Source organism: Microbacterium jejuense (assembly GCF_039544225.1).
In the GTDB taxonomy this organism is placed as follows: domain Bacteria; phylum Actinomycetota; class Actinomycetes; order Actinomycetales; family Microbacteriaceae; genus Microbacterium; species Microbacterium jejuense.
The window spans coordinates 115,344-171,569 of sequence record NZ_BAABLG010000005.1; the positions used below are offsets into that span (position 1 = coordinate 115,344).

A 56,226-nucleotide genomic window follows, 5' to 3' on the forward strand; every position below is an offset into this window, starting at 1 on the left:
CCGACCGGATCGAGGTGCGGATCGCGCGCGACGGCACGATCGCCGTGAACGGATGGGCGACGGATGCCGCCCTCGCAGCGCTCCTGGACGACCTGGGCGTGCGCGCCGACAGCCCGGCACAGGTCGCCGCAGCAGACCGAGAACGAACGAGAGCGGAGGCCGTGCGATGAGCGTGTCCCTGATCCTGATCCCCGCGGCGCTCGCCGCCGCCACCGCGATCTCGGCCGCCGGCGGCATCGGCGCGCTCACGCAGCTGGGCGGTTCGCACGAGAAGGACGAGACTCCGGGTGCCGCGACGGCCGAAAGCGGTCCGCGGCCCATTGAGGTGCGCACCCGCATGAAGGACCCCGACCTGCTCGGCGACGCGCTGCGAGACCTCGGTGCGGCCGAGGTGTCGCAGGCGGCCGGCGAGGTGGCCGCCCTCATCGACGGGATCGAGCTGCGCATGACGCGCTCCGACGACGGCGTCTGGGCCGCGCACTTCGAGCGCGCGGACGGCGGCGAGCTCGACGAGGCGACGGCCGCCGATCTCGTCGCGCAGCTCGACGCCGCGTACGCGCTGCGGGTGCAGCAGACCGTGGCGGCCCGCATCCGCGAGCGGGCGGAGTCCGCGGGCTTCGAGCTGGTGTCCGAGACCCGCGACGATGACGACACCGTCACGATGGTGCTCGACGTGAAGGACTACGCATGAGCAGCACCGCCCGCGCCGCCCAGGCGAACGACGTGCCCAGCATCGGCTGGATGCTCGGCATGAGCTCGTGGATGCTGCTGACCGTCGTGCCCGGGGCCATGTTCACGTGGCTCGGGTTCGGGATCGTCGGCGTCGCCTCGCGCAGCCGCCGCCTCATCATCCTGGGCGTGGTGTGGGGCGCGGTCGCGATCCTGGTGAACCTCGAGCTGTGGGGGCAGGCGCAGCCGATCGTGCGCGTGATCGCCTACCTCGCCGGCATGGTGTGCGCGCTCGCCGTGAATCCCGGGTGGTTGCGCACGATGTGGCAGCGGCGGCTCGAGAAATCGGGGATGGGCGTGACCTCTGCGCGCACCGCCGCGACCGGCACCGCCGCGGCCGGCGCCGCGGCGACGGGGAACCGTGCCGGCCGCCGCAGCCGATCGAAGAGCACGCCGTCGCAGCGCGTGCAGCCCAAGGCCGCGCGGCCGAAGACGCAGCCTCGCGAGAAGGCGTCGTCTGCGCCGGGTCCCGACCGTACGGCAGAGCTCGCCGCCGCGGTGGGCGCGACAACGTCGGACCTGCTCGAGACGCCCGCCGACTCCGCGCCGGCGAAGGCCGTGCCCGCCGCGCCCGACGAACCCGTGGACGTGAACACCGCGACCGCCGCGGAGCTCGAGGGCCTGCCCGGCGTGACCAGGGCCCGCGCCCGCAAGGCCGTGTCGGAGCGGGCGGAGCAGGGCGGCTTCAGCTCGCTCGAGGACTTCGGCGAGACCCTCGGCCTTCAGCCACATGAGATCGTGCGCCTGCGCAAGGTCGCGACCTGCTCGCCCCGCCCGCGCGGTGAGCGCCGCTTCGGCCGCCGCGTCGATTACTGATCCGCCCGCGTGCGATGGCGTGAGGGATGCCGCCACGCCAGGTGGCGGCATCCCTCACCCCTCCCCGTTCACGCGATCCTGACGGCGGCGCCGGCCGGTCTCGCCGCCGGCTCGCGCAGCCGGCGGACGACGTACTCGGCGTCGCGCCCCATGCCCATGAGGGTCGGCGAGGCGACGGCGTACTGGAACGGCAGCCCCATGAACGCGAGTCCCGGCACGCGTGCCGCGAGCCCGCGCACGTGATCGGGCCATCGGTCGGCGCCGAACACGGCCGGGATGTCGATGAACCCCAGATCGGGCCGCGAGCCCGTGCACCACACGACGGTGGCGGCGTCTGACTGCTCGGCGCCGTCGATCACGGGGCGGCCGCCGGCGACGCCGGTCACGCGCCCGACGCGCCGGATGCCGGCGCGATCGAGGTCCGACAGGTGGTTGCGCACGAGGTTGACGCCGTGCCCGCGGTGCTCGGCGGCGAACCGGCGGCCGCGCTCGGTGTCGAGCGTCAGGCCGCGCAGCCGCCGCACCGCGATGCCCGCGATGAGGTTGCCGATCGGCGTGTCGATGCGGCCGGGCACCTGGCCCGGGTGGCGCCCGGCGATTGTCGTCGGGTGGCCCGCCGCGGCAGCTTCGAGGGCGAGGTCGGTGCCCGAGTTGCCTGCGCCGACGACGAGCACGGGTCCGGGGGCGAGGTCCTCGGGGCCGTGGTACGCGACGGAGTGCACGGTGCGGATCGCGGGGTCGAGGTCGCCCGCGAACGGCGGCACGACAGGTACGCGGTGAGCGCCGGCGGCGACCACGACGTGGTCGGCGACCAGCTCGTCGCCGGTCGACAGGGCGAGCCGGAACCGTCCGGCGTCGGCGAGCGACAGCCGCGTCACGCGGGTCGAGAGCCGCAGCGGAGAGCCGATGACGGCGGCGCAGTGCTCCAGGTAGTCGGCGAGCTGCGTGCCCGTCGGGTAGGCGAGCCAGCCGATGTCGAGCCGGATCCCCGGCAGCTCCGCCCACCGGCGGGACGTGAACAGCCGCAGCGAGCGGTAGCGCTCGCGCCACGTGTCTCCCACGCGTGCTCCCGCGTCGATGAGCTCATGGTCGATGCCCTGGGCGGTCAGCAGCCGTGCGGTGTGAAGGCCGGCGGCTCCGGCGCCGATGATGACGGTGTCGCGTCGTGTGGTGTCCATGTCATCCTCCCTGCGCTCACGGTAGGTCGTGCCCTCCCCAGGCGGCATCGGCAGAAATGACCATTTCCCCGCGGCTTCGTCACGGGGGGTGCCGGCATTGCGGGCGGCCGCCGCACCGGACGTGCCGCCGGCCGTGCCTGCCGCGCCGCGACAGCCGGGCGGCCCCGCGCCCGGTCAGGGCGCAGGGGCGAGGGCGAGGCCGTGCTCGAACGCGTACGCGGTCGCGGCCGACCGGCTCGGCACACCGAGCTTGGCCAGGATGCTGCCGACATGCCGGGCGACGGTGCGCTCGCTGAGGAACAGGTGCTCCGCGATCCGCCGGTTCGACCACCCGCGCGACACGAGCGACAGCACCTCGCGCTCGCGCCGGCTGAGCCCCGGATCGGCGATTCCCGCCGACGCGGCCGCGGCACGTTCCAGGCGTGCCAGATCCGGGATCGCGCCGAGCCCCTCCAGCACGGCGCGGGCCGCGTCGAACTCGAGCTCGGCCCCCTCGCGGTCGCCGAGGTCGCGCACCGCCGTGCCGATCGCGACCCGCGTGAGCGCGGCGTCGTAGGGCGCATCCAGCCGCCGCCAGGCCGCCCACGCGGTGCGCAGCAGCGGCAGCGCGTCGGCCGCGCGGCCCTCGGCGATCGCCACCTCGCCGTCCGCGCGCGAGGCCAGCGCCCGAAGGTACACCGCGTCGAACTGGTCGGCGCATGCGGTGAGCTCGGCGGCGGCATCCCTCGCCTGATGCACGTGACCGCGATCCAGTGCAATCCGCACCGCGGCGGCCAGCACCTCGGCGCGCGTCGCCGGATCGGCCGCGGCGCCTCGCACAGCGGTGAGTCCCGCCCACGCCCCGGCGAGGTCACCGGCGTCGCGGTGCAGCAGTGCGAGCGCGGGCTGCACGTCGCGTCCGAGCGCGGCGGCGTGCCGCAGCGCTTCCCGGGCGGCGGCGGCGCGGCCGGCGACGCGGTGCAGGTCGGCCACGCGGTACCAGGCGTTCGCGAGGGTCTCGGTGCGCTCCTCGGTGGCGCACACGTCTTCGGCCGCGGCGACCGCGCTCGCCCATTCGCCGCCCAGCTGCATGACGCTCGCTCGGTGCAGGGTGCACTCGCCGCGGAACGGCGCGAGCCCGCGCTGAGCATCGCACCAGTCGCCGAGCTCGCGCGTCCACACCCGCGCCCGTTCGACGTCGCCGCGTGCGAGCAGGCTCGCGATGACGGCGCAGTAGGCGGGACCGGCGGCGCGGTCGCTCACGAGACCGTCCGCGATCCGCAGCATGACGCGGTCGAACGTCGCGAAGGCCTCCACCACCCGCCCGTCGCTCAGCTGCGCCCGGCCGAGCCCCATGGTGGCCAGGGTCGCGGTGTCGGGGTCGGGGGCGGCATCCGCCTTCTCGATCGCTTCGCGATACAGCGGAATGGATGCCGCAGCCTCCCCGTGTGCGAAGGCCGCCGTCGCCGCGCAGAGCGTGCGCACCGCCTCGGTGGCGGGCGTCGCCGCTGGGCGTTCGCACAGCTCCATGAGCCGTGCCATCCATGCGCCCGCGCGGATGCCTTCGCCGTGCTCGCTCAGCGTGAAGCCGAGCCAGAACACGCAGCGGACGGCGGCTGCGAGGTCGCCGTCGTCGAGATAGCGCAGCTGCGCCCGTTGCCACGCCCGCTCCGACACGTCGTCGCGGCCCACGAACCACGCCGCCTGGCCGAGTTCGTCCAGCTCGTCGCCGGCCAGGGTAGCCTCATGGGCGACGAGCTGCTCGAACCGTCCGGTCCAGTCCACGACCGCGGCGCCGCGGATCGCCATGCGCAAAGTATGGGCGCACGGCGAACCCGCGGCAAGGCCGCCGGCGTCAGAGCTTGGCGTCCTGCTTCGGGATGAAGACCTGCTTGATGATGAGCAGGATCGATGCCGTCACGGGGATCGCGACGAGGGCGCCGAGCAGTCCGAGCAGCGTGCCGCCCACCATCGCGCCGATGACCACGAGTGCACCGGGCACCGAGATGGCCTTGTTCATGACCTTCGGGGTGAGCACGTACGCCTCGAGCTGCATGTAGACGAGGTAGATGATCGCGAAGATCAGCGCGGGCAGCCACCCGGTGAACAGTGCGATGACTGTCGCGGTGATCCAGTACAGCACCGAACCGATGAGCGGGATCAGTGTGATGGCGAACGCCAAGACGGCCATCAGCGCGGGGAACGGCAGGCCGAGGAACAGGTGCAGGAAGAACGCGACCACGGAGTTGCAGAACGCGAGCACGACCATGCCCATGAGGTAGCTGCCGATCGAGTCGGTGATCTGCTCGGTCAGGGCGCCAGCCTTCGGGCGGTTGCGGGCCGGGGCGAACTTCAGGAACGCCACCTTCATCGCCGGCAGGCCGGCCAGGAAGTAGAGGCTCAGGACCAGGACGATGATGAGGCCCGAGATCGTGGTTCCCACGTTGAGCGCGAAGTTCACCACGCCGCCGCCGATCGCGGCGATGTTGGCGGGGTTCGTCAGGAACTTCTCGATCTGGTCGGTGATCGCGCCGACCTGCGAGCCGAACGTGTCGCGCAGCCACGCGTAGAAGTCGCTCTTCTGGAAGTCGTCGATCGTCTGCGGCAGGTCGGTGAAGAACTGCGTGATCTGCGATACCAGCGCGGGCACCACGAGTAGCAGCACACCGGCCAGCAGGATCGCGAACGCGGTGTAGACGATGACGATGCCCCACGGCCGCTTCACGTTGTGCTTCTCGAACCAGCGCACGACCGGGTCGAGTCCCAGCGCCGCGAACAGCGCGAACACGACGTAGATGATGATCGTCGACAGGTTCCAGAACGCGAGGCCCAGTGCGACGGCGACGAGTCCGCCGAGGGTGAGGAACAGGCCCACGCCGAACGGCTGATTGAGGTTCGCCCAGAACGTGCGCGACGCAGGTGCTTCGCCGGAGCGCGCGGCGACGCCGTCGGGGACCGCGGTGCCCTCCGCGTGTGAAGCATCCGTCCCGGCGGCGGGGTCGACGGACAGGGGCTCTGCGGCCTCGGCGCCGGTGGCGCCGATCGCGGGCGAGGCATCGGTCATGCGACACACTCTATGGCCGTGCCCCGCGCCCGCGCACGACTGCGGCGACGCGGAGACCCGGCCGGACGCTCAGGTAGTGTCGAGGGGCGAAGGAGGACCCCATGACCGAAGATCCCTCGGCGACGCTCACCCGGCTGCGCAGCAGCATCGACAACATCGACGCAGCCCTGGTGTATCTGCTTGCGGAGCGCTTCAAGGCGACCAAGCAGGTGGGGCACCTCAAGGCCGAGCACGGCATGCCCGCGTCCGACCCGGCGCGCGAGGAGCAGCAGGTCGCCCGCCTGCGGAGCCTCGCCGAGCAGGCCGACCTCGATCCGGCGTTCGCCGAGAAGTGGTTCAACTTCGTGGTGGCCGAGGTCATCCGCCACCACACCGAGGCCGCTGACAGTCGCTGACGCCCCACCGGGACGGCAGGATGCCTCGGCCCTGCGCAGCGCGCCCGGGCCGAGGCATCCTCGTGCCGGGTCAGGGTGTCGCGCGCCGCAGCGTGAAGAACGACCCGATCGAGATCACCACGGTCAGCAGCAGGCCCCACAGCGACAGGCCGAGCGCTCCCTGCGTCATGATCCACTCGAACAGCGCGGCCCAGGCGTTCGCCTGGCCGACCAGGTACATCGCGCCCACCAGGAGCACCCCGATGCCGACGAGCACGATCGTCAGCCCCATCGGGCCGAACCGCTTGTAGAGCAGTGCGCAGCTGAAACCGATGATGAACAGCAGCATCGCGATGCCGAAGTACACGACGGCGGCCGCGGCGGGGCCGGCCTCCCACACCCACGGAAGGCGGAAGAACCAGCCGTTGAGCCCCCAGCCGTTCGTCGCCTCTTCGACGAACCCGCCGACGACGAAGACGGCGGAGAGGATCGCGGAGGTGAGCACGGCGGTCAGCAGCGTGCCGAGGAGGAATTCGCGGCGCGTGATGCTCAGCGCCTGCGAGAAGGGGAAGGACAGCGTCATCGCCTGGATGCCGACGGCGAAGAAGTACCACAGCGGCGCCTGCGCGCCGCCGCCGTACTTCGGCGCGTCGGTGGGGATCATCGCGTAGATCGCGAGGCTCATCAGGAACGATGCGCCCAGGATGATCAGCGGCAGCCAGATGAAGGTCTGCCGGTTGATCAGCTGCATGCGGATCACGTTGACCGTGCGGCTCATCGGAGTGCTCCTTCGTCGAGGGCGGACTGGTCGGCGGCATGCTGGGTCGTGCGGACGATGAGCTGCTGCAGCGAGACGGGCGCGACGTCCAGGCCGGCGGCGGCGAGGCGCTCGCGGTCGGCCAGCGTGAGCGCACCGAGGACGGTGACCGACGCCACATTGCCGAGGCTCTCGCGATGGATGACCTGCCGGCCCTGGACGAAGGCGTCCACCGCCGACGCGTCGCCGACGATGTTGGCCGCGCGGTCGCGCACGGCGTCCGTCGCCTCGTCCATCACGATGCGTCCGCGGTCGATCACGAGCACGCGCTCGATGAGGTTCGCCACCTCGTCGATCAGATGACTGGAGAGGATCACGGTGCGCGGGTGCTCGGTGTAGTCCTCGAGCAGCCTGTCGTAGAAGATCTGCCGGGCGACGGCGTCGAGGCCGAGGTACGGCTCGTCGAAGAACGTGATCTCTGCGCGCGACGCGAGTCCGATGATGACGCCCACCGCCGACAGCTGGCCGCGGGAGAGCTTCTTGATGCGCCGCTTCATCGGCAGCTGGAAATCCACGATGAGCCGGTCGGCGAGCTCCTGGTCCCAGTTCGGGAAGAAGATGCGCGCGGCCGCGAACGCGTGCCCCGGCTTCGCGTCGTCGGGGTACTTCTGGCTCTCGCGCACGAAGCACATGCGCGAGAGCACCTTGGCGTTCTCGTAAGGCTGCATGCCGAACACCCGCACGTCGCCCGAGGTGGCGAAGTTCTGCGCCGTGAGGATCGACATGACGGTGGTCTTGCCGGCGCCGTTGCGGCCCAGCAGGCCGTAGATGGTGTCCTTCTCGATGGTGAAGCTCACGTCGTCCACCGCGACGACGTCGCGATAGCGCTTGGTGAGACTCTTCACCTCGATGACGTGAGTCCCGGTCGTCATCGTGCGTTCCCTTCGGTGGTGGTCGCGACGTGCGCCGCGGCGCGGTCGCGGATGAGCAGTTCCAGGTCTTCGGGCCCGAGCCCGAGCTTGCGGGCTTCGGCGAGCAGCGGCTCGACGAAGCGGTCGGCGAATGCGGTGCGGCGTTCGTTCATCAGCAGTTCGCGCGCACCCGGCGCCACGAACATGCCGATGCCGCGACGCTTGTACAGCACGCCCTTGTCGGTCAGCATCGCGACTCCCTTCGCGGCGGTGGCGGGGTTGATGCGGTAGAAGGCGGCGAGCTCGTTCGTCGACGGCGCCTGCGCTTCTTCGGCGAGGCTGCCGTCGATGATCGCGTCCTCCACGCTCTCGGCGATCTGGAGGAACAGCGCCCGGCCTTCTTCGATCACATCCGCTCCGCTTGGTCGGTTACTTACTTGACTAAGTAACCATGCAACAAGATGGTCCGCGATGTCAACCCTTTTCGCCCCGGCCCCCGTCGCGACCTGCCGTGGTATCACGCGTGCGCGGAGTACCGAAAGGGCCGATCGGTGTCGAATTTGTCCGATGCGGGCACTCATGAAACGGTGGGTAAGGCCCCGTGTGCGGGGCATACCCGACCAGTCCGCGGTCTCTGGTGACGCTCCCCGAGCGTCAGACCGGTGAGCGTATGGTCGGCGGCCGCGGCGCGGATCCGACATCCGCAGCGTGAGCGGCCGCCACCCGGGCGCGACCGATGCAGCTCCTGCACCGGAGCTGCCGAGGTGCACAGTGACGCTTCCGCCTGCCATCGAGGCGAAGAACCTGTTCAAGGTCTTCGGACGCAATCCCAAGGACGCCGTCAAGCGGCTCCGCGCCGGCGCGACGCGCGCCGATGTCGCCGACGTCGGCTCCGCCGCCGTCATCGACGCGAGTTTCACCGTCCAGCCCGGCGAGATCTTCGTCATCATGGGCCTGTCCGGCTCGGGCAAGTCGACGGTCATCCGCATGCTCAACGGCCTGCTCGCCCCCACCGCCGGTGACGTGCGCGTGCAGGGCAAGAGCGTCGTGGATGCCTCGGCCAAGACGCTGCGGGGCATCCGCCGCCGCTCGATCTCGATGGTGTTCCAGCACTTCGCGCTGCTGCCTCACCTGACCGTGCTCGACAACGCGGCGTACGCGCTGGAGATCCAGGGCGTCGGACGCGATGAGCGTCGCGCGCGCGCCCGCGAGATCCTCGACAAGGTCGGCCTGGGCGACCGCGCCGACGCGATGCCCGACGAGCTGTCGGGCGGCATGCGCCAGCGCGTCGGCCTCGCCCGCGCGCTCACCGCGGGCACCGACATCCTGCTGATGGACGAGGCGTTCTCGGCCCTGGATCCGCTGATCCGTCGCGAGATGCAGGAGCAGCTCATCGACCTGCAGCGCGAGCTCGGTCGCACGATCGTCTTCATCACGCACGACCTCAACGAGGCGATGTTCCTCGGCGACCGCATCGCGGTCATGCGTGACGGCCGCATCGTGCAGACCGGCACGCCGGAAGAGATCCTCACCGATCCCGCCAACGACTACGTCGCGCAGTTCGTGCAGGACGTCGACCGGGCCCGGGTTCTCACCGCCGGCTCCGTCATGGCGCCGCCGGTGGCGACCACGCCGGTCAGCGCGGGCGTGCGCGGCGCGCTGCGCGTCATGCGCGACCTGCAGGTCGGCTCGGTGTCGGTGATCGAGAACCGCCGGTTCGTCGGCGCCGTGACCGACCGCGCCGTCATCCGCGCGGTCAAGGACGGCAACACCGACCTGCGCTCGCTCGTGCGGGGCGGCCGCCCCGCCGTGCACGTCGACGACCCGCTCACCGACGTGGTCGAGCGCGCGGTCGAGAGCCCCGTGCCGGTCGCCGTGATCGACGATGCCGGGCGCCTCGTCGGCACCATCCCGCGCGTGACACTGCTCGCCGCGCTCGGCGACGTGCCCGCCGTGACCCGCGAGAACCCGGTGATCGACGTGCCCACCAGCGTGCCGGTCAGCGTGATCACGCAGACCCTCGCGGCCGTCGAGACGCCGGTGTCCACGACCGCGCCCGGTGGGCGGGCAGCCCCGCCCACACGGCTCACGCCGAATGGCGCCGGCGCCGATGAAGCGACCACCGCGACCGAGGGGGCAGCCCGATGAACGACTTCTTCCGTCTTCCGCTCGGCGATGTCGTCGAGGGCGCCGTGCGCTGGCTCATCGACGCGCTCGGCGGGTTCTTCGACGTCGTGGCCGTGATCTTCGGCGGCCTCTACGACTGGCTCGACGCATCGCTGTCGACGCCGCCGTTCTGGGCGGTGATCCTCGTGATCGCCGCATTCGCGTACTGGTCGAAGGGGCTCCTGCTCGCGGTCGGCAGCGCCCTGGGCCTGCTCGTCATCGTCGCCGTGGGCCAGTGGCCCAACGCCATGGACTCGCTCGCCCTCGTGATCCTCGCGGCGGCTGTGGCCATCGCGATCGCGGTGCCGCTGGGCATCTGGGCCGCCCGCAGCGACCGGGTCTCGGCCGTGCTGCGCCCGGTGCTCGACTTCCTGCAGACGATGCCGGCGTTCGTGTACCTGATCCCCGCGATGCTGATCTTCGGCGTCGGCCCCGTGCCCGGCATGGTCGCGACCATCGTCTTCGCGCTCGCCCCCGGCGTGCGCCTCACCGAGCTCGGCATCCGCGGCGTCGACGCCGAGATCGTCGAGGCCGGTCACGCCTTCGGCGCCTCGCCCGGCCGCATCCTGCGCCAGATCCAGCTGTCGCTCGCGATGCCCAGCATCATGGCCGGCGTCAACCAGGTCATCATGCTGAGCCTGTCGATGGTCGTCATCGCGGGCATGGTCGGCGCAGGCGGACTCGGCGGCGCGGTCGTGCAGAGCCTCAGCCGCATCGACATCGGCCTCGGGGTCGAGGCGGGCCTGTCGGTCGTGATCCTCGCCATGATCCTCGACCGCGTGACCTCCGGATTCTCGGTGCCGCGCGAGCGGAAGCCGAAGACGGTCCCTGCTCCCGCTCCACACGCCGCCGGCGCGTCGCGCGGAGCCTCTGGAGCCGGGGGCCCAGCCGTCGCCACGCCCGCTGCGGCGGCCGCGACCGCCGCTGAGCCGCGGGCCGCGGCATCCACTCCCGACACCACCCCCGCCGACGACCGCAGCTCGGTCACGGTCTGAGACGAGAGGACCCGCACATGACGAAGCGACGCATGATCGCCGCCGGCCTGGCACTGGCCGGGACCGCCGCCCTGCTCGTGAACGGCGCGGTCGCCCTGACCGGCGGCACGGACGGTGCCGACAAGGGCCGCATCACCGTGGCCGTGTTCAACGGCTGGGACGAGGGCATCGCCGCGTCCGAGCTGTGGAAGGCCGTGCTCGAGGACGAGGGCTACGCCGTCGACCTCGTGTACGCCGACCCGGCGGCCGCCTACACCGGCATCGCGAAGGGCGAGTACGACCTGACGCTGGACACGTGGCTGCCCCTCACCCACGCCGAGTACATGAAGACGTACGGCGACGACCTCGTCGACGTCGGCTCGTGGAACGACGAGGCCAAGCTCACCATCGCGGTGAACGAGGACGCCCCGATCGACTCGCTCACCGAGCTCGCCGCCAACGCCGACCTGTTCGGCAACCGCCTGGTGGGCATCGAATCGGGCTCGGGTCTCGTGACCGTCACGCAGAACGACGTGATCCCCGGCTACGGCCTGGAGGGGATGCAGTTCGTGACGTCGTCGACGCCCGCGATGCTCACCGAGCTGCAGGCGGCGACGGATGCCGGGCGCGACGTCGCGGTGACGCTGTGGCGTCCGCACTGGGCGTACAACGCGTTCCCGATCAAGGACCTCGAAGACCCCGACGGGCTGCTCGGCGACGCCGAGGGGATCCACACGATCACCTCGACCGGGTTCGCCGACGAGTTCCCCGAGGTCGCGACATGGCTCGAGGCGTTCCGCATGGACAACGAGCTGCTCTATTCGCTCGAGGACGCCATGTTCCGCGAGGGCGCCCAGGACGACTACGGCCCCGTCGTGAAGAAGTGGATCGCCGACAACCAGGACTGGATCGACACCCTCACGCGCTGACGCCCCGCCGTCGTGCCCGCACCGCAATAGGGTGTGGGCATGACGGTGGCCTTCGTGCTGGGCGGCGGCGGGGTCCGCGGCGCGGTGGAGATCGGGATGCTGCGCGCTCTGCTCGAACGCGGCATCCGGCCCGATCTCGTCGTGGGCACCTCGATCGGGTCGATCAACGGCGCCCTGGTGGCGGCGGACCCGACGCTCGCGGTGATCGACCGGCTGCTCGACGCCTGGACCTCGCCTGAGGCCAATGCCGTGTACGGCGACTCGCTGTTCGCCCAGTTCGCACGGCTCGTCAAGACCAAGACGCACCTGAACTCTCCGGCGCCGCTGCGTCATCTGCTCGAGCGCGCGCTCGGTGCCGACACGACGTTCGAAGATCTTCCGGTGCGCCTGCGGGTCGTCGCGGCGAGCATCGAGCGCGCCGCCGAGCACGTGTTCGACTCGGGCCCGCTCATCGATGCGGTGCTCGCCTCGTCGTCGGTCCCGGGGCTGCTGCCGCCGACCCGCATCGGCGACGAGCACTTCATCGACGGCGGCATCGTCAACTCGATCCCGATCGCGCAGGCCACAGGCACCGGCGCGACCACCGTGTACGTGCTGCAGGTGGGACGCATCGAGACGCCGCTGGAGGCGCCGCGCACGGCCGTCGACACCGCCCGCGTCGCGTTCGAGATCGCGCGCCGGCACCGCTACGCGCACGACATCGCGAACCTGCCCGAGGGGGTGGCGCTGCACGTGCTGCCGAGCGGCGGCGCGCTCGACGGCGACGACTCGCTGATGTCGTACCGGCGGATGACCACCGTGCGGCGTCGGATCGACGCCGCCTACGACGCGAGCCGGCAGTTCCTCGACGCCCGCGGCATCGGGGTCGACGGCGCATGAGTTGGCTGCCGCCGACGTGGCTGCGTCGCCTGGTGCTCGGACCGCTCGTGATCGTGGCGGCGATCGTGATGCTCGACCTCACCCCGCTGTGGTTCCTGGTCGCGCTCGCCCTGACCTCGCTCGTGCCCGGGCGGTTCCGGCTGGTGCGTGTGCTGTGGCTCGTGACTGTCTACCTGCTGTGGGACGCGATGCTCGTGATCGCGATGTTCGGCCTGTGGATCGCGTCGGGCTTCGGGTACGCCCTGCGCCGCCCGGCGTTCGTGTCGGCGCACTATCGCCTGGGCGGGTGGGCGCTGCGTCTGCTGTTCCTCATCTTCGGCAGCGTGCTGCGGCTCACGATCACGACGTCGGGGTCGGATGACGAGGTCCCCGTCCCCACGCCCCCTCCAGGCGCCGCTGACGCGTCGCCCGGAGCCTCCGGGCGCGTGGGCCCAGCCGCGGCCGCCCGCGAGGCGTTCGACCGGCTGTTCGCCCCCGACGAGCCGCTGATCGTCGCGAGCCGCCACCGCGGCCCGGGCGACTCGTTCATCCTGATCCACACGCTCTGGAACGAGGTCGCCCGCAGACCCCGCATCGTGCTGAAGTACACGCTGCAGTGGGACCCCGCGATCGACATCCTGCTGCACCGCGTACCGGCGCAGTTCATCGTGCCCTCGGGGTTCGGCCGTACCTCGAAGGGCGGCGGGGCGCGCGTCGAAGAGGCCCTCGCGAAGCTCGCGACGGGCCTCGGCCCGCAGGACGCGTTCGTGATCTTCCCCGAGGGCGGAAACGTGACCGCGGCGCGTCGTACGTCGCGCATCAAGCGCCTGCGAGACGCCGGGCGAGAAGACATGGCCGAGCGTGCGGAGGCGCTGCGGCACGTGATGGCGCCGCAGCCGGGCGGCATGCACGTCGCGTTGAACGCGGCCCCCGACGCGGACGTCGTGTTCATCGCGCACACCGGACTCGACCGCCTGGTCACGCTGCGCGACATCTGGCGCGAACTGCCGATGGACAAGGGCATCACGATGCGCGCGTGGCGTGTGCCGCGTGCCGAGATCCCCGATGACATCGACGCGCGGTCGAGGTGGCTGTTCGACTGGTTCACGCGGATCGACGAGTGGATCGACGCGCACGGCGCCGACGAGGAGCCCGCTCGTTGAGCGGAGCGCGCGCAGCCCGTCTCGGTCGTTGAGCGGAGCCACGAAGGCGCGAAGCCGAGACGTCGTGAGTCGCTCTCGACGACATGACCAGCGCGACAGTCGCGAACATGGCCGGATCCGATCGGCGGCTCGCGCCGTTTCGTCTCGCTGCGTCGGCTCGACGACCGGGGCAGGCGCGTTGCGCTCAGCGCTGCGGCTTGGGGTGGATCACGCGGCCCGGGGCGTCGCCGTTGCCGCGTGAGGGAACCGGCCATTGCCCCGGCGGCGTGGTGCTCGGGCGGGGCGGCGCGCGCAGCGGCTCGGGCGCGGCCGCGGGAGCCGGGGTGGACGGCTGTGCTGCGGACGCGGCATCCGCCGTCGGTGTCGTGGCGGTCGGACCGAGCTCGAGCATCACCTTGTTCTCGAGCACCTCGATCGCCTCGTCCGAGATCGAGATGAGCCCGTCGAGCTCTTCGCGCACGCGGCGGTAGGCGAGCTGGCGTTCCGCCGGTGTGGCGGCCTCGTCGATCGCGACGGTCAGCAGCTTCTTGGCGGTGTCGAGGCGCTTGCGCTCGACCTCGCTGAAGCCCGAGTCGCGCAGGCGCCGGGCGTCGCGCTCGGCCACGTCGAACGCGACCTCGAAGTCGGCGACGGCGTTGCGGTACTCGGCGAGCTGCTCCCGGGTGAGCTTGGCCTTCGCCGTGGCCGGTCGCAGGCCGTCGGCCACGCGCTTGGCGCGCAGGAAGGCCGCCGTCAACGGCTGGCGGCCATCGCTCATGGCGGGGAAGGCGATGATCTTCGCGACGTCGAGCTCGTACTCCAGCCAGCGAGCGGTCACCGCGTCATGCTCTGCGAACAGGCGTTCGAGCTGCGTTGCCTGCGTCTCGCGTGCCGGGGCGCCGGCGGCGCCAGCCGTGGCCGTAGGCGCGGTGAAGGCGGGGAGGGATGCGGCGTCCACCGTCTTACCGCGTGCCGCCGCCTGCGCGGACTTGAGCTCGGCCTTGGCGTGCAGCACCTCGATGCGGCGCTGGTGGCGGCGGCGAGAGCCCCGCTCGAGCGCACGGTATGCGCCGCTCATGACCCCCATGAGCGGGAAGATCAGCCACCAGAAGTGGCCGAACCAGTCGAAGAACGGCTGCACTCTGTCATGCTAACGGCCGCCGGGGACCCTGTGTCGGGTCCGAAGCAGGCTGTCAGGTCCGGGGCGTCTCTCGCGTCGGCGGCATGCGGGTGATGAGGGACGGCAGCCGCTCCGCCAGGTCTGCGATGATCGCCGCGGCGGCCGTGACTGCCGCCGCCGTCGCGGCTCCGGCGCTCGGCGGGGCGGCACCGGGAACGCCCGCCTGCCGCTCGGCCTCGGCCAGCGCGGCCTGCATCGCGCGCACGGCGTCGCGGTACTCGAGGTACTGGGCGGGGGTCACGCGGTCGCGCAGGGTCGGCCGCTTGGCGAGGGCCTCGCGCTGCGCGAGCAGGAAGACGACGGTCGAGGGCTGCCGCGAATCGGTCATCTGCGGATGCCGCAGCGCTTTGTCGACATCGGTCTCGTACGACAGCCACCGCGTGTTCGCGGCGTCGTGCTCGGCCCACAGCCGCTCGATCGGCAGCGGGTCGTCCGCGGAGGCGGCCCGGTACTGCGAGTACCCCGCCTTCACGCGGGTGCGGCTCGCCCGCAGCGCCAGCGACGCCGACCTCTCGGTCTGCCGTGCGACCTGCAGCTCGCGCCGCGCCTCGGCCGCCTGCGGTGTCGCGGCGCGCGCCTTCGCCGTCATCACGTCGGCCTGAGCGGTGCGCACGTGCGCCTTCGCGGCGACGAGCGCGCGATACGCCAGCGACTCCTCATGGCGCGCGGCGTCGAGTTCGAGCCGCCGGGCCCGGCGGCTGCGCGTCGTCAGGCCGACGTAGGTCGCCGTTCCGGCGCCCGCGGCGGCCGGAACGATCCACCACCAGCCCGTCACGATGAGGAGGATCGGCTCCACAGTGTCATCGTACCCGCGGGGCCGGCCGGCGCGACCGGGAGTGCGCTGAGTGCTGGCGCACGCGCGACGTCTGTGAGCTCAGCCGCCGATCTGCATGGTGCCGCCGTGGCGACGGCCGTCGGTGGCCTCGTACGTCGCTGCGCCGGGGCCTGCACCGGGCTCGCCTGGACGCGCGGTCCGCGAGTCGTAGCTCTCGCGCGGGGGCGAGACGAAGTTGCGGATGCGGGTCCAGAGGGACGGTGTGCCGGTCATGGGGGGACCTCCTTGTGTGGAGGCTAGCGGTTCCGGCTTCCCCGGGGAAGCCGCAGGTCAGTGCGACTTCTGAGGCTCTGGCTTCAGCCGAACAGCAGCGCGAACACCGTCGCGCCGCCGCCGACGAGGATGAGGGCGACGATCGTCACCCACGCGATGATCTTGACGCGTCGCTGTCGTGCGTCGTTGAAATCGCTGTACTCGTCATCGTCCGCCGCCATGGCTCAATCCTAGGCTCACGCGCGTACCGTCTCCGCCCCTTCGTCGCTCCGCTCAACGACCGGAGGACTCGGTCGTTGAGCGGAGGGCGCTCCAGCGCCCGAAGACGAGACGCCTGAGCTGCCGCGCGGGTCAGGCCGGCTCGACGACAGTCGCGCCGAAGGCGTTGGGGAGCGTCGAGGTCGACAGGCCGCGCAGCTCGGCGAGAGGCACGGTGAACAGGCCCTGCACCTCGAGGGCGGGCTCGTCGCCGTCCGCGGCCGGGTCCGTCACGCCGATGCGCAGCACCGGGTAGCCCCGGCCCTCGCACAGGCCGCGGAACTTGACGTCGTCCTCACGGGGCACGCTCACGATGACGCGGCCCGTGGACTCCGAGAACAGGGCGGTGGCGGCATCCACACCGTCACGCTCCTGGATCTCGTCGAGCCAGACGCGCGCGCCCACGCCGAAGCGCATGACGCCCTCGGCGAGGGCCTGCGCCAGGCCGCCCGACGAAAGGTCGTGCGCCGACGACACCAGCGACTGCTGGCCGGCGGCGTGCAGCAGCTCGGCGAGCTTCTTCTCGTTCGCGAGGTCGACCGCCGGCGGGCGTCCGCCGAGGTGGTCGTGGATCGTCCCGGCCCACTGCGAGCCCGACAGCTCGGTCGCCGTCACGCCGAGCAGGTAGATGTTCTCGCCCGCGTCCTGCCAGCCCGACGGGATGCGGCGGGCGACGTCGTCGATGATGCCGAGGACGCCCACGACCGGGGTCGGGAAGATCGGCTGGTCACCGGTCTGGTTGTAGAACGACACGTTGCCGCCCGTGACGGGGACGCCGAGTTCGAGGCATCCATCCGACAGACCGTCGACGGCCTGCGAGAACTGCCACATGACCTCGGGGTTCTCGGGCGAGCCGAAGTTGAGGCAGTCGGTGACCGCGGTCGGGACCGCGCCCGACACGGCGACGTTGCGGTACGCCTCGGCGAGGGCCAGCTGTGCGCCCTGGTACGGGTCGAGCTGGCAGTAGCGGCCGTTGCAGTCCGTGGCGATCGCGAATCCGAGGCCGGAGTGCTCGTCGACGCGGATCATGCCCGCGTCGTCGGGGAACGACAGCGCCGTGTTGCCCAGCACGTAGTAGTCGTACTGGTTGGTGACCCACGAGGTGTCGGCGAGGTTCGGGCTCGCCACGAGCTTCGTGAACTGCTCGCGCAGCGCCGCGGCGTCGGTCGGGCGGGGGAGAGCGGATGCCGAGTCCTCGCGCAGCGCGTCGATCCAGGTCGGGTACGCGACGGGGCGCTCGTACACCGGGCCGTCGACGGCGACCGTGGAGGGGTCCACGTTCACGATCTCTTCGCCGTGCCAGAAGATCTGCAGGCGGCCGTCGCCGGTCACCTCGCCGAGCACGCTCGTCTCGACGTCCCACTTGTCGACGACGGCCATGAACGCGTCGAGCTTCTCGGGCGCGACGATCGCCATCATGCGCTCCTGGCTCTCGCTCATGAGGATCTCCTCCGGCGTGAGCGTGGGGTCGCGCAGCAGCACGTTCTCGAGGTCGACCCGCATGCCCGACCCACCGTTGGCGGCGAGCTCCGACGTCGCGCACGAGATGCCGGCGGCACCGAGGTCCTGGATGGCCTCGACGAGCTCGCCCTTGTAGAGCTCGAGGCAGCACTCGATGAGCACCTTCTCGGCGAACGGGTCGCCGACCTGCACGGCCGGGCGCTTCGTCGGGCCGCCCGCGGAGAACGTGTCGGACGCGAGGATCGACGCGCCGCCGATGCCGTCGCCGCCGGTGCGGGCGCCGAAGAGCACGACCTTGTTGCCGGCGCCGGTGGCGTTGGCGAGCTTGAGGTCCTCGTGGCGCAGCACGCCGACCGCGAGGGCGTTGACGAGCGGGTTGCCCTGGTAGACCGCGTCGAACACGGTCTCGCCGCCGATGTTGGGCAGGCCCAGGCAGTTGCCGTAGAACGAGATGCCGCTGACCACGCCGTGCACGACGCGCGCGGTGTCGGGGTCGGAGATGTCGCCGAAGCGCAGTTGGTCCATGACCGCGACCGGGCGTGCGCCCATCGAGATGATGTCGCGGACGATGCCGCCGACGCCGGTCGCGGCGCCCTGGAACGGCTCGATGTAGCTCGGGTGGTTGTGCGACTCCACCTTGAAGGTGACGGCCCAGCCCTCGCCGATGTCGACGACGCCGGCGTTCTGGCCCATGCCGACCATGAGCCGCTCTTTCATCTCGTCCGAGACCTTCTCGCCGAACTTGCGGAGGTAGGTCTTCGACGACTTGTAGGAGCAGTGCTCCGACCACATCACGGAGTACATAGCGAGTTCGCCCGAGGTGGGGCGGCGGCCGAGGATCTCGCGGATCTTCGCGTACTCGTCGTCCTTGAGACCGAGCGCCGCGTACGGCTGCTCCTTCTCGGGAGTGGCGGTGGCGTTCTCGACGGTATCGGCGACAGCGGTGGAAGCGGGAGTGGTCACGCGGCTCAGCTCCAGAAAATCGGGGATGCCGGACCCCACCAGTCTATTCGGCGCGGGACGGGGGTGACGGACGCCCTCGGCAGGCCGGTCCCGACGCCACGGGTGTATCGCACGAAGGGGTGTGCGGCTCTTCACGAACAGCGCGCTTCGCGCCACGAGATGAGGAGAAGGTCATGAACGGGGAACACGACATGAACCGCCGAACGGGTACGCGGCGAGCACCGATCGTCGTCGCAGCGCTCGCCGGGCTGGCGATCGCGGGCTCGATCGCGGTGCCGGCGCACGCCGACGACGGCGAGCAGCCGGTGCTGCGCCCGATGCTGTGCGCGAAGGAGGGTGTGTGTCTCGCCTACACCGCGCTCCTCGCCGACAGTGACCACGACGGTGTCGCCGACATCGACGAAGAGGCTGCGGGCACGAGCGCCGACGACTGGTGGAGCGCTCCGAAGGTCGACGAGCTGACGGCGGTGATCGGGAAGGGAGTGCTCCCGAGCTTCGAGCTGGGCTTCTCGGAGGTCATCGTGCTGCCCGAGACGTTCCCCGACGGAACGCCCCTGATCGAGGACGTGACCTCGGCCGTCGCCGGGCGCACCTCGGCCCTGGCCCGTATGGGCGTGGCAGACAAGCTGCTCGCGCAGTACGGACTCGATCTCGCGTCCGGCGTGGTGCTCGACCAGGCGGCGGGCGCGATCGGCATGCGCCTCGACAAGGACGGGCGTCCGGTGCGCGAGGGCGACGCGCCGGTCGAGAAGCGCGTGGGCGGCATCGCGATCGGCTTGATCAGCGACGGCGCAGACGGCGGCACCGGTGGAGAGAAGGGCGACGGTGCGCCCGTCGTCGTCCCGTTCGGCTTCGGCTCTGACCGCAACGGCGGTGCCGACACGGGCAAGGGGTTCGTGCAGGGCTTCATCGACATGTTCACGCCCAAGCCCGACAAGCCCGACAAGCCCGACGCCGGCACGCCCAAGTCCATGAGCACGGGCGATGAGGGCAATGTCGTGCTGCCGCTCGGTCCCGAAGACATGGAGCGGGTCATCGTCAAGCTCAACACGACGACCAAGCCGGTGAACGGCGACCCGAAGGTCGATCCCGACATCGCCGGCGTCGACCTCAATCCGCGCCGCACGATCATCCTGACCGACGACCCGGTCGAGAGCCGGCTGACCGCCGACATCCTCAAGATCGTGCTCACCGAGCCCGACCCGCAGGACCCGTCGGTGCGCGACACGAACTTCGGCCCCAACGGCGGGATCGTGCCGGCCGTCGAGGAGGGCTCAGGCTTCCCGAAGCCCTGACGGCGACGAGGTCGCGGTATCCGTCGATCTCCCTGAGGGGATTGACGGATGCCGCACGCCGGCGTAACCTACAACCAAATGGTTGTAGGAATTGAGCTCAGCGATGACGAGATCGACCGTGTGTTCCATGCGCTCGCGGCGGCGACCCGGCGCGACATCCTCCGTCGCACCATCGCCGGCGAGCACTCGGTCTCGGCCCTCGCCCGCGCGTACGACATGTCGTTCGCGGCCGTCCAGAAGCACGTCACCGTGCTGGAGGCCGCCGGCCTCATCATCAAGCGCGCCGAAGGGCGCGAACGCCTCGTCCGGGCGGATCCGACGATGATCGCCCGTGCCCGCACGCTCCTCTCGCGTTACGAGGAGCTGTGGCGCGCCCGCATCGACCGCCTCGATGCGCTGCTCTCCGAGCCGGAGCCGACCGCGGCCCCCGGCATCCCCGACACGAACGAAGACCCCAGGAACGAAGGAGATTGAGATGCCCGTCACCGACGTCACCACCGACCCCGAAGCGCTCACCATGACGCTCACCGCCGAGTTCGCCGCCCCGGTGCAGCGGCTCTGGCAGGTCTTCACCGACCCTCGGCAGCTGGAGCGGTTCTGGGGTCCTCCGGGCTGGCCCGCCACCTTCACGGCGTTCGATCTCGCCGTCGGCGGCCGCGCGGATTACCACATGAGCGGTCCGCGGGGGGAGTACGCGGGGGGTTCGTGGGAGTTCCTCGAGATCGACGCGCCGCGCCGCTTCGAGGTGCTCGACTCGTTCGTCGACCGCGAGGGCGCCCGTATCGAGGATCTGCCCACGATGCGTGTCGACTTCGTGTTCGAAGCGACCGACACCGGCTCGCGGCTGCGCAGCGTCACCAGCTTCACGACGGCCGAAGCGCTCGAGAAGACCGTCGCCATGGGCGCCGTCGAGGGCTCGCGGATGGCCCTCGATCAGCTCGACCGCGTGCTGGAGGGGCTGCGCGCCTACGCGGCAGGCAAGGGCACGCAGACCGAGGTCCTCGACGACACGCACGTCCGCATCACGCGGCTGATCGACGGACCCATCGACCTCGTGTGGCGCGCGCACCAGGAGCCTGAGCTGATCCAGCAGTGGCTGCTCGGCCCCGACGGCTGGCGCATGTCGATCTGCGAGGTCGACAGCCGCGTCGGCGGCGCCTACCGATACGAATGGGAGCCGCTCGAGGGCACCGAGGGCGAGCGCTTCGGGTTCGACGGCGAGACGCTGCTGATCGAACCGCCGCACCGCGCCGTGACGACCGAGCACATGACGGGCACCGACTTCCCGTCGACGCTGAACGACCTGAGCCTCTACGAGGAGGACGGCGCCACCCTCATCACGCTCGTCATCGAGTACCCCGACGCGCAGACGCGCGACATCGTGCTCGCCACGGGCATGACCGACGGCATGGAGGCCAGCTACACCCGGCTGGAAGGAGTGCTCGCCGGGGTGTGAGGCGAGCGGACACGACATGAGCGAGAACACCGTCGAGCGCACTGTGACCACCCTCGTGGCGGGCACCGGTGACGACGCGATCACGTACGACATCCACGGAGACCTGGCCGCCGCGACCGCCCAGCGGCCGGCGCTGTTCCTGTTCGCGGCGCCCATGGATGCCGGCGGCCTGGCACTCCTCGCGGCACGCATCACCGATCGGCCGGTCGTGACGTACGACCCCCGCGGTGCGGGCCGCAATCCCGTCGGCACCGCCGACATCACCGTCGAGCAGCACGCGGCCGACCTGCATCGCGTCATCGCCGCGCTGGAGGCCGGCCCGGTGGATGCGTTCGGAAGCAGCGGCGGGGCCGTGAACCTGCTCGCCCTGCTGGCGGCCCACCCCGACGACGTCCGGATCGCCGTGGTGCACGAGCCGCCGCTGGCCGAGAACCTGCCCGACGGCGCCACGGTGCTCGCGGCCGTCGCCGACATGAAGCGCACGTACGCCGCGCAAGGCGACGGGGCGGCGATGGCGAAGTTCATCCCGCTGGTGATGTTCGACGGGCCGCTGCCGGACGACTATCTCGACCAGCCGGCGCCAGATCCCGCGATGTTCGGGATGTCGTCCGAGGATGACGGCGGCCGCACGAGCCCCTTGCTGCGGAACATGCCGGCGACCGTCGACTACCGCATCGACGTCGACGCGCTGCAGGCCATGGGCGATCGTCTCGTCCTCGCCGCCGGCGCGGAGTCCGGCGAGACGTTCGCGGCGCGCGGCGCCCGCTCGGTGGCCGAGGCGGTCGGCCGGCCGGTGGCCGAGTTCCCCAGCCACCACGCCGGCTTCACGGAGAACCCGGGCCAGCCGGGCGACCCCGATGGCTTCGCGGTGCGCCTGCGGGAGGTCCTCGGCTGAGCGACGTGCTCGACCGACCGACGGGCGGGTGGATGCTGCGGCATCCACCCGCCCGTACTCAGGAGCCGTCACCGCCGCCGCCTACGATGGCGGCGTGGACTTCTCCTTCGCCTTCACGCCCGACCTGATCGCGGTGTTCCTGACGCTGTTCGTCCTCGAAGTGGTGCTCGGCGTGGACAACGTCATCTTCATCTCGATCCTCGCCTCCAAGCTCCCGAAGGAGCAGCAGGCCAAGGCGCGCAACCTCGGCCTGACGCTCGCCATGCTGATGCGCGTCGTGCTCGTGCTGTTCGCGGGGTGGATCGTCACGCTGAAAGAGGACGTGTTCTTCATCGGCGAGATGGGCTTCTCGTGGAAGGACCTCATCCTCATCGCCGGTGGCCTGTTCCTGGTCTACAAGGCCGTGACCGAGATCCACCACAAGCTGGAGGGCTCCGAGGAGGAGCACGGCGCCGGCGGCCGCAAGGCGGTGACCTTCGGCTCGGTCATCGCGCAGATCCTGGTGCTCGACCTCGTCTTCTCGCTGGACTCCGTCATCACCGCGGTCGGCATGACCGAGAACCTCGTCGTGATCATCACCGTCGTGGTGCTCTCTTTCGGCATCATGCTCTTCGCGTCGCGCTACATCTTCACGTTCGTGAACAAGCACCCCACGGTCAAGATGCTGGCGCTGTCGTTCCTGCTGCTGATCGGCGTGTTCCTCATTGCCGAAGGCTTCGGCTTCCACATCGACAAGGCCTTCATCTACGTCCCGATGGCGTTCGCGATCTTCGTCGAGGCGCTCAACCTCTGGGCGGCCGCCGCGAAGGCCAAGCGCGAGCAGCGCCGCCGCAATCCGGTGCAGCTGCGCCCGCAGTACCCGGATGTCGACGAGTCCGTCGCGGTCTCGGCCGCGCTGTCGAACGATCCGCACGCGGGCTCGGTGGGCCTGTCGTCGCGGCCGGTGGACGGCGACGCCGCTCCCGGTCCCGGAGACGAGCGTCACGGCCTGGGCTGACCGCCGCATGTGCGCGTCGCGCTGAAAGGAGTCTTGCGGTGACCCGCACCGATCGGCTCTATGCGCTCGTCGAAGAGCTCCGCGCTGCGGCGCCCGGTCGCCGCAGCGCGAGCTGGCTCGCGAACCGGTTCGAGGTGAGCACCCGTACGATCGAGCGCGACATCAGTGCGCTCCAGGCCTCGGGCGTGCCGATCTGGGCGGATGCCGGCCGCACCGGGGGCTACACGATCGATGCGCGCCACAGCCTGCCGCCGCTCGGACTGACGGTCGACGAGGCGTTCGCGGTCATGGTCGGGCTCGGGCAGCTGGCGTCGAGCCCGTTCCAGGACGCCGCCCGCAGCGCCGCCCAGAAGGTCCGGGCGGTCATGGACGAAGAGGACGCACGCCGCATCACGGCGCTGACCGATCGTGTCCACCTGCTCGAGGACGACGAGCGCGCCGGCGCTCCACGGCTGTTCGCAGACGCGCTGCGCAGCAGGAGCGTGCTGCGCATCCGCTACGCCGACGCCGGCGGCACCGAGACCACCCGCGAGGTCGAGCCTCTGGGGTACATCGGCAAGGGGCAGGACTGGTACCTGGTCGCCTGGTGCCGTCTGCGCGGCGGCGTCCGCGCCTTCCGCGGCGACCGCGTGCTCGTCGTCGAGCCCACCGGCGAACGGCCGCCCGCGCGGGCCATCCGGGCCGAGGACCTGCAGATCCCGTACGGACGCCTGCGCCCCCTCGGCGCTGACTGACCGTGCGCAGTTCGCCGAACACCGACAGGACGGTGTCGCGAACGCCGCCCACTCTGGAAGCCCCATCCGACTTCAGAGAGGGCACACCATGCAGCTCGCATCCATCCGCATCATCACCCGCGACGTCGAGAGGCTCTCGGCCTTCTACGAGCGCGTCACGCAGCGCACCGCGAGCCGGCCGGCGCCCGTGTTCGCCGAGATCCGCACCGACCGGGCGACGCTCGCCATCGGGGACGTCACCACGGTCGCCATGCTCGGCGACGCCGCGGTCGCTCCGGCCCGGACGTCGGGCGTCGTCATCGAGTTCGAGGTCGACGACGTGGACGAGGAGTTCGCGCGGCTCGATCCGGACGCTGCGGCGGTCGTGCTCGCCCCGGCGACCATGCCGTGGGGCAACCGCTCCGCCGTGGTCCGCGATCCGGACGGCAATCTCGTCAACCTCTTCGCGCGTCCCGCGTGACGCGGTGCGGCATCCATTCGTCCTTCGAGGGGAATGGATGCCGCAGCCCGGCGCGTCAGCCGCGGTACCAGTCCTCGTCGATCGAGGCCAGGCGCGACGGGTGAGCCTCGTCGCCGAGGCCGAAGAAGCGCTGGAAGCTCAGCAGGAGGGGGTGCCAGCGCTCCGGGTCGATCCGGTTCGGGTAGCCGGCGAGTCGCAGCGACTCGCGCACATGCACGCGGGTCACCGCGATCTCGACCGCGAGGACGCTCGCGTCGCCGGCCGTGGGCGCGCCGCCGAGCGGGTGCAGGTCGGTGACGCGGCCCTCGAGGTGCACCGGGAACTCGGCGATGCGCGGCGGTGCCACGGTCTCGGACTCGACCGGGTGCAGCCCGGCCTCGGCGAACTTGTCGGCGACGTGCCGGTAGCCCGCCGCCGTCTTGCGCGGCGACACCGGTGAGCGGCCCGTGGTGAGCGCCAGACGGTCGACCGCGTCCACCTCGGCGGTCGAGGGCAGGTTGATCACGACCTCGCCGGTCGCGAGCAGGTTGCGGCCCGTCTGGCCGCGCGCGGCGACGCCGACCATGGCCGTCTGCCCGAGCCACCAGACCGAGGAGTTGGGGGCGAGGTTCGGGTGGCCGTCCTCATCGATCGTCGACAGGAGCGACACCGGTGTGCCGAAGTACAGGATCGCGGGCTCGATCGCGACGTGCGGGTCGAGCGGGGTGAGGGTGCCCATGGGATGCCGCCTTTCGTGGGGAACGGGTCCAGTCTCGGCCGCGCCGACGGCCGCGTCCGGCGGGAATCGGACGCGGCCCTGCGGCCCCGGCCGCCGGCATCCCGCCGTCGTCCGACGACCCGCTGCCCAGCCCGGAGTCTGCTCGCCGAGACCGGGGAGCCTGCTCGCCGAGACCGGGAGTCTGCGCGCCGAGACCGGAGACCGCGCGAAGCCGGGGGCGACGCCCTCGGTCTCGCCGAAGACCCCCGGGCTCGACGAGACAGGGTAATCGCGCGCCGAGCCCGGGCATGTCGCCGAGCCCGGGCATGTCGCGCGAAACCGGGAACGTCGGCGAGCCAAGGGATCGGCTCGCCGACCCGAGGGAATTCCCGCGAGCCAGGGGACGACGCCCTCGGTTTCACGTGAAACCCCGGGTTTCGCCGAGACCGGAGGGTCAGACCGATCCGGCAGACGGCTGCGACCGCTGGGCCCGTCGGGCGCGACGGGCCTCGAGCTGCAGCCCGAGGCGCCGGCCGACCTTCAGCTGCACGAACAGCGTCGCGATGCCGGCGATGAACAGGCCGGCGAGGTTGAGGAGCAGCTGTGCGAAGGCGCTCAGCGCCTCGTCCCACGCGCCGACGGCCAGGGCGAGTCCGATCGTGCCCACGGCGGGCACCGTCGTGATCGAGATGAAGACGCCGACCAGCGCCGAGGACTTCGAGGTCGTGAGCGACAGCACGCCGGCGATCCCCGCGAGCACCGCGATCACGAACGACCACACGTCGGGCGTGATGATGAACTGCGTGAGCGGTCCGGTGGTCGCCTGCTCGAACGTGATGAACCCGAGGGCGTACACGATCGCCCACAGCCCCCACGCGATCGCGGCGCACAGCGCGAAGCCGCCGAACAGCGTCACCGATGCCATGCCCGCGATGCCGCGCTTGCGGCGCACGACGGCGTAGCAGATGGCCGCGAGCGGGGCGAACTCCGGCCCGACGACCATCGCGCCGATGATGAGGATCGGCTGATCGAGCAGTCGGCCGATGCCGGCGATCAGCGTCGCCAGCAGCAGGAACGCGAAGAAGCTCCATGACGGGCGGGCGTCCTCGCGGGAGTGATCGGCGATCTGCGCCCACAGCACGCCGTCGGCCGGGTGACCCGGGGCTGCGCGCTCGGCGGCGGTCGCGGCATCCGACACCACCGCGATCGGCTCGCTCACCACGATCGACCCCTGCGCGGGCACTCCGGCGTGGCGAAGCATGCGCATGACGTTGTTGGCGCTCTCGCGCGCCAGCTCGAAGTGGATGAGGTCGCCACGGCCGCCGAGCGCCGCGGCGGGCACGTAGACGATGTCGCTGACGGTGGGGTCGTCGCGGAGGCGCTCGCACAGGTCGCTCGCGAGCTCGTGCGGGGCGGTGACGCGGACGGTGAGCATGTCAGGCGTCGACGACCAGGCGGTAGCCCATGCCGGACTCCGTCAGCAGGTGCACGGGGTGGCCGGGGTCGGCTTCGAGCTTCTTGCGCAGCTGCGACATGTACAGGCGCAGATAGCCGGTGTCGGCGACCTGCTCGGTGCCCCAGATGTCTTTGAGCAATGCCTGGCGTGTCACGAGAGAGCCGGGGTTGCGTGCCAGGAACTCCAGGATCCGCCACTCGGTGGGCGTCAGGTGCACGCGCTCGCCGCCGCGGGTGACTGTCTTGGTCGACAGATCGATGACGACGTCGCCGAAGCTCACCACGGGGGCAGCGGATGCCGCGCCCGCCCGCCGCGACAGCGCCCGCAGCCGCGCGAGCAGCTCGTCGATCTGGAACGGCTTGCTGACGTAGTCGTCGGCTCCGGCATCCAGCGCCTCGACCTTGTCGGCAGAGCCGGTGCGTCCGGACACGACGATGATCGGCGCCCCGCTCCAGCCGCGCAGCGCCTCGATGACCTGGATGCCGTCCAGCCGAGGCATCCCGAGGTCGACCATGACGATGTCGGGGTTCTCCTTCGCCGCGAGGGCGACCGCGGCGACGCCGTCAGGGGCCGCGATCACCTCGTACCCGTGGGCGGCGAGCGTGATGCGCAGGGCGCGGACGAGCTGTGGATCGTCGTCGGCGATCAGGACCTTCACAGGGCGGCCCCGCTCGGTCGTGCCGGTTCTGCGACGGGCAGCGCGACGACCATCGTGAGTCCTCCTCCGGGCGTGTCCTCGGGGGTGAGCGTACCGCCCATGCCCTCGGTGAACCCCTTCGACAGGGCCAGCCCGAGGCCGAGTCCTGCGGTGTTGTCGGTGTCGCCGAGGCGCTGGAACGGCGTGAACATGTCTTCGCGCCGCTCGGGGGCGACACCGACGCCGTGATCGACGACGCGGATCTCGGCGATCCGGCCCAGGCGGCTGGTCGACACCCGCACGCGCGCGCCGGGCGGCGAGTGGCGGGCGGCGTTGGCCATGACGTTGACGAGCACGCGCTGCAGCAGCACCGGATCGGCGCGCACGGCGGGCAGGTCGGCGTCGAGGGCGAGCTCGAAGCGCTCCGGGCCGGCGCCGAGCTCGTCCAGGGCCGACAGGACGATGCCGGCGCCGTCGACGTCGGCCAGCGACACCGCGAGCACACCCGCCTCGACACGGCTGACGTCGAGCAGATCGGTGACGAGGGCCGACAGCGTCGCGAGCGACTCGTCGGCGGTGGCCACGAGTTCGGCGCGATCCTCGGGCGACAGCTGCGGACCGGCGGCGCGCAGCCCGCCGACCGCGGCGACGGCCGCCGCGAGCGGGCGGCGCAGGTCGTGGCTCACCGCCGACAGCAGCGCGCTGCGCACCTGGTCGGTCTCGGCCAGCACGCCCGCGGCGCGCGCCGTGGCGGCGAGGTCGGTGTGCTCCAGCGCCGCGGCCAGCTGCGCGGCGACGGCGTCGACGAGCCGTCGCTCGGACGCATCCAAGGCGTGCCCGTGCAGCTCGAGCGTCGCGCGGGGGCTGCCGTCGATCGTGCGGCCGATGGCCACCGTCTCGTGGCGGCCGTCGCGCACCGGCTCGCCGTCGGTGGCGATCACGCCGCCGTCGGGTCCGATGAGGCGCACGCCGGCTAGGCCCAGCGACTCGCGCGTGCGGCTGACCATCGCGGGCACCGCCGACTCGCCGCGCAGGACGCTGCCGGCGACGTTGGCGAGCAGCTCCGCCTCGGCCTCGGAGCGGCGCGCGGCCCGCGCGGCGCGTGCGGCGCGGTCGACGACGTAACTGACCAGCACCGCGATCAGCACGTAGAGGATCAGCGCCCACACGTTGCGCGGATCGGCGACCGACACCGTGTAGTACGGCGCGACGAAGAAGTAGTTGAGGGTGAACGCCGACATCACCGCGGCGAACACCGCCGGCCAGATGCCGCCGACGAGCGAGACGAGCACCACGAGCAGCTGGTAGGCGAGCACGTCGCTGGTGATGGTCTCGTCGGTGCGCAGCGTCACGAGCAGCAGCGTCAGCAGCGGGCCACCCACGAGGGCCAGCACGAACCCGAGCACGCGCCGCTTGACGCTGAGCGCCCCGCCGCTCAGACGGGGCAGTGTGAAGCGGTCGCCGGCCTCGGAATGGGTGACGATGTGCACGTCGATGTCGCCGGACTCCCGCACGACGGTCGAGCCGATGCCGGGTCCGGTGAGCGCCGTCGAGAGGCGGCCGCGGCGGCTCACGCCGATCACGAGCTGCGTCGCATCCACCGACCGCGCGAACTCGACGAGTGAGCGCGGCACGTCGTCGCCCACGACCTGGTGGTAGGTGCCGCCGAGCGACTCGACGAGCGCGCGCTGCGCGGTGAGAGCCACAGGGTCGCCCGAGCGCAGACCATCCTGGCTCGACACGTGCACGGCCAGCAGCTCGCCGCCGGCCGAGCGCGCGGCGATGCGGGCGCCGCGGCGCAGCAGCGTCTCGCCCTCGGCGCCCCCGGTGAGCGCCACGACCACGCGCTCGCGCGCCTGCCAGGTGCCCTCGATGCCGTGCTCGGCCCGGTAGGTCTTCAGGGCGCTGTCGACCTCGTCGGCCACCCACAGCAGCGCGAGCTCGCGCAGGGCCGTGAGGTTGCCCAGCCGGAAGTAGTTCGACAGCGCCGCGTCGATCCGCTCGGCCGGGTACACGAGTCCCGCCGACAGCCTGTCTCGCAGCGACTGCGGCGAGAGGTCGACGATCTCGACCTGGTCGGCGCCTCGGACGACGGCATCCGGAACCGTCTCGCGCTGCGCGACGCCGGTGATCTGCTCGACCACCCCGCCCAGCGACTCCAGGTGCTGCACGTTGACGGTCGTGATGACGTCGATTCCCGCGTCGAGCAGGTCGTCGACGTCGCGCCAGCGCTTCGCGTGGCGCAGTCCCGGTGCGTTGGTGTGGGCGAGCTCGTCGACGAGGGCGATCTCGGGATGCCGCTCCAGCACGCCCTCGACGTCCATCTCGGTGAGCTCCACCCCGCGGTGCACGACGGTGGTGCGGGGGGTCATCGGCAGCCCGTCGATCAGCGCGGCCGTGGCGGAGCGCCCGTGCGTCTCGACGACGGCGATGACGACGTCCCGGCCGTCCTCGGCGAGGCGGCGGCCCTCTTCGAGCATCTCGTACGTCTTGCCGACGCCCGGCGCGGCGCCCAGCAGCACCCGCAGCCTGCCGCGCTTCATGTGGTCACCTTACGACCCCTCGCCCGCATCATCGCCCCCGCGCGTCCAGCGCGAGGTTGAGCTCGAGCACGTTCACCCGCGGGTCGCCGAGGTACCCGAGGTCGCGCTGCTGGATGTGCGCCTCGACGACCTCGCGCACGGCTGACTCGTCGAGTCCGCGCGCCGCGGCGACGCGCGGCACCTGCAGCAGTGCGTATGCGGGACTGATGTGGGGGTCCAGGCCCGAGCCCGATGCCGTCACGGCGTCGGCGGGGACCTCGGACGGCGACACGCCCTCGCGCGCGGCGATCGCGGTACGGCGCTCCTGGATGGCCGCGATCAGGTCGGCGTTCTCGGGTCCGAGGTTGGAGCCGCTGGACGCGCCGCCGTCGTAGCCGTCGCCCGCCGCGGACGGACGGGGCTGGAAGTACTGCGGCAGGGCGTTGCCGTCGGCGTCGGCGAACGACTGGCCGACGAGGGCCGAGCCCACGGTGTCGCCCGATCCGTTCTGCACGGGGGAGCCGTTCGCCTGCCACGGCAGGGCGAGCTGCCCGATGCCGGTGACGAGCAGCGTGTAGCCGACGCCGAGCACGAGGGTGAAGACGATCATGGCGCGCAGGGCGACGCCGGTGGTGCGGACGGTGGTGCGGGTGGTCATGGACATGGTGTCTCCTGTCGGACCGTTCAGAAGCCGGGGATGAGGCTCACGACGAGGTCGATGAGCTTGATGCCGATGAAGGGGGCGATCACGCCGCCCAGCCCGTACACGAGCAGGTTGCGGCTGAGGATCTGCGATGCGCTCGCCGGGCGGTACGTGACGCCCCGCAGCGACAGCGGGATGAGGGCGACGATGATGATCGCGTTGAAGATGATCGCGCTCGTGACCGCGGATGCCGGCGAGCTGAGCTGCATGACGTTCAGTGCTGCGAGGCCGGGGAACACGCCCATGAACATCGCGGGGATGATCGCGAAGTACTTGGCGATGTCGTTCGCGAGCGAGAACGTCGTGAGCGCGCCGCGCGTGATGAGCAGCTGCTTGCCGATGCGCACGATGTCGATGAGCTTCGTCGGGTCGCTGTCGAGGTCGACCATGTTGCCGGCCTCTTTCGCGGCCGATGTGCCGGTGTTCATCGCGACGCCGACGTCGGCCTGCGCGAGAGCCGGGGCGTCGTTCGTGCCGTCGCCGGTCATCGCGACCAGGTTGCCGCCCGCCTGCTCCTTCTTGATGAGCGCGAGCTTGTCCTCCGGCGTGGCCTCGGCGAGGTAGTCGTCGACGCCCGCCTCCTTGGCGATGGCGGCCGCGGTGAGCGGGTTGTCGCCGGTGATCATCACGGTGCGGATGCCCATCGCGCGCAGCTCGTCGAACCGTTCGCGCAGGCCGTCCTTGACGATGTCCTTGAGGTGCACGACGCCGAGGACCGCGCCGTCGCCGCCCTCATTCAGGGTCGCGACCACCAGGGGAGTGCCGCCGGACTGCGCGATGGCGTCGGTCTCGCTGGTGAGCAGCGCCCGCGTCGCGGTCGGGACGGGGGAACCGGATGCCGCCAGCCAGGCCAGCACCGCCGAACCGGCGCCCTTGCGCACCTGGCTGCCGTCGCCGAGGTCGACGCCGCTCATGCGGGTCTGCGCGGTGAAGGGGACGACGGCCGACCCTTCGGGAGCCTCGACGAGGATGCCGCGCACCGCGGCCAGTTCGACGACCGAGACGCCCTCGGGGGTGGGGTCGGCCAGCGACGACAGCGCCGCGGCCCGGGCGAGCTCGGGCTCGTCGACGCCGGGCAGCGCCACGAAGTCCGATGCCCGCCGGTTGCCGTAGGTGATGGTGCCGGTCTTGTCGAGGAGCAGCGTGGTGACGTCGCCCGCGGCCTCGACCGCGCGGCCCGACATCGCCAGCACGTTGCGCTGCACCAGCCGGTCCATGCCGGCGATGCCGATGGCCGACAGCAGCGCGCCGATCGTCGTCGGGATGAGGCACACCAGCAGCGCGACGAGCACGGGGATGCTCACCGGTGCGGCGGCGTACGACGCGATCGGGTTGAGGGTCAGCACCACCACGACGAACACGATCGACAGGCTCGCGAGCAGGATGCCGAGCGCGATCTCGTTCGGCGTCTTCTGGCGGCTCGCGCCCTCGACGAGCGCGATCATGCGGTCGACGAACGTCTCACCCGGCTTCGAGGTGATGCGCACGACGATGCGGTCCGACAGCACGCGCGTGCCTCCGGTGACGGCCGAACGGTCACCGCCGGACTCGCGCACGACGGGCGCGGACTCGCCGGTGATGGCCGATTCGTCCACGGTCGCGATGCCGTTCACGATGTCGCCGTCGCCGGGGATCAGCTCGCCCGCCGTCACCACGACGACGTCACCGAGCTTCAGATCGGCCGAGGCGACCTCGACGGTCTCGGCGCGCTGGGCGGCGGCATCCATCCGCTCGTCATAGGCGGTGATCCGGCGGGCCGTCGTCGACGTGCGGGTCTTGCGCAGCGTCGCCGCCTGCGCCTTGCCGCGGCCTTCGGCGACGGACTCGGCGAGGTTGGCGAACAGCACGGTCAGCCACAGCCAGATCGCGATGCCCCACGTGAAGCCGAACGGCACTGTCGTGCCGCCGGAGGCCTCGGGGCCGCCGAGGAAGGGCTCGGCGATCGCGATGACGGTCGTGAGGGCGGCGCCCACCCACACCAGGAACATCACGGGGTTGCGCCACAGGGCGGCGGGGTTGAGCTTGCGCACCGCACCGGGGAGCGCCGCCCACAGCTGCGCGGCGCTGAAGGCCCGCGACGACGGCTTGCGGGGCTTGACAGCGACCGAGCCTGAGACGGGCGCGCCAGCGGGGGTGAGAGTCGAGGTGGACATTTCAGACGAGACCTTCCGCCAGGGGACCCAGCGTGAGAACGGGGAAGTAGGTGAGTGCGGTGATGACGACCGCGACGACGGCCAGGAGGCCCACGAACTGCGGTCGGTGGGTGGGCAGAGTGCCGGCGTTCGACGGCACGGACTCCTGCGCGGCCAGCGAGCCGGCGAGGGCCAGGACGAGCACGATCGGGATGAACCGGCCGAGCAGCATCGCGACGCCGAGCGCGGTGTTCAGCCACGGGGTGTTCGCGGTGAGTCCCGCGAACGCCGAGCCGTTGTTGTTCGCCGCCGACGTGAACGCGTAGAGCACCTCGCTCAGGCCGTGCACGCCGGGGTTCCAGATCGAGGTGGACTCGATGTCGGAGCGGATCGGCGGGATGGCAAAGCTCAGCGCCGTGCCCGCGAGCACGAGCGTGGGCGTCACGAGGATGTACAGGCTCGCGAGCTTGATCTGCGTCGGGCCGATCTTCTTGCCCAGGTACTCGGGCGTGCGTCCGACGAGCAGGCCGCCGACGAAGACCGCGATGATCGCGAGCACGAGCATGCCGTACAGGCCCGAGCCCACGCCGCCCGGCGCGATCTCGCCGAGCATCATGTTGATCATCGGGATCATGCCGCCCAGAGCGGTGTACGAGTCGTGCATCGAGTTGACGGCACCCGTGCTCGTGAGGGTCGTGGCGCCCGCGAACAGCGTCGAGCCGAAGATGCCGAAGCGCGTCTCTTTGCCCTCCATGGCCGCTCCCGCCAGCTGCGGCGCCGTGCCGAGGCCGAGCGACTCCAGCCACGTGACCGCGGCGATCGACACGATCGCGATCGACCCCATGACGGCGAGGATCGCGTAGCCCTGACGGTCATCGCCGACCATGCGCCCGAAGGCCCGGGGCAGGGCGACAGGGATCGCGAGGATGAGCAGGATCTCCAGCACGTTCGCCCACGGCGTGGGGTTCTCGAACGGGTGCGCCGAGTTGGCGTTGAAGAAGCCGCCGCCGTTCGTGCCGAGGAGCTTGATCGCCTCCTGGCTTGCGACGGGTCCGCCCGGGATGCTCTGTGTGCCGCCGGCGAGCGTGTGCATGTCGACGAACCCGGCGAAGTTCTGCACGACGCCCGCGGTGACGAGGGCGATCGCAGCGAGGACGGCGAGCGGCAGCAGCAGCCGCGTCAGCGCGCGGGTGAGATCGACCCAGAAGTTGCCGATCGTCGGGGCGCCGCGGCGGGCGAAGCCGCGCACGAGCGCGACGGCGACGGCGATGCCGACGGCGGCCGACACGAAGTTCTGCACCGCCAGGCCGGCGAGCTGCACGGTGTAGCCCATCGTCGCCTCGGGCGAGTACGACTGCCAGTTCGTGTTGGCGACGAACGAGGCCGCAGTGTTGAACGCCAGGCCCTCGGGAACTGCGGGAAGACCCAGCGAGTACGGCAGCACGGCCTGGAACCGCTGCAGCGCGTACACGAACAGCACGCCCATGAGCGAGAACACGAGCACGCCGCGGGCGTACGCCTGCCAGGTCTGCTGCGAGCGGGGGTCGACGCCGACGAGCCGGTACAGGCCGCGCTCGACGCGCCAGTCCTTGTCGGAGGTGAACACGCGGGCGATCCCGTCGCCGAGCGGCCGGTAGATCAGCGCGAGCACCAGCAGCACGGTGAGGATCTGGAGGATGCCGGTTGTCAGTGTTGCGGCGTCCATCAGAACTTCTCCGGCTTCACGAGGGCGACCACGAGGTACACGGTGGCGGCGAGGGCGAGCACGGCGGCGAGGAGCGAGAAGACGATCATCAGAGCTTCTCTGCCCCCTTCGCGATCAGCCCGACGAGCGCGAACAGCGCGAGCGTCAGGGCGAGGTAGATGACATCGAGCACAAGGACTCCCGGTTGGCTGGAGCCCGCGGTTCAGCGGGCGCGGCTTCGATGCAACTCTGCGGCGGATGCCGCAGCCGCCGTCCTCACGGAATCCGTACGAGCCCTGCGGCCATGCTCACGGGACGCTGACGATCCGCCCGCGGTCGCTGAGCGAGCGCCGGCGAGTCGAAACGCGGTGACGCGTTCTCGGGAACCGGCCCCGCGCGTACTCCCACGAGGCGCTGAGTCCGACGGGCGGCTCGCGGCGTTTCGTCTCGCCGCGGTCGCTCAACGAGCGGGGGCGTTGGTCTTGCTCCGCTGGCTCGACGAGCGGGAGCCGAGCGTCAGGCGCGGGCGAGGGCGTCCTCGAACGCGACCCACGCGAGCATCGCGCACTTCACGCGCGCGGTGTACTTCGAGACCCCAGACAGCGCGGCGGCGTCGCCGAACACCTCCTCGTCCAGCGGCAGCTCGCCCCGCGAGCGCAGCGCCTCGCGGAAGCCTTCGATGAGAGTGGATGCCTCGGCCCGCGGCATCCGTCCCTCCTCCTCCAGCAGCGACACGAGCATCGACGCGGACGCCTGCGAGATCGAGCACCCGGCGCCGTCCCAGGTGACCTCGGCGACCTCGGAGCCGTCGTCGGTGACCCGCACGCGCAGCGTGATCTCGTCGCCGCAGATCGGGTTGCGCTGGTGCGACGTCGCGGTGTGCGCCGCCTCGTCGGCGAGGCCCTTGCCGTGCGGGCGCTTGGAGTGGTCGAGGATGAGCTCCTGGTAGAGCGATTCGAGGCCGGTCATGCGCTGACTCCGAAGAACGGGCGGACGCCCGACAGCGCGTCGAGGAACACGTCGACGTCGTCCGCGGTGTTGTAGACCGAGGTGGAGGCCCGCACCGTGGCGGTCAGGCCGAACCGGCGGTGCAGCGGCTGGGCGCAGTGGTGCCCGACCCGCACGGCCACGCCGCGGGCGTCGAGGAACTGCCCGACGTCGTGCGCGTGCACGCCGGCGACGTCGAACGCCCACAGCCCGACGCGCTCCGCGCCGGCCGCGTCACCGAGCAGCCGCACGCCATCGATCCGGCGCAGCCCTTCGCCCATGCGGGCTTCGAGCGCCTGCTCGTGCGCGTGGACCGCCGCCATGCCCAGGCCGTCGAGGTACCGGACGGCGGCGGCCAGCGCGATCGCCTGCGACACCGGCTGCGTGCCCGCTTCGAACCGCTGCGGCGGCGGCAGGTACTCGGCCGCGTCGAGCGTGACCGTGGTGATCATCGAGCCGCCGGTGAGGAACGGCGGCAGCGCCTCGAGCACCTCGGCGCGCCCGTAGAGGCCGCCGACGCCGTACGGACCGAGCATCTTGTGACCTGAGAAGACCGCGAGGTCGACGCCCAGCGCAGGGAGGTCGAGCGGCAGGTGGGGCGCGGACTGGCACGCGTCGAGCACGGTCACTGCTCCCACGGCCCGCGCGAAGGCGACGAGCTCTGCCACCGGGTTCACGATGCCCAGCACGTTCGACACGTGCGTGAAGGCCACCACGCGCGTGCGCTCGCCGATGAGAGCGGCAGCAGCCTCGAGGTCGAGCGCGCCGTCGTCGCGGACGGGGATGTGACGCAGCACGGCGCCGGTGCGGGCCGCGAGCTCCTGCCAGGGGATCAGGTTCGCGTGGTGCTCGGCCTCGGTCACGACGATCTCGTCGCCCGGACGCAGCGCGAAGCGCGCGCTCGCCGGGGCCCCACGGCCGAGGCTCGCGTTGCCGATCGCGTAGGCCGCGAGGTTGAGCCCGGCCGTCGCGCCGCTGGTCCAGACCAGCTGCTCGGCAGGAGCACCCGCGAACCGGGCGACCGTCGTGCGGGCGTCCTCGAACAGTTCGGTCGCCTCGGCCGCCAGGGTGTGCGCGCCGCGGTGCACGGCCGAGTTCGCCCGCGTGAGGAACGACACCTCGGCGTCGATGACGGCCTGCGGCTTCTGGCTCGTCGCGCCCGAATCGAGGTAGACCAGGCGTTGCCCGTTCACGCGCTCGCCGAGGATCGGGAAGTCGGCGCGGACCGCGTCGGCGTCGATCGCGGTGGCAGGGACGGGTGCAGAGCTCACCCCTTAAGGCTACGCGGGATGCCGCCGCCCCGGGCCGCCGGCATCCACCCCACCTCTTCGACGCGCAACGAGAACAGGGGGCGATGGGGTCAGGGCTGAGGCGAGGCGTCGGCCTTCTCGGTGGGCACGGGTGGACCGGCCGGCCGGATGGCTCGGCGGCCACGCCGTTCGACGGCCGGCACGGTGTGCTGGCCCGCGCGGCCGGCGCGCTCGTCGCCGGGCAGCACGCGCGAACGGCGGCCGTAGATGAGCTCCGACGAGTCGAGCAGCCACGGCACGAGCGTGATCGAGACGCCGTGCACCAGCATCAGCTGCTGCGCGATGCGCCGGGAGCGGCGGTTGTGCAGCAGGCCCTCCCACCAGTGGCCGACGATGTACTGCGGCAGGTAGACGGTGACCACCGACGAGCCGTGCTCCTCGCGGTATTTGCGCACCCACTCGGCGATCGGCCCGGCGTAGGTGCGGTAGGGCGACTCGATGATCTTGAGCGGGATGGGCATGCGGTGCTTGCGCCACTCGGCCTGGATCGCCTCGGTGTCGTCCTTCGAGACGGCGATGTGCACCGCGAAGGTCTTGTCGTGCTTGGCGGCCAGGGCGTAGTCGACGGCCTTGACGACCGGCTTCTGCAGCTTGTTGACGAGGATGATGGCGACATCGCCCGACGAGCCGAAGTGGGTCTGGTCGTCCATCTCGATCTCGTGCTCGACGTCGCGGTAGTACCGGTGCACGCCGACCATGAGGAACGACAGCACGGGGATCGCCAGGAACACCAGCCACGCGCCGTGCGTGAACTTCGTGATGGTCACGATGACGAGCACCGACGCGGTCATCGTAGCGCCGAGGGAGTTGATGAGGAGTCCCTTGCGCAGCCCGCGCAGCTCGGCGCGGATGCCGGGGGCGCTCCGCTGGTCGGCGGTCAGCCCTCTGATGCCGCGCATACCGCGCAGCCAGTGCCGGATCATGCCGATCTGCCCGAGTGTGAACGACACGAACACGCCGATGATGTACAGCTGGATCAGGTTCGTGAGGTTGGCCTGGTAGACGATCAGCACCCCGATGGCGATGAGGCCGAGGATGATCATGCCGTTCGAGTAGACCAGGCGGTCGCCGCGCGTGTTGAGCGCCTTGGGGGCGTAACCGTCGCGCGCGAGCACCGAGCCCAGCAGCGGGAACCCGTTGAACGCCGTGTTCGCCGCCAGCAGCAGCACGACTGCGGTCGCGGCCTGGATGACGAAGAACGGGATCGAGTTCATACCGAACACGGCCGACGACACCTGCGCCATGAGGCTGGGCTGCGGGTTCGAGCAGTCGAAGCCGATGAGGTCGCACGGGTTCTCGGCGTAGTGGACGCCCGAGACGAGCGCGATCGCGGTCAGACCCGTGAACAGCACGATCGCGATGCCGCCCATCATGGCGAGCGTCGTCTGCGCGTTCTCGACCTTCGGGCGGCGGAATGCCTGCACGCCGTTGGACACGGCCTCGACGCCGGTGAGCGCGGAACAGCCGCTCGAGAACGCGCGCAGCACCAGCAGGATCACGGCGGCCTGTGTGATGTCCTGCGTCTCGACGGCGTACTGGGCGCTCGAGGCGACGGGGGCGTTGCCGGTCGCGATCTCGAAGAGGCCGACGAGGATCATGACGCCGACGGAGCCGATGAACACATACGTGGGGATCGCGAAGGCGCGGGATGCCTCACGAACTCCTCGCAGGTTGATCACGACGATCAGGATGACGAAGCCGACGGCCAGCTCGACCCGCCACGGGTTCAGACCCGGCAGCGCAGAGATGATGTTGTCGACACCGGAGGCGACCGAGACCGCGACGGTGAGCACGTAGTCGACCAACAGCGCCGAGGCGACGATCACGCCGGGGATCTCGCCGAGGTTCTTGCGGGCCACCTCGTAGTCGCCGCCGCCCGACGGATACGCCTTGATGAGCTGGCGGTAGCTGATCACCACGACCACCAGCAGCACCACGACGGCCGCGGCGATCCAGGGTGCGAAGGCCAGGAACGCCAGGCCCCCGGTCATCAGGATGAGCAGCAGCTCCTGGGGTGCGTACGCCACCGACGACAGGGCGTCGGAGGCGAAGATCGGCAGCGCCATGCGCTTGGGGAGCAGGTGCTCGTCGGAGTCCGTGGAGGCGAGCGGATCCCCCAGGATGAGGCGCTTCGCGATCGGCGCCTCATCGACCGACTGCTCGCGGCTTTCGTTCGTCACGGCGGGCGATGTTACCCGCATGGAATCCGTGAGGACGCATCCGGACAGGCATCCTCACGGAATCCATGCGGCCCCCTCCTCTGGGAGACTCAAAGCGTGGGTGAACAGGTCATTCTGGGCGTGCTCGCCATCGTGGCGGGTCTCGTCGCGGCGGTGCTGCTGTTCGTGCCGTTCGTCGCCCTCAGCTACCGGCGCCGCGGCGGCTTCGGCGTCGGCCGCTTCGTGCTGTGGGGCGCCGCACTGGTGTACGTCATGGCGATCTGGACGTACACGCTGCTGCCACTTCCCGACCCCGACGCGATCCGCTGCGCCGGTGTGAACCTCGACGTGCTGGCGTTCGTGAGCGACGTGCGCGGGGCGATCGCGAGTCCCGGCCGCACGCTCACCGATCCGGCCGTGCTGCAGCTGCTGCTGAACGTCGTGCTGTTCGTGCCGCTCGGCTTCTTCGTGCGGGTACTGGGCGGCCGCGGCATCCCCACCGCCCTGCTCGTGGGCCTCGGCGTCTCGGCGTTCATCGAGACGACCCAGCTCACCGGCGTATGGGGCCTGTATCCGTGCGCGTACCGGGTGTTCGATGTCGACGATCTGCTCACCAACACCCTGGGTGCGCTGGTGGGATCCGTGCTCGCGCTCGCCGTTCCGCGGCGGCAGTGGGGCACCCCGAAGTTCGCCGACGCCGAGGAGCCACGGCCCATCACCCGCCGTCGCCGCTTCCTCGCGATGCTGTGCGACGTGCTCGCCGCCTGGGTGCTGGGCGCCGCGGTCGCGATCGGGTTCCAGTTGCTGCTTTACGTGCTCGGCGCCGATCGAGCCGTGCGCGAGGGCACGGCCGCGACGGTCGTGGCCGGTGCCGTGCCGATCGCGGTGTGGCTCGTCGTCACACTCGCCACGGGACGCACGATCGGCGACCACGCCGTGCAGCTGCGCTACACCGGCGGGCAGCTGCCGACCGGCCTGGCACGCCCTCTGCGCTTTCTCGGCGGCATCGGCGGCTATCTGCTGCTGAGCGCCCTGCCCGGCGCGTGGGGCGTCGTCACCGGCGCCTTCGCGCTCATCTCGGCGGTGCTCGTGCTCACCACCGACGATCGCCGCGGCCTTCCCGGCATCGTGTCGGGCCAGCGCCTGGTCGACGCTCGCGAGCCCGTCGAGCCCGTCGGAGGATGACGGGATGCCGGCGGCCTCGGTTGCCCTCAGCCGACGCGTTTCGTCTCGCTTCGCTCGCTCAACGACCGGGGCGAGTTCTGGTCGTTGAGCGGAGCGAGGTACGAGCGAAGACGAAACGCCTGTGCCGACGGTCGGCGCGGGCCGCCGGCATCCATTCGACTACGCCGCAGGCGTGCCCAGGAACTCGCGCGCGGCGATCACGAGCGCGTCGACGCCGCGGCCGAGCGTCGGCTGGATGACCGGCGCGAAGAACGGCGAGTGGTTCGTCGGGATGTCGTGCTCGACGGTGCCGGCCGCGAACGCCTTCGCGAACGCCTCGGCGTCGACGCCGCCCCAGAACCAGTAGACGAGCGGGACGCCGGCCTCGCGGGCGAACCACGAGACGTCCTCGCTGCCGGTGAACATGCCCGGGTCGATGACCGTGCCCGCGCCGAACGCGGTGTCGAACGCCTCGGTCAGGCGAGCGGTCGCGTCGACGTCGTTGATCGTCGGGGGCAGCGTGTGGTCGGTGACGATGACCGGCGGCTCCTCGGCGCCCGAGGCCTGCGCCTCGGCGTGGACGATGCGCTCGACCTTCTCGAGCACGCGGGCGCGCGCCTCGTCGTCGGGGTAGCGCAGGCTCAGCTCGAGCTTCGCCTCGGTGGGGATGATGTTGTTCTTGAGCCCGGCATGGATCGAGCCCACGGTGACCACGGCCACATCGCGCGGGTCGACCTCGCGCGACACGATCGTCTGCAGGCGCATGACCGTGGCGGCCGCCATCACGACGGGGTCGATCGTGGCCTGCGGGCGCGAGCCGTGGCCGCCGCGGCCGTGCAGGGTGACGGTGAGGCCGTCGGATGCCGCCATCTGGGTGCCGCTGCGCACCCCGATGGTGCCGGCGGGCAGGGGCGTCACGTGCTGGCCGAGCACGATGTCGGGCTTCGGGAACCGGTCGAGCACGCCGTCGGCGATCATCGCCTGCGCGCCCGAGCCGTACTCCTCGGCGGGCTGGAACACGGCGACCACCGTGCCCGACCACTCGTCCTTGGTGGCGACCAGGCGCTCCAGCGCACCCAGCATCGCGGTGACGTGCATGTCGTGGCCGCACGCGTGCATGACCGGCACGTCGTTGCCGGCAGGATCGGTGCCGCGCGCGGTGCTCGCGTATGCGAGGCCGGTCTGCTCGGGCACGGGCAGCGCATCCATGTCGGCACGCAGCCACACGACGGGACCGTCGCCGTTCTCGATCTTCGCCGCGATGCCGGTCTTGCCGATGCCCTCCTCGAACTCGATGCCGAGTCCGCTGAGGTGCTGCGCGATCACCCCCGCCGTACGCGTCTCTTGGAACGACAGCTCCGGATGCCGGTGCAGATCGATGTACAGCGCTTCGAGGTCGATCGTCATGACCCGAGCCTAGCCGCGGGTCCGCGGCCGCCGTCAGCCGGGCAGACGCGCCGTCGAGCCGCGCACGATGAGCTCGAACGGCAGCTCGCCGGGACGGTGGGTGGGCGCCTCGTCGTCGGCAGCCTCGAGTGCCGCGAGGATCGCCTCTGCGGCCCGCTCGCCCTGCCCCATCGGGAACTGGTCGACCGTCGTCAGCCGGAAGAACTCGCCCAGCTCGTGTCCGTCGATGCCGATCACCGAGAGGTCCTCGGGCACGCGGTAGCCGAGGTCCCGTGCCGCCAGCAGAGCGCCGATCGCCATCTCGTCGGATGCCGCGAAGATGGCCGTCGGCCGGCCGCCGGGCTTGCCCAGCAGCTGCTTGGCGGCCCGGAAGCCGCCCTCGATCGTGAAGTCGGCCGGCTCGAACAGCGACGGGCTGACCTCGATGCCGGCGTCGGCCAGTGCCTGCTCGAATCCCTGACGACGCTGCGTGGGGATGTGGAAATCGATGTCGAACTCGGGGCTCGCCCCGATGTGCGCGATCTCGCGGTGCCCGAGCGCCAGCAGGTGCTCGGTGGCCAGGCGCGCGACCGCCACATCGTCGACCGTGAGGGTCGTCAGGTGCGGGTTCGGGCCGCCGATCGCGATGACCGGCAGGTCGAGCTCGACGAGCCGCTCGGTCTCTTCCTCACCCAGCTCGAGCGAGATCGCGATCACGCCGTCGACCCGGCCGCGGCGCAGGAACGTGTCGAACACGTCGTGCCGCTCGGCCCGCTCGGCGGTCAGGCTGTACAGCGTGATGTCGTAGCCGCGCCGCATCAGCGCCGAGGCGATGCCGCTCAGCACCGTAGAGAAGAACCAGCGGTCGAGGAACGGCACCAGCACGCCGATGTTGCGCGTGCGGCCCGAGGCCAGGCTCGACGCGGACGCCGACACCACGTACCCGAGGCTCTTGGCGGCCTCCTCGACCTTCGCCTTGGCCCCCGCCGAGACGTGGCCGCGCCCGCTGAGCGCGCGCGACACGGTCGCCGTCGAGACGCCCGCCGCGCGGGCGACCTCGTCGATGCTGACCACGTCGTCACCTGGCTTTCGAGAGAAGGAGAAGGGATGCCGGCGGCCCCCGCCGTGCGTCAGTGCTGGTCGGCCACCCAGACCGCCGTGTCGGCCGGGATCACGTCGGTGACGGGACCGCTCGCCGCGATCACGATACCGCTCGGGAGCGGGACAGGCCGGGAACCGGTGTTCGCCACGACGGTGACATTCCCGTTGCGGAATGCGACGGCATCCGCTCCGTAGCCCTCGAGCCACTCGAGCGAGCCGGCGCCGAGGCTCCGCGCGCGACGCTCGGCGAGCAGCGTGCGGTAGAGCTCGAGCGTCGAGTCGGCGACGCCTCGCTGGGCGTCGCGGGCGAGCTCGGCCCACTCGGCGGGCTGCGGCAGCCAGGAGGCGCCGCTGTCGTTGAAGCCGCAGGCCGGGCCGGCCGCGGTCCAGGGGAGCGGCACGCGGCAGCCGTCACGGCCGTAACGCTCGCCGTTCGTGCGGAACCAGGTCGGGTCCTGACGCGCCTCACCGGGGATGTCGATGACCTCGGGCAGGCCGAGCTCCTCGCCCTGGTACAGGTATGCCGAGCCGGGGAGCGCGAGCATGAGCGTCGTTGCCGCGCGGGCGCGGGCCAGGCCCACCTCGGTGATCGGCTGACCGGGGGAGTCCGGGCCGATGCCGTGGCCCTGCGGGTTCTCGGCCGTCAGGGCCAGACGCGATGCGTGACGCACGACGTCGTGGTTCGACAGCACCCAGGTCGACGGCGCGCCGACGGCGGGGAAGGCGCGCAGCGACAGGTCGATGACGTCGCGCAGGTCGGCGGCATCCCATTCGGTCTGCAGGTAGGGGAAGTTGAACGCCTGGTGCATCTCGTCGGGGCGCACCCATTCGGCGGTGCGCTCCGCCGTCGGCAGCCAGGCCTCGGCGGCGAGGGCACGGTCGCCCGGGTACTCCTGAAGGATCTTGCGCCAGTCGCGGTACACCTCGTGCACGGCGTCCTGGCCCCAGTAGGGCACGTTCTCCTCTTCGCCGCCCATCGAGCCGGCTTCGGGGTCCGGGATGTAGTCCGGCAGGCCCTCGGCCTTCATGAGGCCGTGGGCGACGTCGACGCGGAAGCCGTCGACCCCGCGGTCGAGCCAGAAGCGCAGCACGCGGCGGAACTCCTCGCGCACCACCTCGTTGGACCAGTCGAAGTCGGGCTGCGACGAGTCGAACAGGTGCAGATACCACTGGCCCGGCGCGCCGTCGGCCTCGACCACGCGCGTCCAGGCGGGGCCGCCGAACACCGACTCCCAGTTGTTGGGGGGCAGCTCGCCGTCCTCGCCCTGGCCGTCGCGGAACATGTAGCGGGCGCGCTCGGCGCTGCCGGGGGCGGCGGCGAGGGCCTCCTGGAACCACACGTGCTGGTCGGACGAGTGGTTCGGCACCAGGTCGACGATGACGCGGATGCCGCGAGCGTGCGCCGCGGCGAGCATGTCGTCGAAGTCGCCCAGCGTGCCGAACAGCGGGTCGACGTCGCAGTAGTCGCTGACGTCGTAGCCCGCGTCCTTCTGGGGCGAACGCTGGAAGGGGCTCAGCCAGATGGCGTCGATGCCGAGGCTCTGCAGGTCGTCGAGGTGCGACGTGATGCCGGGGAGGTCGCCGATGCCGTCGCCCGACGCGTCGGCGAACGAGCGCGGGTAGATCTGGTAGATGACGGCGGTGCGCCACCACTCGGAACCGGCCGGCGTGGGCTCTGCGGGCGGGAACGGCGCAGCGGTGCGCTCGGCGGTCTCTGCGGAAGTCATCCGGCCAGTGTACTGCAAGCGCTTACATCACTCGTCTTCCGCGTTCAGGCCGCGGGCGTAGGGTGAAGCGCGTGTCCGAAGCCCTCACTCGCGCCGAATCGCTCATCCGCACGATCCCCGACTATCCCGAGCCGGGAGTGCTGTTCCGCGACATCACGCCGCTGCTGGCCGACGCGTCCGCGCTGCGCACCGTCATCCACGCCATGATCGCGCCGTTCGAGGGCTCGTTCGACGTCGTCGCCGGCGTCGAGGCCCGCGGATTCCTGCTCGCCGGGGCCGTCGCCATGGAGGCCGGCGTCGGTCTGGTGCCGATCCGCAAGGCGGGCAAGCTGCCGCTGCCGGCGGCATCGGTCACCTACGCCCTCGAGTACGGCACCGCCACCATCGAGGCCCACGACGACATCACCCCCGGCACGCGTGTGCTGCTCGTCGACGACGTGCTGGCCACCGGCGGCACACTGGTCGCCGCGCACGAGCTCGTCGGCACGCTCGGCGGCGTCGTCGTCGGCACCGCAGTGCTCATGGAACTCACCGCGCTCGGCGGCCGCAAGGTCGTGGGCGACGTGCACACCGTCTTCACCGCCTGACGACCTCACTGTCCGCCCGGTCGCCCTCATTCCGGCCGGCGCGGCGCGGGCGTGATCGGCGTCGCGCCGGTGATCGGCTCGAAGTGCGGGATCGGCGCGGGACGCCCTCCTCGTGGGACGTGCGGCTCTTCGGGCTGCGGCCGGGTCGCCTCCCCCTCGAATGCGATGGCAGGATCGCTCCGCCCGACGTCGACGGCGAACCGCCGGCCGGTGATGGCGCTGATGGTGATCTTCACCGCGAACAGCTTCACGGTCGGACTCCACGAGACGAGTCGGTTGAGCCCGCTCGCGCGGATCTCGTCGTCCCGGATCACGCGCTCGGCCCGTCCGCGGATCACCACGCTCCAGTAGCAGCCGTCCGCCTCGCCATCGACTTCGAACGCGACGGCCGGATGGTGCGCGATGTGGAGCAGCTTCGGGTCGCGCGCGGTGCGGATGAACAACGAGCCCTCGTGGGCCAGGTGATTCACCGGAAAGATGTCGGGCGAGCCGTCGGCGTTGATCACCGCGAGCCTGCCGAGCGTCGTCGTCTGCACGTACTCCCAGCTGGTGGAGGCGGGGAGTCGCTCGATGGTCGGTTTCCGGTCCGCAGGGGAGGTGTTCATCGCGATCGCTGTCCTTGCCTCCGGTCTACTCCACCGCGAGGCAGAACGAAAGGGCGCGGGATGCTGCGCCCCCTCCTCGACGGGGGAGGTCCACAGCGCATGGCCCCTCGGGCAGGGGCTCGGGCCCGCCCCGACACGGATCCCGGCTCAGACGAGCAGTGTGACGATCAGGATCCCGGCGCCGATGAAGGGGGCCCAGCCGCGGACGTGGTTGCCGATCGTCCACTGCCGCGCGGTCGTCCGCCAGGTGCGCAGATCAGCCGCATCGGCGGGCGAGAGCCGGTCGACCGCGTTGTTGCGGGGGATGTGGAACGCGCCGGTGATCACGAAGTGGGCGATGATCAGCACGTCGCCGACGAGTCGCCAGGCCGAGACCGCCCCCTGCCACGCGATCAGCTCCGCGATCGCCGACGCGAGAGCGACGAGTGCGGACCCGAGGAACAGCAGCAGGAACACCGGCCGGATGGACCGGTTGATCTGCTGCATCACCCGCAGCGAAGCGTCGTCGGGCGACCGCGAGAGGCCCGGCATCACCAGCAGCGAGAAGCCGAAGTACACGCCGGCCATCGCCGCGCCGAGCAGCGCGGCGGCCGCCGCGAGGGTGTCCTGCACGTCCATGCGCGCTCCTTGAGGATCAGCCGCCCAGCACCACGTTGAGCGGGGGTTCGCCGGCGACGAGTCGTTCGATCTGCGCGCGCACCAGCTGCGCCACGCGCGGACGCATCGCGCTGGAGGCGCCGCCGACGTGAGGGGTGATCAGCACGCCCGGCAGCGTCCACAGCTCGTGGCCCTCGGGCAGCGGCTCGGGCGAGGTCACGTCGAGGGCGGCGCGGATGCGGCCACGGCGCACGTGGTCCACGAGCGCATCGGTGTCGATGAGCGAGCCGCGGCCGACGTTGATCACGAGCGCGCCGTCGGGCAGGGCCGCCAGGAACTCGTCGTCCACGATGTTCTGCGTCGCCGTGCCGCCCGGGAGGGTGACGATCACGAGCTCGGCGCGGGGGAGCAGTTCGGGCAGCTCGTCGACGCCGTGGACGGCGACACCGTCCTCGTCGCGGGCGCGCGAGGCGACCGGGGTGAGCTCGACCTCGAACGGCGCGAGGCGCGCGGCGACAGCCTTGCCCACACCGCCGTAGCCCAGCAGCAGCACGCGGCGGTCGGCGAGGCTCTGCGCGAACACGGGCGCCCATCGGCCGGCGGCGGTGTCGACCGCGAACTCGCCGATGTGGCGCTGCGCCGCGATCGCGAGGCCGACCGCGAGCTCGGCGGTCGAGGTCTCGTGCACCGAGGCGGCGTTCGCGAAGGTGAGGCCGGCGGGGAGGATGTCGGCCACGCCGTCGTACCCGATCGACTGGCCCTGCACGAGTCCCACCTGGACGCCCTCGAGACGCTCGAGCACGCGCGCCATCGACATGTACGGCGGCACGACCATGTCGAACCGGTCGCGGGGGGCCGCGGCATCCATCGGCCAGACCACGAGCTCGACGCCATCGGGCAATGCCCCCAGATCTGCGGCGAGCTCTTCGGTGGGGACGCTGACGACGAGATTCGGGATGCCTGTGCTCACCCGCTCCACGCTACCGGCGAGGCGCCCGGTCGGCGTCTTCGCGTGACGCTACGCTCGCGTCGAGCGGGGCGCGCGGCCCGGACAGCCCCGAGGAGGAGGCTCTCATGGTTCCCGAGATCAACTACTGGGCGGTGCTGCTGGCCACCGCGTCGAGCATGGTCGTCGGCTCGATCTGGTACACGCCGAAGGTGTTCGGCACCCGCTGGGCCAAGCTCGCGAACGTCGACATGGACCGCCCCGGCGCCAGCGCCGTGCTGCCGATCGTCACGACGGTGATCGTGAGCTTCGTGACCGCATGGGTGCTCGCAGGCGCCTCATCGATCGCGTGGCACTTCTACGACGGCAGCTACCTGCTCGGTGCGATCGGCACCGGCATCGTGCTGTGGGCGGGGTTCACCGCCGCACGGTTCATCACGCACGACGCGTTCGAGGGGCGGCCGTCGTCGCTCACCGTGCTCAACATCGCGCACGAGCTCGTGACGATCGTCGTGATGGCGCTCATCATCGGCGTCTGGCCGCCCGCAGGCACCGTGTGAGGGTGAGCGGTCCCTGAGCTCGTCGAAGGGCGCGCTGAGGCAGGCTCAGCGACCGCGCGGGTCGGGGATGCCGCGGCTCAGGCCGCCTGGGCGACCACGGCCGCGATGGCCGAGGTGAAGAAGCCGAGGCCGTCGACGCCGGAGCGCATCGCGGCCGACGTGTTCGGGCCGAAGCCGGGCTCGACGGCATGCTCGGGGTGCGGCATGAGGCCCACGACGTTGCCACGCTCGTTCGCGATGCCGGCGATGTCGCGCAGTGACCCGTTCGGGTTGACGCCGACGTAGCGGAACGCGACGAGCCCTTCGCCCTCGAGGCGGTCGAGCTCGGACTCCGAGGCGATGTAGCCGCCGTCGGCGTTCTTGAGCGGGATCACGATCTCTTGCCCGGCCGACAGGTCGCTCGTCCACGCCGTGTCGGCGTTCTCGACGCGCAGGCGCTGGTCGCGGCGGATGAACTGCTGGTGCGCGTTGCGGATCAGGCCGCCGGGCAGCAGGTGCGCCTCGACGAGCATCTGGAAGCCGTTGCAGATCCCGAGGATCGGCATGCCCTTGGCCGCGGCATCCTTCACCTCCGCCATGATCGGCGCGAGGGCCGCGATCGCACCCGCACGCAGGTAGTCGCCGTAGCTGAAGCCACCGGGCAGCACGAGGGCGTCCACGCCGTCGAGGTCGTGCGAGCCGTGCCACAGCGCGACGGGCTCGGCACCGGCGATGCGGATGGCGCGCTGCGCGTCGCGGTCGTCGAGCGACCCGGGGAAGGTGATGACGCCGATGCGGGCGGTCATTCCACGACCTCGATGCCCACGACGTCCTCGATGACCGAGTTCGACAGGATCTCATCGGCGACGCGCTTCGCCTCGGCGAGCAGTTCGTCGGTGACCTCGCCCTCGACGGTCAGCTCGAAGCGCTTGCCGATGCGGACTGCCGAGAAGTCCGAGACGCCGAGCCGTGCGAACGCTCCGGCGACGGCCTTTCCCTGCGGGTCCAGCAGCTCGGCCTTGGGCATGACGTCGACGACGATGGTGGGCATACGGATCCTCCTGGCGGCCGCAGGCCGCTGCTCTCGGTCGTTGAGCGACGAGCGCAGCGAGAAGTCGGAACGCCGGATGTCGCGGGCAGGGGTCGCCTCCAGTCTACGGGGCCGGGCATCCTGCCGCTCCTCGGCGTCCACAGGCACTCGTGACACAACCGTGACCGTTTCGTGGGAGCGCTCCCTTGACTTTCGTGGGAGCGATCCCATAACGTTGCCTCTCGGTTGGTGGGAACGCTCCCACGGCCAGCCGGCACGGCACCCGCCCGAGTCGGTCCTGCAACACAGACAACCCCTGAAAACACAAAGGAGTGACAGTGAACGCACGCGCCTTCCGCAGAAGCGCCGTGGCACTCGCCGCATTCTCGGCTTCGGCCATCGTCCTCGCCGGCTGCGCCAGCGGCAGCGGTGACGACGCCGGCAGCTCGGACGAGCAGATCACGCTGACCGTCGCGACCTTCAACGACTTCGGCTACACCAAGGACCTCCTCGCGGAGTACACCAAGGAGCACCCGAACGTGAAGGTCGTCCAGAACAAGGCGGCCACCTCGAACGACGCTCGCGCCAACTACTTCCAGAAGCTCGGCAAGAAGGGTCTCGCCGACGTCGAGGCCATCGAGGTCGACTGGCTCCCCGAGGTCATGAAGTACTCCGACCTGCTCGCGCCGGTTCCGGACGACCTGAAGGACCGCTGGCTGGACTGGAAGACCGAGTCGGCCACCGACGCCGATGGCAACCTCATCGGCTACGGCACCGACATCGGCCCCGAGGCCGTCTGCTACCGCCAGGACCTCTTCGAGGCTGCGGGCCTGCCCACCGACCCGGCAGACGTCGCCGCGGCGATCGACGGCGACTGGTCGAAGTACTTCGCGCTGGGCGACCAGTACACCGCCGCCACGGGCCAGGCGTTCTTCGACTCGGCCGGCAGCACCTACCAGGGCATGATCAACCAGGTCGAGGCCGCGTACGAGGACCCCGACTCGGGCGACATCATCGCGACCGACAACCAGGACGTCAAGGACATCTACGACCAGGTCCTCGCCGCGAGCGCGACGCAGTCGGCTCACCTCGGCCAGTGGTCGGACGACTGGTACGCGGGCATGTCGAACGGCGCCTTCGCGACGCTGCTGTGCCCGGGCTGGATGCTCGGCCAGATCACCGGCAACGCTCCCGACACGACCGGATGGAACATCGCCAACGTGTTCCCGAACGGCGGCGGCAACTGGGGCGGCTCGTTCCTGACCGTTCCCGCCAACGGCGCCCACGTCAAGGAGGCGCAGGAGCTCGCTGACTGGCTGACCGCTCCCGAGCAGCAGATCAAGGCGTTCGAGAACGCCGGCACGTTCCCGAGCCAGGTCGAGGCACTCGAGTCCGACACGCTGCTGAGCTCGACGAACGAGTACTTCAACAACGCGCCGGTCGGCCAGATCTTCACGGATCGCGCCAACGCCGTGACGGTCTCGCCGTTCAAGGGTCAGTACTACTTCCAGATCAACGACGCGATGCAGAAGGCGCTGACCCGCGTCGAGGACGGCACGCAGGACGCCAAGACCTCGTGGGACCAGTGGGTCTCCGAAGTCGGCGCGATCGGCTGACGATCCCGGATCCCGGGGGCCGTTGCCGCAGCGGCGGCCCCCGGCACACCGTCTGATACCCGGACGGGGCGGGTTCTGATTGCGACCCGCCTCGTCCGCACCATGTCACGCGCCGTCCACCGGCGCCCACCCGTCCGCTCCGGACCCGAACCGAGGAGCCCACGTGACCACCACAGTCCCGAGCTCGCGAACTCCCAAGCGCATCGGCTTCGGCCATCGGATGACGGCGTGGGATCTGAAGCTCTCCCCCTACCTCTACATCTCGCCGTTCTTCATCCTCTTCATCGTGGTCGGGCTCTTCCCGATCGCCTACACCGCGGTGATCTCGTTCATGGACTGGGACCTCGTCCGCAACTCCGGCGAGTTCATCGGGTGGGGCCAGTACGAGTGGGTCCTCTCGAACCCCAAGTTCTGGATCGCGCTGCGCAACACGTTCAGCATCTTCCTGCTGTCGAGCATCCCGCAGCTGATCGCCGCCATCTTCATCGCCGCGATGCTCGACCAGAACATCCGCGCCAAGACGTTCTGGCGCATGGGCGTCCTCGTCCCCTACGTCATGGCGCCCGTCGCCGTCGCGCTGATCTTCAGCAACATGTTCGGCGACCAGTACGGCATCATCAACACCCTGCTCAACCGGATCGGCATCCCCGACATCCCGTGGCACTCCAACGCCTTCGCGAGCCACATCGCGATCGCCACGATGGTCAACTTCCGCTGGACCGGTTACAACACCCTGATCCTGCTCGCCGCGATGCAGGCCATCCCGCGCGACTACTACGAGGCCGCGACCGTCGACGGCGCGGGCAAGATCCGCCAGTTCTTCTCGATCACCGTCCCGAGCCTGCGCCCGACCCTCATCTTCGTGATCATCACGTCGACCATCGGCGGTCTGCAGATCTTCGACGAGCCCCGTATGTACGACCAGTACGGCACCGGCGGCGCGAACTCGCAGTGGCTCACCATCAGCCTCTGGCTCTACAACATCGGCTGGGGCGAATGGAACTTCGGCCGCGCGGCCGCGCTCGCCTGGATCCTGTTCCTCATCATCCTGGCGATCGGCATCGTGAACCTGTTCGTGTCGCAGAGCCTCATCCGAGACGAAGGCGGCCGCGGCCAGATGTCGCGCAAGCAGCGCCGCGCCGCTGCACGGGCCGCCCGCGCATCCGTCGCCGCCGACGCGCACCGCGCCGCGGACGACGTCTCGTCCGCCAGTGCCCAGAAGGAGACCGTGCGATGAGCGCGACGACCGCGATGCCCCTGCACCTCGACGACACCGAGATCGCCCCCGAAGAGAAGCGCCGCCGCCGGCGGCGGCGCGGCGGGGCCGGTGAGCGACCGGGCTGGTTCGTCTACACGGCGCTCAGCTTCGTGCTGCTGGCCTCCCTGCTGCCGTACTACTGGTCGCTGCTGATCGGCTCGGGCGACTCGTCGACGATCCGCGACCCCAACATGTCGTGGATCCCCGGCGGCAACTTCTTCGAGAACGCCGCCGCCGTCATGAACAACGAGGCCGTCAACTTCTGGACGGCGCTGTGGAACTCCATCTGGAGCTCGACGGTGATCGCCCTCTCGGTCGTCTTCTTCTCGACGCTCGCCGGCTGGGCGTTCGCGAAGCTGCGCTTCAAGGGCGGCAACATCCTGCTGATCTTCGTGATCGCCACGATGGCCGTGCCCACGCAGCTCGGCGTCGTGCCGCTGTACATCCTGTTCGCCGACCTCGGCTGGACGGGGCAGATCGGGGCGATCATCGTGCCCGCCCTCGTCACGGCGTTCGGCGTGTTCTGGATGACGCAGTACCTGCGCCAGACGGTCCCCGACGAGCTCATCGAGGCCGCCCGCGTCGACGGCGCCAACTCGTTCCGCACGTTCATGACGGTCGGACTTCCGGCCGCGCGCCCCGCGGCGGCGATGCTGGGCCTGTTCACCTTCGTCACGGCGTGGAACAACTTCTTCTGGCCGTTCATCGTGCTCGACCCGCAGAACCCCACCCTGCCCGTCGCGCTGCAGCTGCTGCAGTCGAACTATTTCGTCGACTACTCCGTCGTGCTCGCCGGCGTGCTGTTGGCCACCATCCCGCTCCTGATCCTGTTCGTCTTCACGGGCAAGCAGCTGGTCAGCGGCATCATGGCCGGTGCCGTCAAGGGCTAGGGCTACCGCCCCCGCTCGGCCCCCGGCATCCTGAATCCAGACGCTTCTTCCAGAGAGGACTCCCCCCTCATGACGACCGCGATCTCGCGCGCCTTCCCGTCGGACTTCCTGTTCGGCGCCGCGACCGCTGCCTTCCAGATCGAGGGCGCCGCCCACGAGGACGGCCGCCGCGACTCCATCTGGGACGCCTTCTGCCGCGTGCCGGGTGCCGTCATCAACGCCGACAACGGCGACGTGGCGTGCGACCACTACCACCGCTACCGCGACGACGTCGCGCTGATGAAGGACCTCGGGCTGCAGACGTACCGCTTCTCGACGTCGTGGTCGCGCGTGCGCCCCGACGGCGGCGCCGTCAACGCGCAGGGTCTGGACTTCTACAAGCGGCTGGTCGACGAGCTGCTCGGCGCCGACATCCTGCCGTGGCTGACGCTCTACCACTGGGATCTGCCGCAGGCGCTGCAGGAGCAGGGCGGCTGGGCCAACCGCGACACCGCCGACAAGTTCACCGAGTACGCGCTGACGATGCACGACGCGCTGGGCGACCGCGTGAACGTGTGGACCACGCTCAACGAGCCGTGGTGCTCGTCGTTCCTCAGCTACACCGCCGGCCTGCACGCGCCGGGGCACTACAGCGTCGAGGAGGGCGTGCTCGCCGCCCACCACCTGATGCTCGGGCACGGCCAGGCGGTGCGCGAGCTGCGTGCCCGCGACGAGTCGCTCAAGCTCGGCATCACGCTGAACCTGACGGTGGCCGAGCCGGTCGACGCGAACGACCCCGCCGACGTCGACGCCGCGCGACGCATCGACGGCCAGTTCAACCGCTGGTTCCTCGACCCGATCTTCCGCGGGCAGTACCCGGCCGACATCGTCGAGGACATCCGCACGGTGGATGCCGGCGCGGTCGCCGCATGGGAGGCCGCGGTGCGTCCGGGCGACCTCGAGGTCATCTCGACGCCGATCGACACACTCGGCGTGAACTACTACCACGGCGAGTACGTGGGCGGTCACGAGCCGGTGAACCCGCCGATCGCCGGCGACGCCCCGACCGATCGCCCCGGGCGTTCGCCGTACCCGTCGCACGAGGGCATCTACTGGCACGAGCGGGGCCTGCCGCGCACGCCGATGCACTGGGAGGTGCAGCCCGAGGGGCTCACCGAGCTGCTGCAGCGCGTGTGGGACGAGTACGCCCAGCCCGCCGGCACCGTGCTGTACGTCACCGAGAACGGCGCCGCGTACGACGACGAGCTCGTCGTGGACGACGGCGAGAAGCGCGTGCACGACGCCGATCGCGTCGAATTCCTGCGCGGTCACCTGGGAGCGATCCTGGATGCCGCCGAGGCCGGCGTGGACGTGCGCGGCTACTTCTACTGGTCGCTGCTCGACAACTTCGAGTGGGCGTGGGGGTACGAGAAGCGCTTCGGCATCGTCCGCGTCGACTACGACACCCAGGAGCGCACGCCGAAGGACAGCGCGCGCGAGTACCGCCGCATCATCGGCGCCCGCGCGCTCGACGCCGCGGTCGCCGGCGCCGCGGCATCCGCGTCGTAGCGCCACTGGCCTAGATTCGGACCGTAGTGTCGGTGAGGGAGGGACAGCGATGAGCACGGATGTCGCGCGTCAGGCGGTGACGATCGAAGAGGTCGCCGCCGCGGCAGGCGTCTCGCGGTCGACCGTGTCGCGTGTGGTCAACGGCTCCACCGCCGTCAGCCCCGAGGCGCTCGAGGCTGTCACGAAGGCGATCGCCGCGCTCAACTACGTGCCCAACCGTGCGGCGCGGTCGCTCGCGAGCCAGAAGACCCACGCTGTCGCGCTGATCGTCCCCGAAGACACCACCAGGTTCTTCGGAGACCCGTTCTTCGCGGCGATCGTGTCGGGCATCAACTCGCGGCTGAGCCGCTCGGACTACGTGCTCAACCTGTTCATCGCGAGCGACGACCCGGGCGACAAGACCACGTCCTACGTGCGGTCCGGCGCGGTCGACGGCGCGATCGTCGTGTCGCACCACACCAGTGACACGTTCATCGACCGCATCGCGAGCGTCGTCCCGGTCGTCTACGGCGGCCGTCCGGTGCGCGAGCGAGAGCGCGACTACTACGTCGACGTCGACAACGCCCGTGGCGCATTCGACGCGACGGCGTACCTGATCGAGAGCGGCCGCAGCCGCATCGCGACCGTCACCGGCCCGCACGACATGCCCGCCGGTGTCGACCGCCTGCGCGGCTACCGCGACGCGCTGAAGGCCTTCCACCTCGACGAGGTCGCGGTCGAGGACGGCAACTTCACGGCCGACGGCGGGGCCGAGGCGATGCGCCGCATGCTCGACTCCGGGGCGAGGCCCGACGCCGTCTTCGTGGCGAGCGACCTGATGGCGCGCGGTGTGCTCACGGTGCTCGCCGCGGCAGGCCTGCGCGTCCCCGAGGACGTCGCGGTCGTGGGGTTCGACGACTCCCCGGTGGCCACGTCGGTCACGCCGTCGCTGACCACGGTGCGTCAGCCCTCTTTCGCGCAGGGCGAGCGCATGGCCACGGTGCTGCTCGACATCCTCGCCGGCCGGCATCCGCGCCACGTCACGATCCTCGAGACCGAGCTGGTCGTCCGCGACTCCGTCTGAGACGAGCTGCTCGCCGACGGCAAGGGCAACCGCGAGCTGGCGCGGGCACTTCTGGTGTCGGAGGCGACAGTGAAATCCCACCTCTCGCACATCTACGGCAAGCTCGGGTCGACACGCGGGCGGGAGCCGTGGCAGCGGCGATCGAGCGCCGCATCATCCGCCGCTGAGACCCCGCCGCGGCGGGCCGATCCCTGTTCCGGCGCGCAGATCCTTGGCTTGTCGAGCCAGGGGAATCGTGCTGAAACCGGTGGCGTGGTCCCATGGCTCGCCGCAGATCCCTTGATTCGCGGCACAGATCCCCGGTCTCGCGAAACAGGGGCAGGTGGATGCTGTCGGCCGCGGCATCCCGCCGGCCCGGCCCGCGGCCCGTGTCCCGTCGAGGCAGGGGGATCGCGTCGAAACCGGTCGCGAAGCCCCTCGGTTCGCCGCAGACGCCTTGGTTCGCCGGGCGAACCGGGTCAGCCGCGTCCGGGTGCCGTCGCGTGCAGCAGGTTGCGCCACGGGTCGTCGAACGACACCGTGCGGCCGTCGTCGCGCACCTCGAAGCCGTGGTGGCGCAGGCGCTCCGACAGCTCGCCGATCGTGTCGGCGTCGGGCAGGTCGAGATCCACGCGGCCGAGACCCAGCGCCGGCATGCGCGGACCGGCGCCGCGCGAGTTCCACACGTTCATCGCCATGTGGTGGTGGTAGCCGCCCGCGCTGACGAACAGCGCCTGGCCGCCCATCGCCGCGGTCTGGTCGAAGCCGAGCGCGTCGACGTAGAAGGCGCGCGCGGTCTCGACGTCGCCGACCGACAGATGCACGTGTCCGACGGATGCCGCATCCTGAGCCGTCCCGCCGCCCGCGGCGCTCTCGGTCAGGTGCTCGCGGAGGAACGCGTTGGGGTCGAGGTACAGCGTCGCCATCTCGATGGTCCCGTGCGTCCACGACCACTCTGTGCGCGTGCGGTCCCAGTACAGCTCGATGCCGTTGCCCTCGGGATCGGTGAGGTAGAACGCCTCGCTCACGAGGTGGTCGGCGGATCCCGTGAAGGTCTGCGGAGCCCGCGTTGCCACGCTGTAGAGAGCCGCGGCCAGGGCCTCCTGCGTCTCGAACAGGATCGCGGTGTGGAACAGCCCCGCGGCTCCCGGCACCGCGTGGCGCAGCGCCGGCTCATGCTGCAGCACGACGATCGCGCGCCCGGCGCGGCCGAGCACGACACGATCGCCGTCGGCCGACAGCACCTGCAGGGTGATGACGTCGCGGTAGAACGCCGTCA

The 56,226-nt window shown here is 71.0% G+C and carries 55 protein-coding genes and 1 pseudogene (2 of these 56 running past the window's edge); 25 read left to right on the plus strand and 31 right to left on the minus strand.

The window, feature by feature from the left end; all coding sequences use genetic code 11:
* The 3 genes in view from ABEA46_RS10205 to ABEA46_RS10215 are tightly spaced (each overlapping or abutting the next) and all read left to right on the plus strand, a layout consistent with a single transcriptional unit that may run on beyond the window.
* Positions 1–170, plus strand: partial view of a 4Fe-4S single cluster domain-containing protein gene (locus ABEA46_RS10205; protein ID WP_345544435.1) — the 3' end only. It extends 604 nt beyond the left edge of the window; 170 of the gene's 774 nt are visible here — the last part of the coding sequence; its start codon lies off the left edge, out of view; the stop codon is at positions 168–170.
* Positions 167–691, plus strand: a complete 525-nt coding sequence (locus tag ABEA46_RS10210) for a hypothetical protein (RefSeq protein ID WP_345544437.1) — start codon at positions 167–169, stop codon at positions 689–691. The genes ABEA46_RS10205 and ABEA46_RS10210 overlap by 4 nt, the downstream gene beginning before the upstream one ends.
* Positions 688–1,545, plus strand: coding sequence for a ComEA family DNA-binding protein (locus ABEA46_RS10215; protein ID WP_345544439.1), 858 nt, complete (start codon positions 688–690; stop codon positions 1,543–1,545). The genes ABEA46_RS10210 and ABEA46_RS10215 overlap by 4 nt, the downstream gene beginning before the upstream one ends.
* Before the next feature lie 68 nt (positions 1,546–1,613).
* Here ABEA46_RS10215 and ABEA46_RS10220 read toward each other — a convergent pair whose 3' ends face one another.
* The 3 genes from ABEA46_RS10220 to ABEA46_RS10230 all read right to left on the minus strand — a co-directional run bounded on the left by ABEA46_RS10220 (position 1,614) and on the right by ABEA46_RS10230 (position 5,766).
* Complete coding sequence (locus ABEA46_RS10220; RefSeq protein WP_345544441.1) at positions 1,614–2,723, minus strand: flavin-containing monooxygenase; 1,110 nt, start codon at positions 2,721–2,723, stop codon at positions 1,614–1,616.
* Positions 2,724–2,897: 174 nt separating this feature from the next.
* A complete protein-coding gene (locus ABEA46_RS10225) occupies positions 2,898–4,511 on the minus strand; it encodes a LuxR C-terminal-related transcriptional regulator (protein WP_345544443.1) in 1,614 nt (537 codons plus the stop codon).
* Positions 4,512–4,557: 46 nt separating this feature from the next.
* Positions 4,558–5,766, minus strand: coding sequence for an AI-2E family transporter (locus ABEA46_RS10230; RefSeq protein WP_345544445.1), 1,209 nt, complete (start codon positions 5,764–5,766; stop codon positions 4,558–4,560).
* A gap of 101 nt (positions 5,767–5,867) precedes the next feature.
* On the opposite strand from ABEA46_RS10230, the gene ABEA46_RS10235 reads away from it, so the two are divergent.
* The gene (locus tag ABEA46_RS10235; protein ID WP_191170821.1) at positions 5,868–6,161 is read left to right on the plus strand and encodes a chorismate mutase; all 294 of its coding nucleotides are present in this window, start codon (positions 5,868–5,870) and stop codon (positions 6,159–6,161) included.
* A gap of 70 nt (positions 6,162–6,231) precedes the next feature.
* On the opposite strand, the gene ABEA46_RS10240 is transcribed toward ABEA46_RS10235, so the two are convergent.
* The 3 genes from ABEA46_RS10240 to ABEA46_RS10250 are packed head-to-tail and all read right to left on the minus strand — an operon-like array spanning position 6,232 to position 8,218.
* Positions 6,232–6,918 carry a hypothetical protein gene (locus tag ABEA46_RS10240; RefSeq protein WP_345544446.1) on the minus strand — a complete coding sequence of 229 codons (687 nt, stop codon included), beginning with the start codon at positions 6,916–6,918 and terminating at the stop codon, positions 6,232–6,234.
* On the minus strand, positions 6,915–7,829 hold the full coding sequence (locus ABEA46_RS10245) for an ABC transporter ATP-binding protein (protein ID WP_345544447.1): 915 nt from the start codon (positions 7,827–7,829) through the stop codon (positions 6,915–6,917). Before ABEA46_RS10245 ends, ABEA46_RS10240 begins: the two co-directional genes overlap by 4 nt.
* A complete protein-coding gene (locus tag ABEA46_RS10250) occupies positions 7,826–8,218 on the minus strand; it encodes a GntR family transcriptional regulator (protein WP_345544448.1) in 393 nt (130 codons plus the stop codon). Before ABEA46_RS10250 ends, ABEA46_RS10245 begins: the two co-directional genes overlap by 4 nt.
* A gap of 361 nt (positions 8,219–8,579) precedes the next feature.
* Between ABEA46_RS10250 and ABEA46_RS10255 the strand changes: the two genes are divergently transcribed.
* Genes ABEA46_RS10255 through ABEA46_RS10275 form a run of 5 tightly spaced genes read left to right on the plus strand, consistent with a single transcriptional unit; the run spans position 8,580 to position 13,898 of the window.
* Entirely contained in the window at positions 8,580–9,956 is a 1,377-nt protein-coding gene (locus ABEA46_RS10255) for a quaternary amine ABC transporter ATP-binding protein (protein WP_345544449.1), read from the plus strand.
* Positions 9,953–10,969 carry an ABC transporter permease gene (locus tag ABEA46_RS10260; protein ID WP_345544450.1) on the plus strand — a complete coding sequence of 339 codons (1,017 nt, stop codon included), beginning with the start codon at positions 9,953–9,955 and terminating at the stop codon, positions 10,967–10,969. The genes ABEA46_RS10255 and ABEA46_RS10260 overlap by 4 nt, the downstream gene beginning before the upstream one ends.
* Positions 10,970–10,986: 17 nt before the next feature.
* The gene (locus ABEA46_RS10265; RefSeq protein ID WP_345544451.1) at positions 10,987–11,877 is read left to right on the plus strand and encodes a glycine betaine ABC transporter substrate-binding protein; all 891 of its coding nucleotides are present in this window, start codon (positions 10,987–10,989) and stop codon (positions 11,875–11,877) included.
* A gap of 39 nt (positions 11,878–11,916) precedes the next feature.
* Positions 11,917–12,756: a patatin-like phospholipase family protein gene (locus tag ABEA46_RS10270; RefSeq protein ID WP_345544452.1), complete on the plus strand. Its 840-nt coding sequence runs from the start codon at positions 11,917–11,919 to the stop codon at positions 12,754–12,756.
* Entirely contained in the window at positions 12,753–13,898 is a 1,146-nt protein-coding gene (locus ABEA46_RS10275; RefSeq protein ID WP_345544453.1) for a 1-acyl-sn-glycerol-3-phosphate acyltransferase, read from the plus strand. The genes ABEA46_RS10270 and ABEA46_RS10275 overlap by 4 nt, the downstream gene beginning before the upstream one ends.
* Positions 13,899–14,082: 184 nt before the next feature.
* On the opposite strand, the gene ABEA46_RS10280 is transcribed toward ABEA46_RS10275, so the two are convergent.
* From ABEA46_RS10280 to purL, 5 genes are all read right to left on the minus strand, one after another.
* Positions 14,083–15,018: a hypothetical protein gene (locus ABEA46_RS10280; RefSeq protein ID WP_345544454.1), complete on the minus strand. Its 936-nt coding sequence runs from the start codon at positions 15,016–15,018 to the stop codon at positions 14,083–14,085.
* A gap of 52 nt (positions 15,019–15,070) precedes the next feature.
* Positions 15,071–15,853: a hypothetical protein gene (locus ABEA46_RS10285; protein WP_345544455.1), complete on the minus strand. Its 783-nt coding sequence runs from the start codon at positions 15,851–15,853 to the stop codon at positions 15,071–15,073.
* Between the two features lie 78 nt (positions 15,854–15,931).
* On the minus strand, positions 15,932–16,105 hold the full coding sequence (locus ABEA46_RS10290; protein WP_345544456.1) for a hypothetical protein: 174 nt from the start codon (positions 16,103–16,105) through the stop codon (positions 15,932–15,934).
* An 83-nt stretch (positions 16,106–16,188) separates the two neighbouring features.
* Positions 16,189–16,326 carry a hypothetical protein gene (locus tag ABEA46_RS10295; RefSeq protein WP_345544457.1) on the minus strand — a complete coding sequence of 46 codons (138 nt, stop codon included), beginning with the start codon at positions 16,324–16,326 and terminating at the stop codon, positions 16,189–16,191.
* A gap of 130 nt (positions 16,327–16,456) precedes the next feature.
* Positions 16,457–18,787 (minus strand): phosphoribosylformylglycinamidine synthase subunit PurL, encoded by a 2,331-nt coding sequence (gene purL / locus ABEA46_RS10300; RefSeq protein WP_345544458.1) that lies wholly within the window; start codon positions 18,785–18,787, stop codon positions 16,457–16,459.
* A gap of 173 nt (positions 18,788–18,960) precedes the next feature.
* Here purL and ABEA46_RS10305 point away from each other — a divergent pair, with 173 nt between their 5' ends.
* From ABEA46_RS10305 to ABEA46_RS10335, 7 genes are all read left to right on the plus strand, one after another.
* Positions 18,961–20,082, plus strand: a complete 1,122-nt coding sequence (locus ABEA46_RS10305) for a hypothetical protein (RefSeq protein ID WP_345544459.1) — start codon at positions 18,961–18,963, stop codon at positions 20,080–20,082.
* A 78-nt stretch (positions 20,083–20,160) separates the two neighbouring features.
* Entirely contained in the window at positions 20,161–20,556 is a 396-nt protein-coding gene (locus ABEA46_RS10310; protein ID WP_345544826.1) for an ArsR/SmtB family transcription factor, read from the plus strand.
* A gap of 1 nt (position 20,557) precedes the next feature.
* Positions 20,558–21,538 (plus strand): SRPBCC family protein, encoded by a 981-nt coding sequence (locus tag ABEA46_RS10315; protein ID WP_345544460.1) that lies wholly within the window; start codon positions 20,558–20,560, stop codon positions 21,536–21,538.
* 16 nt (positions 21,539–21,554) lie between these two features.
* The gene (locus ABEA46_RS10320; RefSeq protein ID WP_345544461.1) at positions 21,555–22,433 is read left to right on the plus strand and encodes an alpha/beta fold hydrolase; all 879 of its coding nucleotides are present in this window, start codon (positions 21,555–21,557) and stop codon (positions 22,431–22,433) included.
* A 94-nt stretch (positions 22,434–22,527) separates the two neighbouring features.
* Complete coding sequence (locus ABEA46_RS10325; protein WP_345544462.1) at positions 22,528–23,430, plus strand: TerC family protein; 903 nt, start codon at positions 22,528–22,530, stop codon at positions 23,428–23,430.
* Between the two features lie 38 nt (positions 23,431–23,468).
* Positions 23,469–24,164, plus strand: coding sequence for a helix-turn-helix transcriptional regulator (locus ABEA46_RS10330; protein ID WP_345544463.1), 696 nt, complete (start codon positions 23,469–23,471; stop codon positions 24,162–24,164).
* Positions 24,165–24,252: 88 nt separating this feature from the next.
* The gene (locus tag ABEA46_RS10335) at positions 24,253–24,624 is read left to right on the plus strand and encodes a VOC family protein (protein WP_345544464.1); all 372 of its coding nucleotides are present in this window, start codon (positions 24,253–24,255) and stop codon (positions 24,622–24,624) included.
* A gap of 55 nt (positions 24,625–24,679) precedes the next feature.
* Here the strand turns inward: ABEA46_RS10335 and ABEA46_RS10340 are convergent, their stop codons facing one another.
* The 11 genes from ABEA46_RS10340 to ABEA46_RS10390 form a co-directional block, all read right to left on the minus strand.
* Positions 24,680–25,342 (minus strand): flavin reductase family protein, encoded by a 663-nt coding sequence (locus ABEA46_RS10340; RefSeq protein ID WP_345544465.1) that lies wholly within the window; start codon positions 25,340–25,342, stop codon positions 24,680–24,682.
* 433 nt (positions 25,343–25,775) lie between these two features.
* Positions 25,776–26,756 (minus strand): DUF389 domain-containing protein, encoded by a 981-nt coding sequence (locus ABEA46_RS10345; RefSeq protein WP_345544466.1) that lies wholly within the window; start codon positions 26,754–26,756, stop codon positions 25,776–25,778.
* A gap of 1 nt (position 26,757) precedes the next feature.
* Entirely contained in the window at positions 26,758–27,435 is a 678-nt protein-coding gene (locus tag ABEA46_RS10350) for a response regulator (protein ID WP_345544467.1), read from the minus strand.
* Positions 27,432–29,957, minus strand: a complete 2,526-nt coding sequence (locus ABEA46_RS10355) for a sensor histidine kinase (protein ID WP_345544468.1) — start codon at positions 29,955–29,957, stop codon at positions 27,432–27,434. The genes ABEA46_RS10350 and ABEA46_RS10355 overlap by 4 nt, the downstream gene beginning before the upstream one ends.
* 28 nt (positions 29,958–29,985) lie before the next feature.
* Complete coding sequence (gene kdpC, locus ABEA46_RS10360) at positions 29,986–30,600, minus strand: potassium-transporting ATPase subunit KdpC (protein ID WP_345544469.1); 615 nt, start codon at positions 30,598–30,600, stop codon at positions 29,986–29,988.
* A gap of 20 nt (positions 30,601–30,620) precedes the next feature.
* The gene (gene kdpB / locus ABEA46_RS10365; RefSeq protein WP_345544470.1) at positions 30,621–32,792 is read right to left on the minus strand and encodes a potassium-transporting ATPase subunit KdpB; all 2,172 of its coding nucleotides are present in this window, start codon (positions 32,790–32,792) and stop codon (positions 30,621–30,623) included.
* A 1-nt stretch (position 32,793) separates the two neighbouring features.
* Complete coding sequence (gene kdpA / locus ABEA46_RS10370; RefSeq protein WP_345544471.1) at positions 32,794–34,476, minus strand: potassium-transporting ATPase subunit KdpA; 1,683 nt, start codon at positions 34,474–34,476, stop codon at positions 32,794–32,796.
* Positions 34,476–34,565, minus strand: a complete 90-nt coding sequence (locus tag ABEA46_RS10375; RefSeq protein WP_345544472.1) for a potassium-transporting ATPase subunit F — start codon at positions 34,563–34,565, stop codon at positions 34,476–34,478. The genes kdpA and ABEA46_RS10375 overlap by 1 nt, the downstream gene beginning before the upstream one ends.
* A 406-nt stretch (positions 34,566–34,971) precedes the next feature.
* Positions 34,972–35,424, minus strand: a complete 453-nt coding sequence (gene sufU / locus ABEA46_RS10380; protein ID WP_345544473.1) for a Fe-S cluster assembly sulfur transfer protein SufU — start codon at positions 35,422–35,424, stop codon at positions 34,972–34,974.
* Positions 35,421–36,713 carry a SufS family cysteine desulfurase gene (locus tag ABEA46_RS10385; protein ID WP_345544474.1) on the minus strand — a complete coding sequence of 431 codons (1,293 nt, stop codon included), beginning with the start codon at positions 36,711–36,713 and terminating at the stop codon, positions 35,421–35,423. The genes sufU and ABEA46_RS10385 overlap by 4 nt, the downstream gene beginning before the upstream one ends.
* Positions 36,714–36,802: 89 nt before the next feature.
* Complete coding sequence (locus tag ABEA46_RS10390; protein ID WP_345544475.1) at positions 36,803–38,953, minus strand: APC family permease; 2,151 nt, start codon at positions 38,951–38,953, stop codon at positions 36,803–36,805.
* 75 nt (positions 38,954–39,028) lie between these two features.
* Here ABEA46_RS10390 and ABEA46_RS10395 point away from each other — a divergent pair, with 75 nt between their 5' ends.
* Entirely contained in the window at positions 39,029–40,096 is a 1,068-nt protein-coding gene (locus tag ABEA46_RS10395; RefSeq protein WP_345544476.1) for a VanZ family protein, read from the plus strand.
* A 159-nt stretch (positions 40,097–40,255) separates the two neighbouring features.
* Here the strand turns inward: ABEA46_RS10395 and ABEA46_RS10400 are convergent, their stop codons facing one another.
* From ABEA46_RS10400 to ABEA46_RS10410, 3 genes are read right to left on the minus strand one after another with little or no spacing between them, the layout of a single operon-like run.
* Positions 40,256–41,482, minus strand: coding sequence for an amidohydrolase (locus tag ABEA46_RS10400; protein ID WP_345544477.1), 1,227 nt, complete (start codon positions 41,480–41,482; stop codon positions 40,256–40,258).
* A gap of 33 nt (positions 41,483–41,515) precedes the next feature.
* Entirely contained in the window at positions 41,516–42,535 is a 1,020-nt protein-coding gene (locus ABEA46_RS10405) for a LacI family DNA-binding transcriptional regulator (RefSeq protein ID WP_345544478.1), read from the minus strand.
* A gap of 56 nt (positions 42,536–42,591) precedes the next feature.
* Complete coding sequence (locus ABEA46_RS10410; protein ID WP_345544479.1) at positions 42,592–44,289, minus strand: glycoside hydrolase family 13 protein; 1,698 nt, start codon at positions 44,287–44,289, stop codon at positions 42,592–42,594.
* A 71-nt stretch (positions 44,290–44,360) separates the two neighbouring features.
* On the opposite strand from ABEA46_RS10410, the gene ABEA46_RS10415 reads away from it, so the two are divergent.
* Positions 44,361–44,876: an adenine phosphoribosyltransferase gene (locus ABEA46_RS10415; RefSeq protein ID WP_345544480.1), complete on the plus strand. Its 516-nt coding sequence runs from the start codon at positions 44,361–44,363 to the stop codon at positions 44,874–44,876.
* A 26-nt stretch (positions 44,877–44,902) separates the two neighbouring features.
* Here ABEA46_RS10415 and ABEA46_RS10420 read toward each other — a convergent pair whose 3' ends face one another.
* From ABEA46_RS10420 to ABEA46_RS10430, 3 genes are all read right to left on the minus strand, one after another.
* Positions 44,903–45,481, minus strand: a complete 579-nt coding sequence (locus tag ABEA46_RS10420) for a pyridoxamine 5'-phosphate oxidase family protein (RefSeq protein WP_345544481.1) — start codon at positions 45,479–45,481, stop codon at positions 44,903–44,905.
* Positions 45,482–45,628: 147 nt separating this feature from the next.
* Positions 45,629–46,099: an anthrone oxygenase family protein gene (locus tag ABEA46_RS10425; RefSeq protein ID WP_345544482.1), complete on the minus strand. Its 471-nt coding sequence runs from the start codon at positions 46,097–46,099 to the stop codon at positions 45,629–45,631.
* A gap of 16 nt (positions 46,100–46,115) precedes the next feature.
* Entirely contained in the window at positions 46,116–47,048 is a 933-nt protein-coding gene (locus ABEA46_RS10430) for a 2-hydroxyacid dehydrogenase (RefSeq protein WP_345544483.1), read from the minus strand.
* A gap of 104 nt (positions 47,049–47,152) precedes the next feature.
* On the opposite strand from ABEA46_RS10430, the gene ABEA46_RS10435 reads away from it, so the two are divergent.
* Positions 47,153–47,584, plus strand: coding sequence for a DUF1761 domain-containing protein (locus ABEA46_RS10435; protein ID WP_345544484.1), 432 nt, complete (start codon positions 47,153–47,155; stop codon positions 47,582–47,584).
* 77 nt (positions 47,585–47,661) lie between these two features.
* Here the strand turns inward: ABEA46_RS10435 and purQ are convergent, their stop codons facing one another.
* Positions 47,662–48,369, minus strand: a complete 708-nt coding sequence (gene purQ, locus ABEA46_RS10440) for a phosphoribosylformylglycinamidine synthase subunit PurQ (protein ID WP_345544485.1) — start codon at positions 48,367–48,369, stop codon at positions 47,662–47,664.
* Positions 48,366–48,614, minus strand: a complete 249-nt coding sequence (gene purS, locus ABEA46_RS10445; RefSeq protein ID WP_345544486.1) for a phosphoribosylformylglycinamidine synthase subunit PurS — start codon at positions 48,612–48,614, stop codon at positions 48,366–48,368. The genes purQ and purS overlap by 4 nt, the downstream gene beginning before the upstream one ends.
* A gap of 317 nt (positions 48,615–48,931) precedes the next feature.
* Between purS and ABEA46_RS10450 the strand changes: the two genes are divergently transcribed.
* The 6 genes and pseudogenes from ABEA46_RS10450 to ABEA46_RS20380 form a co-directional block, all read left to right on the plus strand.
* Positions 48,932–50,209, plus strand: a complete 1,278-nt coding sequence (locus ABEA46_RS10450) for an ABC transporter substrate-binding protein (RefSeq protein ID WP_345544487.1) — start codon at positions 48,932–48,934, stop codon at positions 50,207–50,209.
* A gap of 163 nt (positions 50,210–50,372) precedes the next feature.
* On the plus strand, positions 50,373–51,446 hold the full coding sequence (locus ABEA46_RS10455) for a carbohydrate ABC transporter permease (RefSeq protein WP_425563179.1): 1,074 nt from the start codon (positions 50,373–50,375) through the stop codon (positions 51,444–51,446).
* Positions 51,443–52,357: a carbohydrate ABC transporter permease gene (locus ABEA46_RS10460; protein ID WP_345544488.1), complete on the plus strand. Its 915-nt coding sequence runs from the start codon at positions 51,443–51,445 to the stop codon at positions 52,355–52,357. The genes ABEA46_RS10455 and ABEA46_RS10460 overlap by 4 nt, the downstream gene beginning before the upstream one ends.
* A gap of 69 nt (positions 52,358–52,426) precedes the next feature.
* Entirely contained in the window at positions 52,427–53,905 is a 1,479-nt protein-coding gene (locus ABEA46_RS10465) for a glycoside hydrolase family 1 protein (RefSeq protein ID WP_345544489.1), read from the plus strand.
* Positions 53,906–53,954: 49 nt separating this feature from the next.
* Positions 53,955–54,968 carry a LacI family DNA-binding transcriptional regulator gene (locus tag ABEA46_RS10470; protein WP_345544490.1) on the plus strand — a complete coding sequence of 338 codons (1,014 nt, stop codon included), beginning with the start codon at positions 53,955–53,957 and terminating at the stop codon, positions 54,966–54,968.
* A 3-nt stretch (positions 54,969–54,971) separates the two neighbouring features.
* A pseudogene (locus ABEA46_RS20380) lies at positions 54,972–55,135 on the plus strand (response regulator transcription factor); the annotation flags it as partial.
* A 291-nt stretch (positions 55,136–55,426) separates the two neighbouring features.
* Here ABEA46_RS20380 and ABEA46_RS10475 read toward each other — a convergent pair.
* Positions 55,427–56,226 carry the 3' portion of a VOC family protein gene (locus tag ABEA46_RS10475; protein WP_345544491.1) on the minus strand. The gene runs 100 nt beyond the window's last position, so the window shows 800 of its 900 coding nt (coding positions 101–900); its start codon lies off the right edge, out of view; its stop codon occupies positions 55,427–55,429.

Coding starts and splice junctions, on each gene's coding strand:
- ABEA46_RS10210 (WP_345544437.1), top strand. CDS start 167: ATGAGCGTGTCCCTGATCCTGATCCCCGCGGCGCTCGCCGCCGCCACC.
- ABEA46_RS10215 (WP_345544439.1), top strand. CDS start 688: ATGAGCAGCACCGCCCGCGCCGCCCAGGCGAACGACGTGCCCAGCATC.
- ABEA46_RS10220 (WP_345544441.1), bottom strand. CDS start 2,723: ATGGACACCACACGACGCGACACCGTCATCATCGGCGCCGGAGCCGCC.
- ABEA46_RS10225 (WP_345544443.1), bottom strand. CDS start 4,511: ATGGCGATCCGCGGCGCCGCGGTCGTGGACTGGACCGGACGGTTCGAG.
- ABEA46_RS10230 (WP_345544445.1), bottom strand. CDS start 5,766: ATGACCGATGCCTCGCCCGCGATCGGCGCCACCGGCGCCGAGGCCGCA.
- ABEA46_RS10235 (WP_191170821.1), top strand. CDS start 5,868: ATGACCGAAGATCCCTCGGCGACGCTCACCCGGCTGCGCAGCAGCATC.
- ABEA46_RS10240 (WP_345544446.1), bottom strand. CDS start 6,918: ATGAGCCGCACGGTCAACGTGATCCGCATGCAGCTGATCAACCGGCAG.
- ABEA46_RS10245 (WP_345544447.1), bottom strand. CDS start 7,829: ATGACGACCGGGACTCACGTCATCGAGGTGAAGAGTCTCACCAAGCGC.
- ABEA46_RS10260 (WP_345544450.1), top strand. CDS start 9,953: ATGAACGACTTCTTCCGTCTTCCGCTCGGCGATGTCGTCGAGGGCGCC.
- ABEA46_RS10265 (WP_345544451.1), top strand. CDS start 10,987: ATGACGAAGCGACGCATGATCGCCGCCGGCCTGGCACTGGCCGGGACC.
- ABEA46_RS10270 (WP_345544452.1), top strand. CDS start 11,917: ATGACGGTGGCCTTCGTGCTGGGCGGCGGCGGGGTCCGCGGCGCGGTG.
- ABEA46_RS10275 (WP_345544453.1), top strand. CDS start 12,753: ATGAGTTGGCTGCCGCCGACGTGGCTGCGTCGCCTGGTGCTCGGACCG.
- ABEA46_RS10290 (WP_345544456.1), bottom strand. CDS start 16,105: ATGACCGGCACACCGTCCCTCTGGACCCGCATCCGCAACTTCGTCTCG.
- ABEA46_RS10295 (WP_345544457.1), bottom strand. CDS start 16,326: ATGGCGGCGGACGATGACGAGTACAGCGATTTCAACGACGCACGACAG.
- ABEA46_RS10305 (WP_345544459.1), top strand. CDS start 18,961: ATGAACGGGGAACACGACATGAACCGCCGAACGGGTACGCGGCGAGCA.
- ABEA46_RS10310 (WP_345544826.1), top strand. CDS start 20,161: ATGGTTGTAGGAATTGAGCTCAGCGATGACGAGATCGACCGTGTGTTC.
- ABEA46_RS10315 (WP_345544460.1), top strand. CDS start 20,558: ATGCCCGTCACCGACGTCACCACCGACCCCGAAGCGCTCACCATGACG.
- ABEA46_RS10320 (WP_345544461.1), top strand. CDS start 21,555: ATGAGCGAGAACACCGTCGAGCGCACTGTGACCACCCTCGTGGCGGGC.
- ABEA46_RS10335 (WP_345544464.1), top strand. CDS start 24,253: ATGCAGCTCGCATCCATCCGCATCATCACCCGCGACGTCGAGAGGCTC.
- ABEA46_RS10340 (WP_345544465.1), bottom strand. CDS start 25,342: ATGGGCACCCTCACCCCGCTCGACCCGCACGTCGCGATCGAGCCCGCG.
- ABEA46_RS10345 (WP_345544466.1), bottom strand. CDS start 26,756: ATGCTCACCGTCCGCGTCACCGCCCCGCACGAGCTCGCGAGCGACCTG.
- ABEA46_RS10355 (WP_345544468.1), bottom strand. CDS start 29,957: ATGAAGCGCGGCAGGCTGCGGGTGCTGCTGGGCGCCGCGCCGGGCGTC.
- kdpC (WP_345544469.1), bottom strand. CDS start 30,600: ATGTCCATGACCACCCGCACCACCGTCCGCACCACCGGCGTCGCCCTG.
- kdpB (WP_345544470.1), bottom strand. CDS start 32,792: ATGTCCACCTCGACTCTCACCCCCGCTGGCGCGCCCGTCTCAGGCTCG.
- kdpA (WP_345544471.1), bottom strand. CDS start 34,476: ATGGACGCCGCAACACTGACAACCGGCATCCTCCAGATCCTCACCGTG.
- ABEA46_RS10375 (WP_345544472.1), bottom strand. CDS start 34,565: ATGATCGTCTTCTCGCTCCTCGCCGCCGTGCTCGCCCTCGCCGCCACC.
- sufU (WP_345544473.1), bottom strand. CDS start 35,424: ATGACCGGCCTCGAATCGCTCTACCAGGAGCTCATCCTCGACCACTCC.
- ABEA46_RS10390 (WP_345544475.1), bottom strand. CDS start 38,953: ATGCGGGTAACATCGCCCGCCGTGACGAACGAAAGCCGCGAGCAGTCG.
- ABEA46_RS10400 (WP_345544477.1), bottom strand. CDS start 41,482: ATGACGATCGACCTCGAAGCGCTGTACATCGATCTGCACCGGCATCCG.
- ABEA46_RS10410 (WP_345544479.1), bottom strand. CDS start 44,289: ATGACTTCCGCAGAGACCGCCGAGCGCACCGCTGCGCCGTTCCCGCCC.
- ABEA46_RS10420 (WP_345544481.1), bottom strand. CDS start 45,481: ATGAACACCTCCCCTGCGGACCGGAAACCGACCATCGAGCGACTCCCC.
- ABEA46_RS10425 (WP_345544482.1), bottom strand. CDS start 46,099: ATGGACGTGCAGGACACCCTCGCGGCGGCCGCCGCGCTGCTCGGCGCG.
- ABEA46_RS10435 (WP_345544484.1), top strand. CDS start 47,153: ATGGTTCCCGAGATCAACTACTGGGCGGTGCTGCTGGCCACCGCGTCG.
- purQ (WP_345544485.1), bottom strand. CDS start 48,369: ATGACCGCCCGCATCGGCGTCATCACCTTCCCCGGGTCGCTCGACGAC.
- purS (WP_345544486.1), bottom strand. CDS start 48,614: ATGCCCACCATCGTCGTCGACGTCATGCCCAAGGCCGAGCTGCTGGAC.
- ABEA46_RS10460 (WP_345544488.1), top strand. CDS start 51,443: ATGAGCGCGACGACCGCGATGCCCCTGCACCTCGACGACACCGAGATC.
- ABEA46_RS10465 (WP_345544489.1), top strand. CDS start 52,427: ATGACGACCGCGATCTCGCGCGCCTTCCCGTCGGACTTCCTGTTCGGC.
- ABEA46_RS10470 (WP_345544490.1), top strand. CDS start 53,955: ATGAGCACGGATGTCGCGCGTCAGGCGGTGACGATCGAAGAGGTCGCC.